We start from the raw sequence: 55,910 nt of genomic DNA, 5'->3' as shown, positions 1-55,910 counted from the left end.
CTAGAGCCATCTGGTCTGATATAAAGGCTATTGTCCAACCCGGATTATTCTGCCCTTCTAACTCAACAGCCTGAATATAAGCTACTGGAACGAAGACATCTGCAGGAGCTCCTTGGGCAATTTCAGCCGCTAACCCAAAAGCACCACCGGGATTTATATCAACTGGAATACCGTATTGCTTCTCAAATTGTTTAGTCAAATAATCAAATATCGCTTTATAAGCCCCAGCGACATAAACTATGACAATATTATTGTTAGCCGTTGAAGGTGTTGTAACGGATGAAGTAAAGGTAGTTGAACTAGTTGTCGTCATAGAGGAATAAGTAGATGACATTGACGATGTTGCAGAAATACTAGAACTTCTAGTTGGGTAATATAGTAATAAAATACCCGATATTGCTATTACCGCTATAAGGACTATTGCTATTATTATATAAGAAGATATGGCCTTAGCAATTTTTGTTCCTTTATTCATATTACTAAATAGTGATATTACTATTAATAAATATTACTTTAGGAAAAGATTAAATATTATAAAGTACAGCAGTTATGGGACTTTAACGTAACTTAAAGATTTTCATCAGCCCCGACGATCCACCTAAATAACGTTCAACGAACCTGAGGAACGCCTCCACGCTCCTCAGGTTAAGAGCCCCCACTAGCTCCCTGACAACGTTGACCATGATGGTGAAGATCGTGAGGTAACCCTGAAGTCTCTCTCTCCTCCAGAACGAAGAGTCCTCCAGTCCCAAGGCCTTGACGTCCCTGTGAAGCTTCTCGATCTCCCACCTCATCCTCCATGCCTCCTCCATCTCCTCCTCACTAAGCGAGAGATCGGTCGTGTAGAGGTATCTGACGTGTGTCCCGGAGTCACCTTTATATTCTTGGACTAGCAATTTCACCGTAATCACTTGGGCTCCCAGGGTCAGGTCGGCGTAGTAGACGCCGGGGGTATCCCACTCGGAGGTGTCCCTCCACCTCCTCGAGGGTCCCCCGGGCCGACTCGACCCTGAGCTCGGTTGGACTTGAGCTCAGACACCACGTTGTCCGTCACGAGCTTCTCCGACCGGTACCACGAGTCGAAGACTACCCTGGACACGCGGAAGTACCCCTTGAGCACGTCCAATATCTCCTTGGCCAAGTCGATCTTGGTCTTGAACTCAGTAACCATCCCCAAATCCAACATCTTCCTCACGGCGTAGGGGAAGGCTCCCACCATGAACGCCCTGCCCGTGGAGAGGTCCACTATGGCGACCGTGAGGAGCTGCACACCTCTCTCGAACCTCCGGTGGGTGTGGCAGTAGATCCAGTAGTTCCCGTGGGGGCTCACGTCCTTCCCCCGGGAGTACTCCTTGTGGTCCACGGTGTCGTCTATGATGACAACAACCTCACCCTTCACCAACACTGACAGGACCTTTAAGTAGTCCTTCCACGCGTCTTCGAGTTCCCCTAACGCCTCCAGCAGGTTTGCGTAGTCTAACCCGAACGTCTCAGCAGCATTCCTCACGCTGGTCCTCCCACCTAGCAGGACCATCAAGACGAGTGCCAACCCGACCTTCCTGCTCCTCCCGTTCCTCCTCACTATGCCCAGGAACTGGTTCACTGCCTTGACCAACCTCTCCTTAGCGTACTTTACCTGTCCCTTCCGGTTCGACATCTTCATCTTTTCAGCGGGACGACGTCTAAAATTAAAAACTTCTCGCTAATACCGACTTCTTCGTATTACCTCCCTAAGATTCCCATAACTGCTGTAAAGTAGATAAAGTATAGTTAACATTTTTTGAATCTTTGTTGAATTAAAAAAATTTTAAAAAAAAACACAGAGGTAATATTTCTTACCTGAGGGATAAAAATTAAGTAGAAATTACATAGAAAATTTTAATTCTAATTTGTTCGAATTTAATCCCCTATATCCAATATATACACATTGTTAACATTATCTCCTGTAAAACCAGTTTTTATTGTAACACCGTATTTCTCAAGAAGTTCATAGGACGTATGATTTATTAACGCATTATGGATATCTACACTGTTAATTTTTAGCTCGTTATCCACATAACAACCTGCATATTCACTATTTCCGTCAATACCGTCAGTGGCGATGGCATAAAGCCTTGCATTAGCTTTAATATATTTAAGAAAGCCCAAGCAAATTTCACCGTTTCTCCCTCCTTTTCCGTGTTTCCCTGTTATCTTTACGTCGGGTTCGCCCCCTAATAATAAGACTTTTCTTCCGTTCGAAACCCTGAACTGAGTATTCGCTATGCCTGCTAATTGAACACCAAACGAATACGCATCGCCTCTCACTTCGCTGCTTAACATCTCTGAATTCTCTATGTCAGACTTCAATCTCGTTAACACAGTTTCGATATCGAGAATCTTAAAGGTGTAGCTTTTTACTTTTAACGTCTTTGGTGTCTCTTTCAGAAACCCCATATATTTCTCTAAGCCTATATCTTTCATAATCCTCTCGGCTTCCTCTTTTGTAGAGAAGTCTAAAATTGTAGTCCCACTGCCTACGCTCGAAAGATCACCTCCAGGTACATCACTGACAACCAACGTTAAAATAGGAGATTTTGAGTACTGCGCTAACCAACCACCCTTAATGAGAGAAAGGTGTTTTCTTACTATGTTTATTTCTTCAATACTTAAACCCGATGTAACCAGAGCATTATTAATTTCTTTAAGATAATTTAAAGAAATGTCTGAATACTACATTAGAGCTGAAGCTCCTCCAGAGATCAAGAAAATCAACAAGTCGTAATCTTCCTTAAATAACAAATTGATAACTTTTTTACCCGCTTCGTAACTACTTTCTGTAATATCCGGGTGTGAGGATTCTAACACCTCTAAGGATAGCTTGACGTTAGTGTGACCTTTCGGTGTAATTACAATACCGTTTTCTATTTTCATTTTATCGAGGAAAAATTTTGCCATTTTTAAGGCAGACTTACCAACAGACACGAGAAGAGGCTTTTGAGTTATAAAGGAATAACCTTCTACGTTTATTTTCCCATTGGAAATTCTTACCTTGCTTGATAAAGCCTTATAAGAGTCACTATAATCAAGAATTCTTTTCACAATTTCTTTCACTTTATTGTCCAAAAACATTTCTAATCCTTCTTAAAGTAGTCCTTATATAGCTCAGACGCTAGTTTCTTTCCCTTTTTAGTTAAGTCGTAATATATCCCTTTAGGCTTGTGATCCAACTCCTTAGCTTTTACTTTAAGCCAAGGTTTAACCGAGGATGTTACGCTTCTCTTAAGTGCCCCTTGAAATCTCTGTAATAAACCTTTGTCCTCTAGGTCTTTACACGCTTTCTCGATCTCGTCTTCGTTATATTTAGGTGCCCATCCCGACTCTCCTAGCAGTCTTCTAGCCATATACCAAGGGTTATCTGGGCCGTATTTATAAATATGAACTAATATCTTCTTTTCAAGCTCCGTTAGGCTTTCCATTTACCATCACTTGTTCAGCTAGAACTTTAGGTATTTCGTACTTTTTTCCGCTCATATCCTCTAAGACTATATCACCATTATCTTTCTTTTCTACAATTCTGAACCTGCTGCCAGGTAGAAGACCTACTTCACCGGCTTTAGCTAGAATCCATTCTTCCTCCTTAATGATCATTAGAACCTCAACTACCTCCCCTGGTTTAATATTAGTCATTATCTCTCCTTTTATAACTCCTCTCCCTGGTATCGGATGTCCGTGAGGGCATATCTTGGGATAGTTTAACACTGAATCTATTCTCTCCAACACATCGTCAGGCCATATATGTTCAAGCCTGTGAGCTATTTGGTGAGCTCTTATCCAATCCAAACCTAAAATGTCAGTAAGGAGTCTCTCTGAAAGCCTATGAGCTTTGATGAGCCTTTCTGCTATTCTTTTTCCCTCGTCTGAAAGTAAAATTTTCTTATCTTTTCTTATGATTAATCCTAGTTTTTCCAGTCTATTCAAAGCTTTACTTATAGTCCCAGGTGAAATCTGAAAAATAGTAATCAGGTCGGAGACTCTAGCGTAGCCTCTCAATTCCTCAAGCTCATAAATTTCTTTTAGATAATTTTCCAGAGGTTCCGATAACTCCTCGGTTTCCATTATTTCACTATTATTTTTGTCTTGACTGTTTGTATTAACCTTACTGATTTGTCCTCTCTAACGAATACGTTGATATTTGCGCTGAACTTACCTTCATAACCCTCAGCTTTTAGATAGTCCACAGTCTTTTTTAAAGCCTCATCAATAGCTGATGAAATGTGCTCATGATATTTGCTACTGCTAAATTTAGAGGGAACTTCCACCGATTCGATCTCAGTAACAGCATAGTATTTTTTCTTATCTCCATTCGTCTCCATAACTATCCATAGTTAAGTTTGTAACAACAAGAATTAAAGGTTAAGGTTTTATTTTCGTATCAATGAAACGGAGATGAAAAAATATTTACTACTAAACGTAGAATACAGTATATGTATAAAGTGATTTTTAAAGTTAATAGTAATGGTAAATTTACAAATTCATTGAAAACACTTTCAAAATCTGGATTTATTCCAATTTACTTTAAGAGGGATAGAGGAATTGAAGAATATACAGCTGTCTATAGAAGTAATGATATAAATGAGGTGAAAGAAGCAATTATGGATTTTGCTTATTTATTATCAAAGGAAGGGAAGAGTGGTAGCTATGATTTTGCCAAAATATACAAAATAGAAGACCAGTACTTAGGCAAAGTAACTGGTGGGAGTTTAGGTGCGTTATTAGGTTATCAATTAGCTGGTATTGCAGGATTAATTCTAGGAACTTTAGGGGGAATATTTTTAGGTGAGTTACTGGATATCGAGTTAGGTCAAACACCAGTGGGGTTATTAGCATGGCCAATCCAACAATTGACAGAATAACTAAAAGAGGATTAAATCTCCTCATTGGCACATTAATGTTCATTACATCGTTAGTATTAATTATAAAAGTTCACGTCTCTTTTACGGAGGTTCTATATACGTTAAATCCTTATCCGTTTTACTTTTTAGGGCTGTTTTTTGGTATCGAAAGGTTGTTTTACTCTATAACAGGTAGTACAAAACTTTTCTCTCTAATGACCGGGTCTGGAGAGTTCTCCTCATTTACCAATATTGCAATATTTCTGTTCTTCCTAACCTTCGGAATATATGTATTAGCTTACTCTTTCCTATATACAAGTCCTATCTTAATAATGCTCAACGCTCTGAACGGTGTCAGTTTTCTACTGTACTCCCTGAGTCTATTTAAGGCTTGGCACATTTAAATAAAGTCCAAGCACCGATTTTCTGATATTCTATTTTTTCAAATCCTACTTCCTTTAATAATTTGATATAATAGTCTACTGGAAACAGTTCTAATTTCCACCATTTTGCAAGAAACCTACTGAACGAATTATTATCTGTTAATACAGATGAGACAAACTTACCTTTTCCTTTTAACACTCTGAAAATTTCATTCAACACTACGGCTTTCGAAGGGATCATATGCAAGACAAACATAGCCGATATACCGTCAGCTATCTCGTTATTAAAGGGTAATCTATTTGCATTAGCTCTAACTGCTATTACATTACTCCGTTTTCTCTTCAGAATTCTTAGAAATTTAGTCGAAATATCTATTCCGATGCATACTTCGCATTTAGTATAGTCGAATAATTTTCCAGTACCAGTTCCTATATCAATTACAACATTTCCTGATACATATTCTCCTGAACTTCTCATTATAGACGAGTATGTCTTCCCACCAGAAGTCAAAAACATACCAATAGGAGCCCATAATTGCTCATAAACCCCTGCTACTCTCTCTAGTATGTCAGGGTTTTCGACTTTTTCGTCCTTCATGAAGTCTATTATCCCATCTATTTCCGTAAACGAATGACCGTTCTCACAAATCCATTTGTCCTTAAAGCGTGAGCCGTCAATAGGACAGCGAAAAAGATTAAGCATAATTCAATTAACCTTTATTCCTTTATTAAATTTCTTGAGGCATATTCTATTAGATCTTTTAAAGTAACGATCTCTCTTTTATTCACAATTGCACTACCTATATTTAGCCTTAATAAATCCTTAACTACAACATTAATTGGTGTATTCCTCGAGACATTGTAAACTTCAGGGATCATAACTTTACTCACATCACTATTTAAGTCCAATTCTGGGTAACCGTACACAATATCCCTTGCAGATATTATCCCATATAAATCCCCCTCGTATACGGGGACGTGCCTAATCCCGTTATTTATCATAACGCTAGCTGCTGTCCTGATCCTAGCATAAGGGGATACTACGATAGCTTGTTTAGATATCGAGGATATACTATCGTATACGTTATCCCACTTTACCTCTTTTATTACGTCCTTATATGTAACGATCTTTAGCCTACCCTCTCCTTCTATAAATACCGCGTCTACTTTGTTACTTAGCATGTCCCTAATTATCTCACCTAACGATGGATTAGACTTTATGACCGGTTTAAGCCTTGCCTCCTTAAGTCTCTCATCTGCTTCATTATATAAGATGTGGTATAACGCTTCCTCTACTGTGAACAGACCTATTATCTCCCTGTCCCGTAGCACAGCAATCCTTCTTATCTTGTTTGTCTTCATAAAAAATATGGCATCTGTAATATATGACTCCTCTGTTATCGCTATTACATCATGACCCTTTATCAATCCTAACTTCACTTAAGTTTAAGCTTTTCATCAAATTATATAACGTTAATACACGCGGATCCTTAAAGTCGAGTTCTTTTCCATTGTCGCCTATCAATTTATCCTGAGTATAACTTTTGGTAATGCATTCTTTAACATAATCAATTATTTTTCGTGAAATAAGATCGGATTCCTCCGGTTTGGTGATCTCAAAGAGTCTACCAAACTGTTTATCCTTATAACCCTCAATCAAGACGACATCCGCGGGGATTATTTCTAATACATCCTTAACACTGAACCTGCCCATTATTATGCCTTTTTGGTTAAGAAATACCACATAATCAGATCCTGCCTCCCAAAACCTGAAAGTGTCTTTGCCTTGAAGATCGATCTCGTGGTGAGAATGCTTAATTACTGCAATCGATAACCTAAGGCTCTTTAATTCCCTAACTGCTTTTTCTATCGTTAGAGTCTTGCCTGAGTTCTTCTTTCCTATTACCTGAATTATGCATTTATTCATAATTAACTTTTATTTTCAACCAATCATATTTTAAAATAAATGCTAATACCGTTAAGCGAAGCGAGAAAGCTTATAGATAATACTGACTTCAGAAAAGCTCCTATTGAGAGAAAAAGCATATACGATGCCGTAGGTAAGGTAGTAGGCGAAGACGTATATGCAATGAAGAATATACCGGATACAAACCTCTCTGCCATGGATGGTTTTGCATTTAGAGTTAGCGACTACAATAAATATGGAGAACTAAAAATCGTAGGCTCACTTCATCCCTCCTCTTCTGAAATTCCAGAACTGAAAGAAGGAGAAGCGTATTATGTAACTACCGGTTCCCCCATACCGAAAGGTGCAGACGCAGTAGCAAGAATCGAAGCTAGTAAAGTAATGGGTGAAAGGGTTAAGTTTACAGAGGAAGTGTTCGAAGGAAAGGACATTAAATTTGTAGGAGAAGACATATCGGAAGGGAGCCTTATAATAAGTAAGGGAGAAATTTTAACTCCTTACCATCTAGGAATTCTAACAATACAAGGGATCAAAGAAATAAATGTAGCAAATGTGAAAAGTTGTGTCATAGCATCAGGAGACGAGATAGTACCTTATTATGAAACTGGAAAGATCCCCGATTCTATTTCACCCATTCTTCTGTACTTATTAGGAAAATTCGGAGAAAGTAAGTACTTTGGTGTCGTCAAGGACAATAAAGAAGAGATCATTAACGCTATGAAAAAACTCTCGGAGGAATGCAGCTATATAGTCCTCATTGGCGGGTCTTCAATGGGAGACAAAGACTACTCAAAGAAAGTAATAAGGGAGATGGGTACATTACTATTTGAAGGAGTTGCTGTAAACGTGATAAAAAGAGGAGGGGTAGGTGTGATAGGTGACATTCCAGTAATTAACCTCCCTGGACAAGTGGTTTCTGCAGTCACAGTATTCCACGAGCACGGTTTACATATATTGTCGAGAATGATAGGAAAAGAAGTGAGAAAATTCTCCTATTATTTCCTTGATCAGGATATAAGCGTAAAGCACAAAATGGATTCCGTCTTCTTATTCAGAACTGAGGGAGTATATGCAAAGCCATTGAGGTGGGGTACAGGTCTTTATAGTGAACTTGCTAAGGCAAACGCTTTCGGTATATTAGCTAGAGATAAAACGTATAAAAGAGGAGAAACCGTTGAGTTACAGCAATTCCTCATTTGACGTGATTATATTAGCCGGTGGTGAATCTAAGAGGTTTGGAGAAGATAAGTGCGATCACGAGTTTAACGGTATTACTTTTCTCCAGAGAGTTAGCAAAGAGTTTAGTAATCCCATAATTATTACTAATAAGTTAAGAGCAAATCTGAACGGAAGGCAGATCATAGATCATGTGCGGAAGGGTCCAGTTAGGGGACTTGAGATTGGAATTCAATACGTCAAATCCGCAAAAGTTTTCGTTACGGGATGCGATTTTCCGTTCGTAACACGTAATTTAGCTGAGTTCTTATGCGGTAAGACTGAGTTCGACATCTCGATTGTACTAGTTAACAAGCCCCAGCCCCTTTTGGCTTGTTATAGTACAAGTTTTCTTCTCCAGAATTTGAGTAAATGTAAGAAGATGATGGATTTACTCTCTTTAAGTAAGAAAACATACTTAGTTGGAATACGTGAGCTCGAAGTAAATAAGATAAACTTACTAGCAATAAAAAACGTTAACACATGGTTAGACCTAAACTTCAGCATCAGGGATACCAGGGCAAGTGAAAGTAAATTAGTATTCTCGTCTTTTTAAGGTTCTCCAATAATTATTACTTGTGTTAGTTCCGTTTGTCCCAACACCGGACGAGGTCGCTAGGGAAATGTTGAGGTGTGTAAAGGCTGGTAAAGATGACGTTGTCCTAGATTTAGGTGCTGGAATAGGAAAGATTTTGAAAATAGCTAAGGAGGAATTTAATGTAAAATTAGCTGTAGGAGTAGAAATCGATAGAAAACTATGCAGAGAGGCTTATAAAAATAACGACAGAGAATTTGAAATAATTTGCGGAGATATGTTGACTCTAGCCCCGATCTTACTACCAAAAACAGACATACTAGTCTCTTACCTATCAACAAGGACAAACGAACTTTTAGAACCATTAATAATCCAGAATGGTAAAAAAGGACTAAGAGTTGCCTCTAATGATTTTCAATATCCGAACCTAAGACTAGTTGAAAAAAGAAGAGTTACGGCTGAAGGTATATTAGGGCCTACAGAACACACGATATATTGTTATGAGCTATGAGAGTTTGTACTCTCTTCTCCGGTGGAAAGGATAGTACTTTCGCACTTCATTGGGGTGTATTCAAAGGTTTTGAAGTAACTTGTCTTATAACTCTCCTTCCGAGAAAGGACTATTCATGGATGTTTCAAGTCCCTAATGTTGAGTTTACTAAATATCAAGCTGAAGTATTAGGTCTGGACATAATTCAATATCATACATCTGGAGAAAAAGACAAGGAATTGAATGATCTAAAACAAGCTTTAAAATTAGCTAAAGAGGTAAAAGGGATAGAGGGAATAATAACAGGGGCATTGCTTTCGGATTACCAAAGGCTGAACATAAATATAATATCGGAAGAACTTGGACTGAAAACTTACTCGCCCCTATGGAGGAAAGATCAAAAGGAGTATATGAGGGAGTTAATAAGAGACGGTTTTAAATTTATTGTAACATCCGCCTCTGCTTACGGTTTCCCGTTTGAGCTAGTGGGTAAAGTTATAGAAAGCCAAGACGTCGAGAACATAATTAAAGCCGCTGAAAAATACGGTTTCAATCCGGCTTTCGAGGGAGGAGAGGCCGAGACATTCGTAGTGTATGCCCCACTTTTTAAAAGAGAATTAAAGGTAGAAGGCGAGAAAATTAAGATAAGTGAATACGAGTGGAGATTCGTAATAACACATATACGTTAAGGAACTGCAGGTATATTGTAAATCCTACCGGTGAGATAAGAAAGAACGAGAATATAGTAATTCAGAACGGTAGGATTAAAAGTATCGGTAGGGAATTAGAGGGAGATGAGATAGATTGCTCTGACTATATTGTAATCCCCGGTCTGGTAAATTCACATACTCATTCCCCGATGACAGTCCTAAGAGGTTATTATGATGATGCTGAACTCGAAGATTGGTTAAACAAGATATGGGAATTTGAGAAAACCAAATTTACAAAAGAGTTAATGAAAATTGGAAGTGAGCTTGCTATTCTCGAAATGCTAGGGAATGGGACGACATCTTTTGTAGATATGTACTTTAATCCAGATCAAGTAGCGGAACTAGCTGAGAAATACAAGATAAGAGCTTTTGCAGGATACACTTTTTTAGATAGTTTATTCGACCCATACGAGATCGATAAAAAACAAAGGAGGTTAAAAAAGAACGAGTATTTTGTACCCATAATTAACGTACATAGCATTTACGCTGTATCGGAAAATACTCTGAAAATTGCAAAACAGTTAGCCGAAGAGCTACAAACTTGGATACATATACACGTATCAGAAACTAGAAAAGAACTCTATACTATTAAGGAGAGAAATGGATTATTTCCCGTCGAGTATCTAGCTAAACTCGGATTAGTTAACCAGAAACTTCAGATGGTTCATCTAGGCTGGGTAGCGAGCTGGGAAATAGAGACTATTAAGAGAAATGGTTCCACCGTTACTTACTGTCCCACATCGAATATGAAACTCGCCACCGGAGGTAGCTTTCCGTTTAAAGAAATGCTAAAAAATGGTATTAACATTACCTTGGGAACTGACGGTGCAGCAAGTAATAATTCACTAGACATGTTTCAGGAAATGAAAATCGGTGTATTGCTTCAGAGACAGATGTATTGGAATGTGGAAACCAAAGCAATTGACCTATTCCGGTCTAGTACAATAAACGGCTATAGATTATTGGGAATTAAAGGAGGGTTAATAAAGGAAGGGTACGTTGGTGACTTGGTTCTGATTGACAGTCATTTTGTTTACCCTCTTTCACAAGACAAACTCTTCTCTCATTTAGTTTACTATGCAGACGGCAGATACGTAAGTAAGGTGATAATTAACGGTATCATTCATGATAAGGACAATATCCAGAGAATTCTAACTGAGAAGGTAAAATTACTCGAAAATAGCTACTTAGATTCTATAAATCCATCTTGATTTTGAGCACTCACTATACCTTCCGAGGTCTCTGAGATACTGAACTCCTGATCTACGAGCTTTGCCATACTTTCGGCACAATTCCTTATATCTTCAAGGATTTTCTCTTTGAGTTCCTTATATCCTCTTGTCTTATACAGATATCTTGGCCTGCCAGCCTTATTTCCAGGTTCTTTTATCCTCATAACAAGACCCATTTCGAGTAATTTGTTTAAACTTCTGTTGATCGAAGCCTTTGAGAGCTTTAGATCTTCCTCAAGATCCTCAGTCCCTTTAGCATCAGCCTTAGCCAAGGCAACTAGTACTTGTACGTCTGTTTCGGATAGTCCATAGCAGAAAGATAGTATATCTACTAGTCCCGCATCTTTTCCTGAAGGTAGCTTTACTCTAGCACCAGAAATATGTGTTTGAGACATTTGTATCACAATTTATGATTCTTATCATGCAAGTATTTATATTTTTTCACAATAAAATTTTTCTCATAATACAAGACAGATATACTTTCTATTCATAAATTATGTCAGAGATTATTAAAATAGAGTTATTATACAAAACTAATTCTACTCTTATTTGTGGTAATATTAATAATCTTATTTAAATCTGACTTTTCATCACTATAGTAAAGTTTTAAATTGAGTGCACTAATATGATAAATTGGAGGTAAATTAAATGAGTGTAGAGGAAATAGTTAAAGTTTCACGCAACTATCAGGTGACAATACCGGCTAAAATAAGACAAAAATTCCAGATAAAAGAAGGAGATCTAGTTAGAGTGATCTACGACGAAAACGAAAACGTAGTAAAGATACAAGTACTTAAGGAACCTTGGAAGTAATATCTTTATTCTTTATAATACATTCTTTTTCATAAATCATTTTTATTGCTCCTATGTATGTCTATTTATGTACATCGATGTCCATGCTCATATAGACTCAAAGGAATTTGATCAGGATAGGGATGCGATAGTAAATGAATGTGAGATAACAATTGTAAATGCAGGAGTAGATCTCGAAAGTAATCTTAAAAGTTTAGAACTAGAAAAGAAATATAAGAACGTTATAGCTGCTGTAGGTTTCCATCCAGAATTCATTAAAGATAAGGAAAATGAGATAGAGAAATGCCTGGAGCTGACAAACAATGCTAAAATCATAAGTGAAATAGGTCTTGATTATTATTGGATAAAGGATAGTGAATTAAGAAAGAACCAAATTAAGGTTCTTTCTCTCTTTCTAGAGAGAGCTGAAAAACATAGAAAAACTTCTATAATCCACGTCAGAGGAGGGATAAATGATTTGCTCGCCTTATTACCATCTTACAAGGTTCGTTTTGTTATTCATGCTTATGAAGGTAGCATTAGAGACGCGAAAAGAATACTTGATCTCGGTGGTCTTATTTCAGTACCTCCAGTACTAATAAGGGATAAATACAGGCAAGAGATAGTAAAAGAGATTGACTTAGATTATCTAATGACGGAAACGGATTCCCCATTTCTCGGTCCCGAAAAATACGTAAGGAATAAACCTTGTAACGTGTCTTTAACAATTAAAAAGATAAGCGAATTAAAGAAAATTGAAGAGAAAGAAGTTATTCAAAGAATAAGGAAAAATTTCAGAGAAAAAATATTACCTTAGTCTTTAGACTCTTTTTCATCTGCTGGAGCAAAGTAAACGAATAGATAGTAGGCAATAAACCCTATAAACGCCGATACAGTAAACGGCAATACATAGGGCACTGCAACAGCATGTAAAGTTATTTCAGTTATCTCCCATACTAGCCCTGCTATAGCTAAGACATATCCTAAAGTTAAGAGTTTAAAGAAACTGACCATTTATTTCACCCCTCAACAATAACAGTTCCCCATAAGGACATAACATAACCCATATCTTCTCCAGTAAGTAAATTAGACATTCCGTCTAGATCGTAATTATAGAATGCCGGATAAATTATTCCATATACGTAAGCTGGAGCCTTAGCAGTGAAGGTGAATGTCATTGGAGTATTGTACTGTATCTTCTGAGGAGTAGCAGCTGGAGTTATAGTACCGTTCCACCATACAGCATACACATCAACGTATAAGTCCGTAATGGGAGAAGCTACACCAGTAACTGAATAGTTATTTAGCCAGTTATGGTCTCCAGATGGAGTTGGAATTATTATGTTCATTGTTACAGTGGAATTTGCATTAACTACAAACGTTGGCCCAGGTATACTGTCGTTAAATGCAGCATATTTATCGGAGACAACTGTAAGTACAGGGTTTGGAGAGTTCTCAACTATTATTGGTGGATTATAAGGATCACCAACCAAAGCACTGGTATGAGCAGTATTTGATGCTGTGATATACCTCTGGATTGCAGCTGGAGAAGCGTAACCAGACTGTGGAATCACTAATATTTCACCTACCTGATAAGAGAACCAAGGACCGTTATATTCTCCGCTCATAAAAGCATACGCTCCACAAGCTATTGGATATCCGCTAACATTTGCAGCATACCACACAGCATACTGCGTTAGGCCAGGGACAATCTGGGTATCAACTACATATTTAGCGTTGTATACCGGTATATACATGTTTTCCGTTGCAGTCTTACCCGTAACCGCATACATTGTCATGTTAAGATATTGACCTGGATGAACTACCATTAGATTATAGTAGAACGGTAATGTTGAACCATTAGGTAATACTAATTCAGAGTTTATACCGCCCCCGTGCTCGCTGACAGTAAATACGTATTGCATTGCATTTACGGTTGTGGCAACAACAGAGGGATGAATTTTACTCGGAATATCATGAGTTACTACTGCTGCATCTCCACCTACTGTAAAAACTTGAGGTAACGTGGTAACTACAACTATTGCGAGAAGCACAATAGCAAATCCAGTCCAAATCCACTCGTATTGTTCTTTACTAACCATTTAATCACCCCAATTTTTACAACTTTTAAAATAAACTTCATATAATAAAAAAGTAACTATTCCCTTTAAACTGTGTTAGCTGCCTTTAATGAGCTGACACCAGCTAAAATGACACCAAGTGTTAATAAAGAAATCCAAGCCCATTCTAATGGGTTAGATGCTTCTGATGCATCACCGACAAGCAGAAGGGGTATAGCACTTATTATGATCAATATTCCTCCTAATAGTGCAAGACCCCACCACGTTGATAAAGCTTTTCTCATAAATCTCATATTTAATGTATTTTCAAGACTTTTTAAACTTATGCCGGTATTAGACCAATCTAGTTGCATTGCTACAGTGTTGATCAGCTGACCTAAGCCTAAGCCTTCAGCCCTCAACAATTTTCCTTTAACCAATGTCATTACGAGGTTCAGGAACCATACTAAAGTAGCTAACTCAGCTATAAGAGCACCAGCAGTAGCTAAGTTCACAGCATCAGTTAAGTATGGGACTCTGGGTATTATCTCAGCTCTTCTTACTACGCCATCTAGACCTTCAAGTTCTAAGCCTATGATAAACAATATTGAACCTATTAAATAACCCCAGAAATGAATCCATGCAGCTTTAATAGAATACCAAGACCTACCGGTCATCATTGGCAACATAAAATATAGGACTGCCATAGCCTCTGGTACTATACCCAACAAAATCATTGCATGGAAGTGACCTACTACCCAATCCGTATTGTGAATTATCGCGTCAACTGAAATTGTAGCATTAGAGATTCCAGTTACACCAGCAAATATCGAGCCAGCCCAGCCAGTTACTGTAAAGGCAGTTATCACGTTCCACTTCACATCAGCACCCTTTACAGTAGCAAAGAGGTTAAGGAATGTCATAAAGGTAGGTACAGTTACTGCATAAGTTAATATCTCCTGAAGTACTTTAAGAACAATCGGCAAGTTAACCATGTATAAGTGATGAATTGGGATGTTGTTAGAGAATATTAAGTATAGTACTGCGGCCACTCTGGCCATTCTATCGCTATATAAAGGCTTGTTAGCTAGTGTAGGTATTAATAGGTACATTGCAGCTACTGCTGGAAGCCATGCCATGTAAACTACAGCATGGCCAAATATCCAGAATGCAATTTGATTTGCAATTGCATTTAAGCCTACAAGACCAGCAAACGCTAGTATATCCCAAACATTAGCTACAGTTACCCCAGAGTAACCTATCATGAATAGTAATATAATCATCAGGAAGAATACTAGCGGAACTGGTAATTTCTCTTTACTTTGCTTTGATGCTAGGTAATAGTGATAAATGATCCATATTCCTCCAAGATACACGAATGCGTCGTTTAGTAACCATCCTATGAAAAAGAGCGGACTAATTACATAGAGAGAATAACCGGGTATACCTATAGGAGATAAGTAGTACCAAGAACCAGCGGAGAAGTAGTTGTCGAATCCTTGTTGGTTTACTAATAAAATAGGGCCTTCCATGAACATCATAGATATATTAAGCGCTATGAATGCCACGTTTAGCAGCCACTTTGCTCTAGGCTGTAGATTTAATAGTTTGATTGTAAAGTATATGATGATTGCGTAAATTACTTGTTGTGCAAATCCGAACAGATCCCTTTCAGCATGTAATGTTATGCTTGCGTAGTATTCTTGTGGAGATAATGGTAACAGACCGTAAGTAGTCCACATAGTCTCTTGCATTCTAACCGCTAAAGAGTCTATTACACCTAACAATCCCCATATTACACCCATTACTAGCATTCCCATTACTATTCTTGTAGTCCAATCCTTGTCTAACTGGAAAAGTGAAACAACTAAATTCCTTAGACCCATATACGTCACTCCAACTATTTTTATAATGATTGTACTTTATAAATTAACTATGTAAAACTCTCCTAAGTTTAAATTAACTAAGTTTAATTCAAAATAATTTGTTATTTTTCTAATAATAATAAAGATAAAATAGTTAAGGAAAATAAGCTGTAGCGGTCGGCTCTCCCATACCATAACCCTTATCACCCCAGACTTTCCCTAGCCCTTCTCATGCCGGTGACCGATGAACGCGGATAGCCGGGCACGGTTGCTCCCTTCCGGACCTGGCCGATTCCCCCGGTCAATGCGGTATCTTCCCTCCCTCCAGAGGGAAGACCCGCAACTATCTCGCCCCATCGGGCGGCACTCATCGTTAGGCTAGGATCTGGAGGTAACAGGTATTATGGTATGGGAGTTACTGGTGCCCGCATTAAGCCATGCGGGTTACAGGGGCTGGCTAGACCCCCCACCCTCCCCGACCATCTACTAATTTATCTGTTAAGATTAAGAAATTAACTCAAACAGCTCACACAAAGAATCTATTATTATCGCGTTTTTAGACCTGACCTTCTCCTCGCTAAAAGGTACACCAGACTTCACGAAAAATATACGAGAAAGCCGTGAATTATAATAAGCCTCTACATCTACCTCAGTATCCCCTACTCCGATACTTTCATGTGGCATGACACCAAGACTATTTAGTGCGGTTACTATCGGCTCTGGATCAGGTTTTCCTTTCACTACGTCATCAGACGTGACTAAAACATCATAATTTACTCCTATTTTACTTAGGACTTTCGTAGCTGAGATTCTGTTAGATGAAGTAACAACAGCTATTTTAACAAATTTTTGAATCAAATAAGAAATAACTTGTTTAGCGCATTTCGTAGCTTCCGCTTTTGTCTCTACTAGTTGTATATACTCCTTATTTTTTACTTCCACTAGTTCCTTCCATCTTTCACCTGCAAGCAATTTAGCTATATCTGACGTCTTTCTCCCTAGCAAATATTCGATTTTTACATTTGTAACAATCCCTAACTTTTTTAGCCCTATCTCCCATGCCTCTTTATGAATTAAGGCAGTATTAGCAAGAGTTCCATCAAGGTCGAAAATAGCAGCGGAAATCCTCATGGTACAATTAAACTCCTTATAGCTTCGCCCTCTTCTAATACCTTCACAGCTTCATTAATCTCTTCTAACTTGAACTTACCAGTTACCAGTTTGCTAGGATCATACTTCCCTAACCTTACTAGCTCCAGTAACCTAGGCATATCTACTCTAGGCCTACCACCGTAATTACCTATAATCGTAATTCCACCTCTAACTATAGAAGCAATCCTTAAGGGAATTTGTGCTGAAACTGGAGGTAGTCCAACTAAGACAACTCTTCCACCTATCCTCACTCCGTCTACAGCCATTTGAATAGTCTCCTGAGTCCCCGCAGCTTCAATAACTACATCAGGTCCTCCGTTCGTAATCTGTTTTAAGGTCTTTATTGGATCAGATTCTTTAGTATTAATAACATCAGTAGCTCCTAACTCCATGGCTTTTTCAAGCTTCCATTTCTTCGTACCTAATGCAATTATTCTTCCAGCTCCACTTGCCTTCAGCAATTGTATCACTGAAAGACCTACGCCACCAACTCCAACTACAGCTACTGTCTCCCCGGGCTCGATTTTCGCGTTATTTACGGCGCCATAAGCAGTTATTCCAGCACACCCGAGAGGTGCCGCCTTTTCAAGAGGTATATCGTTAGGGACAACCGTTAACGCGTTCTCATGAACTATCGCATATTCGGCAAAACCCCCACCTAAGAATGTGTGAACTTCTCTACCGTCCTTCAACTTTAATCTCGTAGTGCCGTCAAACATGACTCCCTTAAGCCTGACTGAGGCTTGTGTTTCACAGAGGTTCTCCTTTCCTGATATACAATTTCTGCATTTTCCGCACGGGTGAATGAAAGCTGAAACTACTCTATCACCCTCCTTCACCCTCGTAACACCTCTTCCCACTTTCTTGACTACTCCGGTTATTTCATGACCTGCCACTACTGGAGGTGGGACTGGGGTAGCACCTACAAATACATTAACGTCAGAATGACACATACCGGTAGCTGTAATTTGTACTAAGACCTCGTTATCTTTAGGTTCGTCTATCTGAATATCTTGAATTGTTATCGGCTCCTTGTAGTTGAAGAGAACAGCTGCACGCATAAAATAAACTACTTTAAGTAAGTAAAAAGTTTTGATAATTGTCAAAAATCATGAGTTAAAAGAACCCAAAAATAGCGCCGGGGGCGGGACTTGAACCCGCGCGGGGAGTAACCCCAGCGGCTTTCAACTCATCAAATTAGCAGGCCGCCGCCCTACCATGCTAGGCGACCCCGGCAATTATTATGATCTTCCTTAGAGTATAAAAGAGTTTAGTTCCGATCCTCAGCCAGAACAAACACTTAAATTAGTTGTTCTGATGGAGCTCTAATAGACTAAGGTACTTACTTAACACACTAAAAATTATCATTAACTTAACTACCTATTGAATTAAAGAACACTTAAGCAAACTGCAATACTTCATATCCTGATCACTGTCGTTTGAAACACTATTGCTAATATAGCAAATACCAGTTCAATAATCCATAATATTACAACCACTTGATATTCCTTAAATTTTCCCATTTTCATAACTACATGCGTAAGGGAATTAGGTGCACCGTCCCAGTATAAATAACCTTCATGGGAAATTTTTCCAAAGGATACTCCCTTAAATTTGGTTCTAGCTTTTAGTATGAATTCAAACACATATGGTATATATAAGAAGAATAATGCCGTATACATAAAACCCGCGATGCCTATTGAACCGATTACGGAGCCTATGAAATAAGTTCCGATATTTCCCGGGAATACTTTAGCCGGGTACATATTGAAGATGAGAAACCCTAGAAGTACAAATACCATAATTAGTGCCAATACTCCTGAGTGAAAAGAAGGACCGTTTGATCTGAGACCGATATATGCTAATGCTGATGCCATTATAAGACCCATTCCTGCACCTAATCCATTAAGACCCTCTAACATGTTGAAAGCGTTTGAGGTTATTGTTACTGTAGCCGGTAGAATTAACACGTAAAATAAAACCCCGAAGTCAACTATTCCTAAAAAGGGTATTGATATTTTTGTGTGCCCGATACTGTATATTGCTAATGGAATCGAGGCGAAAACTGGTAAGAAAGCCCTTACAGACTGCCTTAAATTAAATATATCATCTACCAATCCTAAAAATCCTATAACCAGCGAGGATATTAATACTGAAACTACTGTCCTATCTACTTCTGCAACAGAGCTCGAAAAGTCTATATCACTAACTAAGTATGTAAAAGAGCCTGCTACGAAACCCGCTACTATTCCAATTCCTCCCAAAACTGGTACCTCGTTCTTATTAGGTTTATTAATATCTTTTCCTACAAAACCCTTCTTTTTGGATTCCTCAATAACCCACTTAGTTGATATAATGGTAATTAGAAAAGCTACTACTATTGAAAGTATTATCGGAAAAAACGACCTTTCTGTGTATTCCATTACTTTCTCCTTTTTACGGTAAATTCAGCTATATATTTTAAAGCCTTTCCCGCTAATTCGTTTTTCCATTCTATTGAATCTAATTTGTCTAGTGCTTGTTTATAGTATTTATCGGCTAATTCATAAGCATAATTCAGAGAGTATTTCTTTATAATATCCGCAGTTTGCTTTAACTCCTCCTTAGAGGCGTTCCTATTCCCCAAGTTTTGTAGAATTATTCGCTTTTCTTCCTCACTAGCCATTTCTAACGCCTTTATTACAAGAATAGTTTTCTTGCCCTCCCTAATGTCACTGTATAATGGTTTACCCAATTCTTCTTCGTTTGCTGTAAGACCTAGTATATCATCAACAATTTGAAATGATATTCCCAATAATAACCCGAAGTCTTCCAGTTTCTTTACAACGTTATCGGTTGCCTTTCCTATCAATGCACCTAGAGCTGTAGACGCTGAGAACAGTTTAGCGGTCTTTCTGTTAATCATATCTAGGTATTCTCCTTCACTTATGCTCTTTCTATCTTCGAATTGCATATCAAGGGCTTGTCCCTCAGAGATTACCAGAATAGCGTCGGTGAAAATGCGGAAAGCTTTGGTTATCAGATTTGACTCCATTCCCGAGAGAGCGTCGTTAAGAATTTGAAAAGCCTTAGCGTGTAATAAGTCTCCAGCAAGGATTGCCATAGGCACTCCGTATTTTACATGAACGGTAGGCATCCCCCTTCTTAGCGTGTCCTGATCCATTATGTCATCGTGGATAAGCGTGAAAGTGTGCAATACTTCTACGGCAGAGCCAGCTAAAATCGCTCGTCTCCTTTCACCACCGACGAGATCAGAAGAAGCGACTAACATTAACGGTCTTAATCTCTTTCCTCCAGCTTGAAAGAGATAGTAGGACGCTTCGTATAACTCTTTGACATCGCCTTTAATGTAATTAGCTATCGTAGCGTTAATATCCTTCAGAATCTCATTGAAGTACGCATCAATCATGTTCTTCTCTTTCTAACACTCTCTAAAGTAGATAAGCTTATCCCTCTTGACTCAAGCCAATCTTTTAGCTCACCCGTTATAACTAGAGGAGCTTTAGCTAAATCGGAGACTGTCTTAGAGCCACTTAGAAACATTGCTGCCTTTATTTCAAAAATAGTCTTTTTCAGAAATTCTCTCAAGGAATCCTTCCCGCTCATAACAGCTTTCAGTACTGGTAATGCAAATCCCCCTATATCTGCACCTAAGGCTATTGCTTTAGCTACATCCAGGCCGTTTCTTATTCCCCCACTACCTATTATATAGGCGTCCGGAGCGCTAATTCTGGTCTCTACAATTGATGCAGCTGTAGGATTCCCCCAATCGGAAAAAAGTCTAGCACTTTCAGTCTTCCAGTTGTTTTTTCTCTCACCTCTGAACATTTCGACTGAAATCCAACTTGTACCTCCTTGTCCTGACACATCGAAATACCTAAAACCGTTAGAGTAAAATAACGATACAACTTCCATTGAAAGCCCAGAACCAGTCTCTTTTATTATTACCGGAACTCCTAAATTATGTGAAATATCCTTTAATTTATGTAGAATTTCCATAGAATAGTCGGGCTCTCCCTCAGGTTGAAAAACCTCTTGTGCAGGGTTAAGATGTATCGCTATTGCGTCAGCCTCTATCATATTGACAGCTTCCTCTATTTCCTTTATACCATAACCTTTCATCAGTTGAGGAGCCCCAATATTAGCAATAATAGGGGCACTTGGTGCCAGTTTTCTTGCAATAGAGAAAGTCTCTCTGGTTTCCTTCTTCTCAATAGCTATTCTCTGACTTCCAACTCCCATTCCTAAGCCGAACTCCTCAACAGCCTCGGCAATGAGCCCGTTTAGCCTCCCCAACTCTGGGGTTCCTCCAGTCATTCCAGTGACGATTATTGGTGCTGACATCCTCTTTTTCAAAAACATTACTGACGTATCTACATCAGAGAGCGAAAAACCAGGCAATGATTGATGAACTAGCCTCACGTTTTCCAGTAGTGTAGAAGTGTATCCTTCAACTTTCTCATAAAGGCAGATCTCAACGTGCTCTATTTTCCTGTTGCTGATTGTAATCTTAGGCACCCCTTACCTCTATTGCTGTAACATAATTTAAATCCCATATTAATTTCCAATCCTTTCTGGTCACAAATGGAATTCCATATAGAGACTCCCACAAACCGTTCTCTACATATAGTAAATTAAGATCTCTGGTCTCTACAAAATCTAACGGAATCATCCCTATTAGATGAACTAAAGAGTTATCTATATAACGCACAGAGGAAAGGTCTACGGGATAACTGAAGAGATAAGTAGAGGTGAAGTTAGGTAACGATAGCCTTATGGGCTCCTCTTCATCTCTATACAGAACGGGAACACCTACCTTAAACGCATACCTAAGAGCTCTGATCAGTTCCGAGTCAAAAAGAGCGTCGTCTATCATTAATAACGTGTCTTGTATCTCTTCCTCTGATATCGGTATCTCACATTCTTTTACACTCCTTCTAAAATACAAGTCCGACAAGTATATGTATGAGGAAGAGTAGGGAACATGTTTATCAAATGCTAAGGATATATTACACTTAAACCCTGTAGCCTCTTCGAATAAATCGTAAAATTTCTCTGGTAGTTTCATCTTACCATCTTTTGTTACGTTCACGTCAAATTCAGAGAACACAACTAGGATAGGATTATTTATACCCTTAAGGGGTATTCCGAAAAGGGGTATAGGAAGACTAATCACCGAACCTCACTGATAAGTAACCTACTACTGCTGATTTATCCCCAGAAGTATCACCGGAAGTTGCGTGTTTCAACACATACGATTTCTTACCGAATTTTTTGGCCAGTAATAACACAGTCATTATCGGCCCATAACCACAAGCAGTAACGTCTTTCTCTTCGACGACTTTGAAAAGACCTTTATAATCAAGTTTCTCGATTTCAGTTATTGCCATATTGTCCTTTTCGATCGTCTTATCATGGGGCTCATAGTGATTCAGGTCACTACTTGCAATCACTACAATATCCTTCTTTTTCTCATATATCTTCATAATCTTGTATATACCATCTGCTAACATTTCCGCAACATCGGGTGTTTGCATCATTATAACTATCGGAACTATTTTGAATTCTGAACCGAACAAATATTGGAGAAAAGGAACCTGAACTTCCACAGAATGCTCGTACAAATGGGCCTTTTCATCTATATCAACAATACCCGTTAGCCTCACTAATTCCATAGCAATATCCTCATCTATTTCAACTTCACCCAAAGGAGTCCTCCACTTTCCCTTAAGCCAAACTGATACAAAAGAACCTAAGCCCGTGTGATTGGGGCCCAGTATAATGACTGTGTCCGGTTTACCCTCTTGTGCTAAATAGTAATAGGAATGGGCTGCAACCGGTCCACTGTACATGTAACCTGCATGCGGGACTATGAAAAATAAATTATCTCTTCTCTGAGGTTTTTCTTTAGGAATTGAGGGTAATTCTCCAGGGCCCAAAGGATGTAAAAAACATTCCTTAATCTGTTCCTTTAGTTTCTCGGGATCTGCGTCATAAAATGCACCAGCAACTGCTGGTATTCTTATCATTCCGCCAGCCTCGTCTCAAAGTCTTCGACCCTTGCTGGTATATCACCGTCAGCTGGTATCTCCTTCCTCTCTCTTAATACTTGCCTAGCCAAAGCCCAATAAAGTAATGCTAGCGACTTCCTACCCTTGTTATTTGCAGGTATAACCACGTCTATGAAGTCTACCTTCGCATCCGTATCTGAGAAGGCCACAATAGGAATGCCCACCTTTGAAGCTTCTTTAATAGCTTGCAAATCAGTTCTCGGATCTGTTACAACCAAAACTTCTGGCTCTATATAGTTAGATAAGTATGGATTAGTTAAAGTGCCTGGCGGGAATCTACCTACTATAGCTTTACCTCTAACTATTTGGGCAAACTTCTGAGTAGGAGTATATGCGTAAGGTCTCGACGCTACGGCTAATATACCTTGAGGTGAAAACTTAGCAAGGAATTTAGCTGCTATCCTCAACCTTTCGTCGATCTTCCTGACATCTAGCACGTAAAGACCTTCCGGTCTAACTCTATAGATAAATCTCTCCATGTAAGCCGTGCACGTATGCGTCCCTATGTGAACTCCAGACGATAGATACATATCTAGAGGCACTAATAGCTCGATTAATTGACCTTTCTCTGTTTTCTGAAGTTCTGCCTTCTCCTCCTCAGATAATTGACCACCTTTTTCTTGTTCACTCATTTTCTCCACCTCAAATCGGCCTGGTGTAATGTATAACTTCCCTAATTATATCTACATGGGATAAAAGCATTCTCCTGCAACAATACCTTTTCACTCCTAAACTATCTAACACTTTTCCCGGTTCCTCTCCTGCCGATATTCGAGTTACAAAGGGCTCCCACTTATCAGCAATTACGGAGCCACATGTAAAACATCTAATTGGAATAATCATAAGATTTCACCTATATGCCTTCTGCCTCCATCTTCTCGCACTATACCTCATCCACTTTTCTGACTCGGTCTGCCTTGGATCGCCAGCTAACATAGTTCTATCATAGGCTTTATATATCTGCTCAAGCTCTTTGCTCCCAGTAAACTTAACTAAAGCTTTAGCTAAAGCCATCCTAGCAGCATCCGCTTGCCCCATTACTCCTCCGCCGCTAGTATATATTCTGGCATCGATCGAGGATGCTATATTTTGTCCTGCTAGCATCAAAGGCTCCATTATTTTCATTCTAACTACCTCTATCGGTAGGATTTCCAAGGGGGTATCGTTAATGTAGACTCTACCTTTACCTGAAGTTAGATAGCACCTAGCTCTTGCCATTTTTCTTCTTGCCGACGTAATTATAACGGTCTTTTGTTGCTCAGCCATTTACATAACCTCCTATGGCTTTAGATAATTCTGCTACAGTTATATATTTACCCTTTAATCTGCTCACATCAGCATCCTCGAACCTAATCGTCTGCTTACCTTCATACTCCTTAGGAACGCCTATATATACAATTAGGTTCTTATAGTATTGCCTACCCATTCTGTTCTTAGGTAACATACCCCTTACAGTCCTCTTCACTATATTTACAGGGTTTCTAGGTCTTCTTATACCGTTCTTTGCAGGGTTCTGCATAGTCCTAACAGTGAACAAGAGACTGTAACCTTGTATAACTCTAGATCTAGGACCGCTTATTACTGCCTTTTCTGCATTAACTACTATTACCTTCTTTCCTTCTTTAAGGAGTTTCACAATATGAGTTGCCATTCTTCCTAGAATCTGGTTCTCTGCATTAACTATTACTTCATTTTGGGTCTTCTGAACTTGTTCACTCATTGCTTCATCAACCTCACGGTTTTACCTTTAAAGTCTTTTAACTCCTGAACTGCCTTATATAAACTCATAACTTTACCCCCACTTTTCTCAATTTTTTCTTTGGCTGACTTAGAAAAGGACAATGCTACAACAGTAACTGGATGATCGAGTGAACCTATACCTAATACTTTACCAGGTACTACCACAATATCATTAGGTTTCGTGTGCTTATTTATTTTATATAAGTTAATGTAAGCTCTTTTTCTACTAGGAGCTTTGAGTTCTTCAGCTACAGCTAACCAAAGGTTCTTTTTTTGCTTTTCGAGAGTGTATATAAGCTTTCTTAGCATAACGTTTGTGCTTGCCATTTTCATACAACCCCTAACTTGCCCTTTAATTCATTTAATTTGCGTATTAAGCTTTTACTTGCCTCTATTAAAATTCTCTCTGGCTTCAAACTGCCGGTTGACTCGATCTCAAGTATGTACTTTCCTTCTACTGCTGATACTTCTATTTTCCCCCTACAATACTTAAGACACTCTTCACATAAGGTACAAGCAAGCTCATTTGATACTACAACCCTGCCGTCCTTTGTCAAGAATACTCTTTCCGGACAAACTTCTACTGCTTTTTCACAATTATCCAAGACTTCAACCTTAGGATAATACCTCAGGATAGCAACTGAAACCGGACTATACTTAATGTGTTCTTTACCGTATCCAAGCCTAAGTTTAGCTTCAAGTGATATCCTCTGCTTCGGACCTAACAGAACTATAGGAATCGCGTCGTTTATAGGAACTACTGCGGGATCCTCGGATTTGAGGTCTTTAGAATATACCATCATAGAGCCTTGGTCATTAACTTCAACTTGTAAATATACTCTAGAATAACATCCATCACAATTTTCCTTGCAGTCCGCACATTCTTCAGGTGGACGATAATGTTCTAAAGCCTCATCAGATGTAAATGGGATCATAGCTAACCTGTGTGCTAAAATCTCATCGTAAAGGGGGCTGTTATTCTCTATAAAATATACTTCATCTACAGCCATTGTGGGTACAAACAGCATTGAAGCTCTGCGTATGGAATTTACAAACTCTAGAGGATACTCTGAGACTATTAATGACAAAGAAAGATTATCTTTACGAAGTACTGAAATAGACATAGTAAAACACTCGTAGTCTCCTTTTTATACTCTTCTTCCTCTTCTTCCGCCTGGTCTCCTTATAGTATCGTGGGGTAAAGGCGTTACATCTTCTATCCTTCCTATTATGAATCCAGCCCTAGCTAACGCTCTTATAGCTGGTTGTGCTCCGGGTCCGGGTGTTTTAGAGCCATAACCACCCGGTGCCCTTACTTTTATATGAATTGCAGAAATTCCCTTTTCGAATGCATCACTTGCCGCCTTGTTAGCAGCTAACATAGCTGCATAAGGTGATGGCTTTTCTCTATCGGCCTTTACTACAGTGCCACCGGATGCTTTAGATATTATCTCCGCCCCAGTAAGGTCGGTTATCGTTATTATTGTGTTATTTTGTGATGCATAAATCCTTGCTTGACCCCACCTAATTTCACGCCTGCTGGACATTTACCTCACCTCCAGAAGTTTGTGTTGGTGGATACTGTTTAAACGGTGAAGTAGGATAGTAATCTATCATATCCTCTTCACCTCTTTGAACTATGTAACCGGGAGACGTAACTCTCTTACCACCTAGTGCTATATGACCGTGGACTATAAGCTGTCTAGCTTGATATATTGTCCTAGCTAAACCTTTTCTGTAAACTATTGTCTGCAATCTTCTTTCCAGATAACTCTCTTCTGTTAAGCTCAATACGTCGTCAACTGTGGCATTTTCTTTATCTAATATTCCCATTCTGTATAACTTTGCAATTAACTGTTTCTCTCTTACAGCCCTTTCAGCTGGGGGTAAACCCAATAAAGACCTCGCCTGATGTCTAAAGTTTCTTATTATCGTCTGTGCTAACCATAACTCCCTCTTGTTTCTTAGACCGTACTTACCTATTAGAACTTGTTCTCTATCTAGATTTACCTTTATCCAAGGATGACCCGGACCTGCCCACTTCCTTCTGCTTTTTCTTGGATCTCCCATCTATTCCACCTCACTTCTTAGCTTGTCCACCACCTGAAGAACCCCCACCACCGGAAGATTGTGCTTTAGGTTGAGCTTGAGCTTGAGGCTGAGCAGCCTTTGACCTTCTCACACCTACAGTAGTTCCAGTTCTACCCGTAGTCCTTGTTCTCTGCCCTCTAACCTTAAGTCCTAGAGAATGCCTTACTCCTCTCCAGCTTCTAATCTTTTTCTCCCTCTCTATATCGTTCCTAACATAAAATATCAAATCAGAAGTAACTAAATGTAAATCTACACCTTCTTCATAATCCCTCCTTCTGTTATACAACCATGTAGGTAACTCAGGGATTTTCTTATCAGTCAAATAATTCTCTATCTTCTTTATATCCTCGTCAGAAAGTTCTCCTAACCTTCTGTCCTTGTCAAGACCTAATTTACTAGCAATAGCTCTTGCGGTGTTATAGCCTATCCCTTTAACCATTGCAAGAGCGTAAGGAACCTTCATAGTACCATCTACGTCTTGTCCGAAAAGCCTAACGATATATTTAAACTGCTGTTGTTCCGACATTAGCATCAGCTTATACACCTAATTACTAACTTGCTTTTAAAGTTTTCAATACATTTTCTTTCTTCTCCTTTACGAGTTTTAACGCATCATTCAACCTATGTCTAATTAATTCCTCGCTGTAACTTGTCTTATTTCCTATAATTTTTTTAATCGGAGTATAGGGGGACTCTCTAAATCCCATTTCTAATCGGTTTCCCCTTTCATCGACAAGCTTGCCCTTATCGGCCCTCACTATACGACCAATTATACCAGCTCTTATACCAGACTCAGTAAGTTTTTTCAGTATCACGTCAGGCTCTTTAGTGAAAATCGCAATAGAATCTATGGATAAACCCAAAGGGTCTATTCCCAAAGAGTTTAGCATCTCGTAAACTTTGGGGTTTATAAGCGAGATAAAAACCTCTTTTTCAAGTTCAATACCCAAGTTTTCAGGCAACTCGTAAGCCGTGGCACGTATTCCACCGTTAGTAATGTCAGTAGCACTGTGAACCTTGTTGACGATAGATTCTTCACTAATTACTCTACATGTAACTAAGTCTACGAGAGATAAGGTCTCCTTCACTACATCATAAAAACCATTATAAATTGCAGTAGTAGTTATAGTACCTCCTCCTTTTCCCTCGGTCATAACTATATAGTCGCCCTCTTCGATCTTATCCCTGCTAAAGAAGACTTTCTTCAATAAACCCACGGCTCCTATACCTCCACTGATCCTTTCCCCTATAACTAAATCTCCTCCGATCCTTAACGTACTACCCGCAAGAATAGGAATACCTAAAAACTCCGTAACCGACATTACTCCAGCCTCAAAATCCAATAACATTCCCAAATCACTGTCGTCAGACAAATGTATATCAACCAGAACTCCTATCGGTTCTGCACCTTTTACCATAACGTCCCTTAATGCAGCTCTTGTAGCGTGAAAACCTGCTAAAAAGGGGAAGTATGCTAATCGGGAATGTATTCCATCAATCGAGACTACTACGTTCTTGTTAACTCTAGCATCTTCGAATTTATTTAAGCCACTTAAACTCAGGATCTTTTCATGAATTATATGGTCACCTTTCCCCCTAGAGCCTAATCCCGCCTCACCAGCCTTGAGACCGGTTACCGGGTAGGAAAGAAGTGGTTCTATTTTTGATGCAATTATAGACTTTTTAACTTCTTCTATTATAGCATCTGTTAACTGCCCTTTGAGTTGATAATCTTTCCCTTTGTAAAACTCAATTTCCTCTATAATCTTCTTTCTCATTTCTTCTATATTAGGATATAATCTCCTAGCGATACCTTCTAAGTCCATATAATATAAAAAAGGAATTGCAATATTAAGCATATGAAAATACTTTCAAAGGAGTTTCAGGTGAAGACCAAGAGTCGTTTTGAAAGTATAGATATAACAGACCTAGTTCAAGAGAGTATAAAAGGTGTGAATGAAGGTGTAGCCTATGTTATAGTAAAGCACACAACTTGTGCAATAACTATTAATGAAGCCGAGAGGGGATTAATGAGTGATTACATAGAATGGGCTAAAAAGTTGGTTCCTCCAGAGGGGGAATTCAAGCATAATATAATCGATAATAACGGACATGCTCACGTGATATCTTCTATAATAGGAAATTCAAGAGTAGTACCAATTACTGGAGGAACGTTGGATCTCGGAACTTGGCAAAGGATAATCTTATTAGAGTTTGATGGGCCAAGAAATCGAACAGTTCTCGTTAAAGTGATGGGAGAATAATAGCTTTTTTAGTTGATTTTTACAATATTATTCGGGCTCTAGTTATGCCACCATCGCCCTTAACAATAATCGATAAAGTCGAGTTATGCACTACTTCTTTATGTATTGAAAAAGTTGTGGATGAATATCTTACTTCTCTAATGAGAAAGATAAAAGAAAGCGAGAAAACAATAGACAGCTTCAGGCTTTTTGATGATGGAGAAGACTCAGTTAATGAAAGGGAATTCTTTAATTATTATAGGTTTACAGAGGCTCTTATCGAAAAAGTGATAGAAAACGACATAGATCTCAATTTCATAATCAACGATTTAGTTGAAAAATTGGGCAAGACTCATCCGGTCGTTCTATTCCTTAAGCAACTCACTGAAGAATAGGATTTTTTATTTTATTTTAGTCTCTTTATTTTGGGGATGCTTACTTTGAACGTAGACGAAAAGCTAAATCTAATAAGGAGAAATACGGAAGAAATAGTAACACTAGAAGAACTAAAGAAAAAACTGGAAGAAGGAAATAGATTAAAGGGATATATAGGCTTTGAACCTAGTGGGCTGTTCCACATAGGTTGGCTAATATGGGCACAGAAGGTTAAGGACTTAATCGAAGCAGGCGTTGATATGTCAATATTAGTTGCCACGTGGCACGCATGGATAAATGACAAGCTAGGAGGAGATATAGAGAAAATTCGCTTAGCCGGAGAATACGCAATAGAGGTGTTAAACTCTTACGGAGTAGACATGAGTAAAGTAAAAGTTGTTTATGCTGAAGAATTCGTGAAAGACCCGAATTACTGGGCTCTAGTAATTAAAGTAGCTAAGAGTACGAGCCTTGCGAGAATGAAGAGAGCTCTTACAATAATGGGAAGAAAAGCTGAAGAAGCTGAGCTTGACACTTCAAAATTAATTTATCCGGCTATGCAAGTTGCTGACATTTTCTACCAAGACCTAGATATAGCCCTAGGAGGAACTGACCAGAGAAAGGCTCACATGCTTGCCAGAGATGTAGCTGATAAATTGGGCAAGAAGAAGATAGTAGCAATTCACACTCCTTTATTAGTAGGACTTCAAGGAGGTCAAAGAATGAACGTTCAAGGGATGGATGAAGACGACTATTTAGCTTCTATAAAGATGAGTAAGTCCAAACCAGAAACTGCGATTTTTGTTCATGACCCACCCGAGCTAGTGGAAGCTAAACTGAGAAGTGCGTATTGTCCTAAAGGAGTTATAGAAGATAATCCAGTTCTACAAATTAATAAGTACATCATATTTGCGAACAAGGGAGCCACCTTGAAAGTGGAAAGGGATGTAAAGTATGGTGGAGATATAGAGTTTAAGACTTATGAAGAACTAGAAAGAACTTTCGCTGAAGGCAAATTACATCCATTAGACTTAAAGCTTGCAACAGCGAGAAGACTAAATGAGATCTTAGATCCAATTAGAAAAAGTCTCTACTCTAAGACCAAATACGAATCCCTTATCTCAGATCTTGAAAAAAGTGTAAGTAGATAAATAGAAGGTGTGAAAAAATGAAATATAACATAGTCCTTAAATTTGAAGTAGAGGGTATTGTAGATAAGCCTGATGTTATAGGAGCAGTTTTTGGACAAACCGAGAATTTATTTGGAGAGGACTTCGACTTGAGAGAATTACAAGATAAAGGTAGATTAGGTAGAATATCAGTTGAGATAAATACTACTAAAGGTAGAAGCGAAGGAACAATAATAATTCCTTCTAACTTAGATCGAATTGAAACTGCACTAATAGCTGCTATGGTCGAAAACGTAGATAAAGTGGGACCCTATAATGCAAAATTCCAGTTAGTAGAAATTCAAGATATAAGAGAGGAAAAGATAAAGAGGATAATCGACAGAGCAAAGGAAATTTTATCTAATTGGTCTAAGGTAAGAACACTTGACATAAGAGAAGTTATTTATGAAATATCTTCAGCCGTAAAGACCGGAGAAATAATAGAGTATGGTCCCGAAAAATTGCCCGCAGGCCCAGATGTAGAAAAGGATCCAGAACTCATAATAGTTGAAGGAAGAGCCGATGTAATAAATTTACTCAAATACGGGTATAGAAATACCATTGCAATTGAAGGAGCTACTGGTAAGATCCCTCAAAGCGTAATAGACCTAGCAAAACAAAAGAAAACAGTAATAGCTTTCTTAGACGGTGATCACGGAGGAGACTTAATACTTAAGCAATTAATGATGAGCAACATAAAACTTGATTATGTCGCTAGAGCTCCAGCAGGAAAAGAAGTTGAAGAACTAACTGGAAAGGAGATAGCTAAAGCACTTTCTAACATGATGACAGTATCTCAATACTTAAAGAAGCAACAAGAGGCTCAGCAAGCCATAAGAGACGCGATAGCTCCAGAGACTAAACAAGTGTCTGTAACTAACGTAAGTATTAAAGAAGAACAGATTCAAAAGTCAGGACAACAACAAATAACCATAAACATTCCGCCTAATGTAGTTGAAGAAATAAAGAAACTGCCTGGGACGTTAGAAGGTATACTTTATGACGAGAACTGGAACATAATAGAAAAAATCCAGGTTAGAGATATAGTCCAAAAACTGGAGAATACAAACGACAACAGGGTCAAATATATCGTGTTTGATGGGGTAATAACACAAAGATTGGTAGACTTAGCTTCCTCCAAAAATATAAGTATGTTGATAGGAGCGAGGATAGGAGGTATTTCAAAGAGACCTAAAAACCTTGAATTGTTGAGTATCTCTGATGTTATATCCTAGGACATCGTCTATTTCTTAAAGAAGCTTAATATGTCCGTACCGCCACTTTTAAGAGAATCTTCTTTTATACCAAATACTTTTAACACGTGCATAGCTGATGGAATTATTTGATTATCTACGTAGTACGAAATATCAATTCTAGAGTTATCCTTCACAAGGAAATAAGGTTCAGCCCTTTCCGAAAGTTTATTAGTACCTTTAACAATAACGTAACCTATCTTACTTCCCTTAGTCACCAAGTATCCTGCTTTAATTGCCTTCTTTGCTGCAACTACGTGAGGAGCTGTAATTCCGTACTCATTAACATCTTTATCCAAGCCTTTCCAAATTATGAGATCTTCTATCTTGAACTCTCCACGTCTTAGGGAAAGAACAGTCTTCCGTACGTATCTAACAGCATCATCAACCTTCCCAGTCCTGAGTATGATTTCTATTACATTCCTTTGCACTTCTCTAGCCAACTCACACCAATCTCCTCTGATAGCTTCAAACCCTACAATGTCAATCCTTCCGTCTTCTGTTATTCCTGCATATCTCTTTTTACTCTCTGTAAAGAGGACTCTTCTGTATACTTTATCCACCTTAATTTCTATACCAAACTTCTGAGAGATCATTTCTTGGAGCTTGTTTATATCCCCGTTTCCTTTTATGAATATAGAGTCCGTATCACCGTAAATTACTTTGAACCCGTGCTCCGTAGCGATCTTAGCAGCATCACTTATTATACTCCTCCCCCATGCCGTTACGGCCTCAGCACCTTCTCTGCTGTACCATCTTGCGTTAATCCATCCCATATAACCGTAAAAAGCATTTGCCATTACTTTCAACGCCTTTTGTCTTTCATCCAGCAATCGTTTTTCATATTCGTCCTTCGTTTCTTTCAACTTAGATTTAATCTCCCTCCTCTCCTTTACCAAATTCTCCAATACGAATTTGTATAGACCAGGTGGTTCCTTTCTAAATTTATGACCTATGGGCGAGACCCAACAATCATTACATTCACCCTTAACTAACGTGTCGGGACCTATATTATATTTGATCATTATAGAGGGATACATTGATGAAAAGTCGAGGACTATTACGTTTTCATGAATTCCTTGAATAGGTGATATAACTAGCCCTCCTTCATAACTTTCGCCAGTTCTCTCTTCCTTATTCGGTATGAGCTCGTTGTACTTATTTGACTCTCTCATTAATAGCCACTCCACTCTGTAACCTACACTCGCCATAGATAGCTGGTCTAGTGGAAGTCCAGTGATCCTCGTTAACTCTATTGCAAAAGATAGGAAGGATTCGCCAAGAAGATATACAGACCTTGCATTATCCGCTACATATTGAATCACCTTGTTTTTCTTATCTTTATCTTCCCACATCTTAGGTATCTCATACCACTCTAAGTTAACTCTATCTTCTTTTTTGACAATCCCCAAGTAATCACATATGTTCTCCAACGTCTTGATTTTTACCTCTGATACAGAGTTCACGAAGCCAGCCAAGTCCACGTTTAATCTTCCAGTCATCGAATAGTGCCCGTAAACACCTTGTGAGGGTTCCCCATTAACCCTTCTACCAATATCTAGCTTTAAGCCCTTAGAATGAGCCCTCTCCAAAAGATACTGTAAATCAAACGAGTTAGTGTTAAAGCCATAAACAATGTCGGGATCATAATCCTGAAAGAAAGCAACAAACTCCTTAATTATTTGTTTATCGTCAGAATCGGAAGCCACGAACTGCTTCGCACTATCGTCTGTTTTAACTGCAATTACTACTATAGGGTCTTTTCTAGGATTAGGAGAGCCTTGTTTAGAATACACTTGAATGCTAAAAGAAAGCTTTCTAAGCTTCGGTATGGAACCTACGTATTGTTCTTTTATGTTCTTGATTTCATAGACCTTATTAACCCTGAAGTTAGTATTTCCTACCTCCTCTACCTCAGCTTTAATCCAATGGAATGGCTTTATGTCCTTATCTATTGAGTACCTCATGTAAAATCTTATATCAGCCTCTAACACTTGCTTTACTCCTTTAACTTTAAGAACTTCATCCCTATATATTCTAACGTAAGCGGGTATCAGTGTTTCTATTCTTAATACAGTAACGGGTTGTCCAAATAATTTCTTTCCTTTGATTGGAATTATATCAGTTATTGGTGATCCAGACTTACTAAGCTTTTTTATTTCCTCTATAATATAGTCTACTTCTTTTTCATCAACAACCACATAGAAATACGGTCTGAAATTTTTCTCTAGAAGAACAGTCCTTTGCCCTTCAGTGTCAATCGCCCAGATAAAGATGACTGGTATATTGTCAATTACGTCATATGAAAAATCAAGTATGAAAAAGTCTTTAATCATAAATTATATACCACTTCTCATGTATTATAAAGGCAATCAATCACTCAAATCCAATTCTATCTAGCAAATCTTTAACCATAATAAATGCATGTTGGTTTCTACCATAGTAATTTAATTGTAATTTTACCACTTTATATCCAAGTTTGTTATAGAAAGAAATTCCATCTTTATTTCCGTAATTAACTTCAAGATACGAGTGAGAGCAACCTTTTAATCTAAACTTCGACTCTAGTTGCATTAAAAGCATAGAGCCCACCCCTCTTTTCCTTTCCGTCTTTTTTACTGCAATAGATACCACATGACCTCTATAACCGTATTGAATCACGCCTAAAGAATATCCCAATACCTTACCTTTCTCGTCCTTTGCAACTAAAAATAAGTCGCCTGCTAAAAAATAATAAGCCCTGAGTAAAGAGTAAGGATAAGGATTATCAAAGCTCTCAAGTTCTATTGCGTAGATCTCGTTAAGATCATCTTCGTTCGCATTAGTTATAATTACCAAACTTCCACACTAATTTATTTAGCAATGAGGATTTTAGAAATTGACGAAAAGAAAAACGTAATAAAATTACACGTGGAAGACGAGGACGACTTATGGATATTACACTTGATTCTTGAAAAAGGAGATATAGTAATAGCAAGAACTACAAGAGACGTAAGCATAGGAAAGGATAGTAGGAGGATACCTATGACAGTAGAACTTCAAGTAGAACATACTGAATTTCAACAATATACGTCTAGACTCAGAATACATGGAATAATCTTAAATGCGCCAGAGAGGTTCGGAATAAAGGGGGCTCATCATACCATTAACCTAGATCTAGGAGACGAAATAATAATAATAAAGGAAAAGTGGTCTGAGTTCTCATTAGGAAAAATAAAGAGACAAGCTGAGAAAAAAGGGAAATTACTTATTGCATTAGTGGACTTCGACGAGTATTTAATAGCAACACCTATGGCTCAAGGGGTTAGAATATTACAAGAGAGAAGTTTACCATCACCTAATAAAGAGAATGAAGGAATAATAGAAGAGAACGCTAAAGAAGTCGCTGAAGAGATAAGGAGCTACCTAAACTCTCTCTCAACTAACGTAGTGGTATTGGCTGGCCCTGGTCCTTTTAAGGAAATAGTTGCAAAACATTTACAAAACGTAAAGGTCTATATAGATAGCGTATCTTCAGCCACCAGAAACGGCTTAAACGAGATCCTGAGAAGAGATGTTATTAACCAAGTCTATAGAGATTACGAACTAGCAGAAGAGGTAAAAGTTATGGAAAAGATCATGGAAAATCTGTCGAAAGACACTGGTCTTATAGCTTACGGGAAAGACGATGTTAAAAAAGCTATAGAGTACGGTGCAGTAGACACGTTGCTTGTAATCGAAGATTACCTATCAGCTGATACGAGAGAAGAAATAGAGCCTGTATTGGAAGATGTCGAAAGGAAAAGAGGAAGAGTGATGATCGTACCAAAGGATTCAACTATTTATTATCAAGTGAAAAACCTTACTGGAATAGTTGCATTACTCAGATTTAGGATAAACTAACTTTTCTGATATTCTTAATCTCCTCTGGTCTGGATGTTCTTCTACCAATAATACCTCCGAAAAAAGGTTGGAGAACTCAGGAGAAATAGCCCATATACCATCACTTATCTTCTCTCCGTAATCCGACAAATCCATATTACTCCTGACAATAGCCCTTACTACTGTTCCCTCTGGAGTCCCCTGCTCGTAAGGTTTGGAGGAATACCTGATTATCCGCAAAAATCTGGTTCTAGTCTCCACAACGTCTTTATAGACGGAACTACAGTAATGTAGTGCTAAATTACACGTCTCGTATCTTCTGAGTAGTGATAATGCTACTTCAGCACTCTCCTTTACCCCAGTGAGACCGTGGCTAACCTTATACCCTTGGACGTTAAGGGGTTGAAAATTCCTCTCCGTAAGCTCCAATTCATTAATATTGATAAATTTAACTCCCTTCTCAGTACCCCACTTAATAACTTTTTCCAGATAATCTTTTTCATGAGGTAGCGAGGGAACTTCTATTCCTACATCGAAATCGAACTTTAAAGCCTTCTCAATAGCTTTAAAGTACTCATCTTTAACTGGGTGAAATCTTATCTCATCTAAACCTACTGCTTGCAACTCTCTTAAAACGTCGTAAGTTACATACCTACCACTAGTGTAAAGATGAACGTGAAAGACTGAAGAAAACTCATCTTTTAGCATTCTGATCAATCTTACCACTCGGTTGAGTGCTAATATTGGATCCCCTCCAGTGATCCCAGCCCCTAAGGCGTTCATTCTGTAAGCTTCATATATGAAATCACGTAGTGTCTCTACTTTTGCCTCATTAGCATACATTACGTCTTTACCGAACCTTTCGTTACTGACCGGACAATAATAGCAGTTATCACCACACCTTCCAGTCATATAAACTACAAGCTTACCCCCTAGCCTACATAATTCACAGCCTTTGGGTAATGCCGTATAAACACCTATGTCAGGATTTCCCTTTAGCAATTCTCTCTTCAATATATTTCCTTACATCCTCCCTTTTAACTTCACCTAATAGCTCCTTTAACTCCCTCATTTCGTCCTCTTCATTATAAGCCTTATTAGCCTGTAATTTAGGAATTCCTTCGTTACCACCTTCAGGAAAATACCAGTCCTTAAACCAAGTAAAACCCGCTTTGATGAGGGAGAAACCCAGTGGGGTATCTGCAGGATTATATCCCTGAATTAGCATCTTCTTGGTTTCCGGGTCTTTCAAATAGGTCACGAAAAACTTCCCACCAGGTGGCAAGAAATGATACACAAAGGAGAAAAATTCGTCTTCTAGTCCTTCATTTCTCAACCACGGGTCGTAATCTATCTCTAACCAAGGGGTGTAATAACCCCTACCAGAAAAGTAGTAAGCTTTACCTAAAAATTTCCCATTAATAAGCACTAAAAATGTTTTTAATTCCTTAATGTGTGTAGGTCTGACGTCTTTACTTTCTATCTCTAGCCGATTTCCTACCTTACCTCTTAACATCAATAGCTCTACGGAAATATTTGTTATTCTTATATAAATTTCTGATAGCGTTCTCAAAACTCTCATCTATGTCCAGTTCGTATTTAAGAAATACACCTGAGTGACCCCTATCTTCTCTTTTAGTCAATAGTCTCTCACGTTCTAAAATTGTGTCATAAGATACGTTCTTCAAAACCTTTGCTGCATAATCCTCATTGCCCTTGAGAGGTATTTCAATGTGACCCTTCTCTGTAGGGATAATTATCATTAGCTTCTTGTTTACTCCTGAAATTCTTATACCTTTTTCAATATCTTGGGCGGAAACCAGCCCACCAAAATAATAAAACTCTACTTCCTTTCTGGACATTTTAGATAACGGAAAAGAGATAACCTCTTTCTCATCAGGGTCTAAAGAAATATAAGCTTTTGGAGTCGAAAAAGGTGTAGCTTGAACAATGAACTTGTGGTCGGCATTTAACAAGTCAAGTTTCAAGATGTCTGGCGAAAACACAACCACGTCTATATCACTATCCTCATGAACGTCTCCTCTTGCAACGGAACCATATGTAAAACCTTCTTGTGCCAATATACGTAATCTAGAGAGAATACGTAAAGCCCTATCTCTCTTTTCAGCTAACAACTTCCAATGCCTCTCAGTATACTCTACTTCCATCTGATTTAATAGTGACTGGAATTAGTTATAAAATGTGAACACTCCTGAGTTGTTTTTCCTAGGGCTAGTAATATTTTGGTTGGTTTTATACCTCATTAAAAATAAGCTTGAAAGACGCGGATTCCAAATATACCCTTTCCTTTTGCTTTGGAAAAAAGGAACGAGAAGTGAGTGGTTTCCAAATATTGCCAATAAAAGGTACTACAAAATTTTCGAGAAAATAGCCCTTATTTTAGGACTTGTGTCAATGGTGGGTGGAATATCACTAGTGGTGTACGTGTTTCTGAATTTAATTAGCGCCTATTTCATATCACCTAGTCAAGTAGCTCAATCTCAAGTACCGAGATTAACTCCAATTATTCCAGGTGTAACTATAGGGATCAATCAAGTACCTTGGTTATTACTCGCTATTGGAATATCTGTAACTCTCCACGAACTAGCGCATGCAATATCTGCCACATCAAATAAAATTAAAGTAAAAGGAGGAGGCATCTTACTACTTCTTTTCTTTCCCGGCGCTTTCGTTGAACCAGATGAAGATGAATTCATGGGTTCTCCAATATCTGCAAAACTGAAAGTAATCTCGGCAGGGATAGCAGTGAACCTAATATTAGCTGGAATGGTCTTTCCTTTTGTGTTTTACCTACCGCCTTTAATCTCCCAAGGTCTTCAAATAGTTGCTGAAGTACCTCATTACCCAGCTTATAATACATCGATACCAGTTAATTCAGTAATACTAGCTGTTGACGGACATAAAGTAAATACTCCTGATCAGTTCAGCTACTATTTGAGCCAATCAACACATGTTAACATAACTTTACTACTTCCAAACGGTAGTGTGATAATTAAAACTCTAAATACGACCCCAGACCACAAAATAGGGGTTTACATAACTTACTATTACCCACCTATACTTTATGCTATATTAGACTTTGCGTACTGGATGTTCACGATAAACTTTAGTTTGGCACTACTCAACGGTGCACCGCTAATAATTACTGACGGAGGAAAAATATTTACTGAGCTGATCAAAAAAGTCGGATTAAGCGAAAATGTGTCCTACGTTATTCAAGGACTTCTCGTAGTAGTATTGATAGGAGCGATAGTGCTATCCCTCAGTCCTCCTCAATAAGTTTAGCACTCAACATCGGGAAGGGTATAACTTCTTTGATACTCATATTGTTTGTGAGCAACATCACGAGCCTATCTATACCTATACCAAGCCCACCAGTCGGTGGCATTCCGTAACTTAGCGCCCTGATAAAGTCCTTATCGTAGGGGTGAGCCTCTTCGTCCCCTTTCTTAAACATTTCCTGCTCTTGCCTGAACAACCGGTCTTGTAGGATAGGGTCATTAAGTTCGGTGTATGCGTTAGCTAACTCCATCCCAGCTATGAAAAGCTCGAACCTCTCAACAAGTCCAGGTTTTGATCTATGGGGCTTACAAAGGGGCGTAGTCTCTATCGGATAATCTATTACGAACGTAGGCTGGATCAAATTGGGAACTACCAACTTATCGAATAATTTCTCTATCATAAGTCCCCTAACGTAGGTGTCGCCTCTAGGTCTTAGTTCGTACTTCTTCATAAGCTCCTTCAATTGTTCATCAGTCATCTCCTCAACACTCTTGCCCAAAGCTTCCGATACCGCTTCTAACATGGACACTTTCCTGAACTGAGAGAACTCTATTGTATATTCCTTTCCTGCAATCGTATACGTTAGCTTGAGGTCATTACTTTTAACCTTCCTGACAACCTCTTGGATCATTTGTTCGGTTAACTTCATAATATCATTATAATCTGCATAAGCCCAGTAGAGTTCTAACAACGTGAACTCGGGGTTATGAGTAACATCTATATCTTCATTTCTGAAGACTTTACCTATTTCAAAGACCTTATCGAAACCTCCAACAATATACCTCTTGAGGTAAAGCTCTAATGATATTCTTAGATACCAGTCCTCATTAAGATAGTTAACGTGGCTCTTAAAAGGCCTTGCCAGTGCTCCGCCATAAACGGGCTGCAAAATTGGGGTCTCAACCTCAACAAAACCTTTTGAGTACAAAAATTCTCTAATAGTTCTTATAGTAGTATAACGGATTTCCATAGCCTTTCTCGCTGAGTCGTTATAGAGAAAATCTACATACCTATGGGCATAACGGAACTCTGGGGACATCTTAGTCCAATCTGGTGGCTCTATTAGTGCTTTAGCCAACATGGTGTAATCTTTTACTCTAAGTGTTAGCTCTCCCTTCATCGTATAGAATAAATCTCCTCTCACGCCTATTATATCTCCACGATCTACGATCCTAAAGAAGTCCTCGTATTTCTCTCCTAGCTCATTCACTCTGAGCTGTAATTGTAACCTCTCGCCCTCATCGAATATGTCTACAAACGATATCTTTCCATGGCGCCGTATATTAGCTACTCTACCAGCAGTAGAAATATCGAATATGAAGGGATCAGTAGGTTTCTCACTCCTTTCAAATTTCCTTATCTCAGGAATAGTATGAGTTATTTCGTATTTTTGTGGATAGGGGTTTATACCTCGTTTTTTCAACTCCTCTATGATGGCTATCCTTCGTTCATCCCATTTCAAGTGTGATCACTATATTCTAACTACATCAGAAATAAGCCTAGTGCTCAATTTAGCGTATCAGATAAAGGAGGGGAAACGAAAAACAAGAAAATATAAAAAAGTAAAAATCACTAGTACATATTCTTACTTTTTCTTACTTTATTTACTTTCCTTTCTCGGCTTTTGCCAACATGTCTAATAGCTCTTTGGGAGCGTCTTTCTCGCTTACAGCCCCCCTACCAGTCTTTCCGTTGTCGTCATAAGTGAAGGATATCATTTTTCCTACTCTCCAAACCTTCTTTATCTTTGAAGTATCTACTTCTTTCTCTTCTCCCTTATACTTGAACTTTACCTTCGCCATATCTTATCATAGTATCTTACGATACTATCATAAATAAACCTTACGGTATTAAGTTGAGTCATACTTATGATATTCTCTTAATAATTTTCCCCTAAATATGGGAGTGAATTTTAATTTGAAGTCATTTGTAATAATTGGTTTGTCTAATTTAATTCTTGAACTAGAGATGAAATAAAGACCTAATTGAAATTTTTGGACTATTATAGTATTAATAAACGTTTAATGTATAGAGCATTTCAGCTTTAATGTTTAGAGGTTGAAGACTTAGACCTCATATATAGTCCGAATCACATCAACCAAGTAAACGTTTAGAATAATTCCGTTAGCGTATACTGTGACACTGAACAAACTGAGAAAGCCGTAATCGCCTAAGGAGTTGTTGTATCAGATATTAAATAATCACGTCATTAACTCACTTTATCATCTAAGCCACATGCTAAAAGTTGAGGTAAAAATCTTATTTTTAACATCTATTACGAGACAAGTAATTATTAGTCTGAGGAGGCTAGAGCGAAAACGTTTTTAACTAATTACGCGTTAATAAAAAATAACAACATGGGGGCGTAGTCTAGCTTGGACTAGGATGCCAGGCTTGGGCCCTGGTGGTCGCGGGTTCAAATCCCGCCGCCCCCACATTAGGGATACCCCTAACACCTCCCCTACTAATATAAAATTCGATCATCTTGTCTAAAGGACCAACATAAGTTCCTTTACGTTACCCTTTGAGTCCTTCTTTATCTTGTAAACATAATACTTCTTCCCTCTTTTACGAATCTTATATTACCCTGCTGAGAAAACACTATAACCCATATTTAAACTATAGATTAAATAAGTGGTATAATTACGAGTTTGGCCGGGATGAAGAACGCTTAAAGTACACAGACCAGAAAAATAATTAGAGAATTATAATAATTATAATGAAGAAATTAACATCTGAGAAGATTTAGAATTTTTTATTTAAATTTAATTTGTTAGAGTAAAACAACTAGTGAATAGGAAAAAGGGAAAGAAACAAAATACTTTACTGTTGCTTTTTCTCTTCAATCGATTTACTCTTCGCTAACTTCTCGGTTTCAGTATCTCTCCACGGTTCTGCCTTTTCAGTGAACTTTACGTTAGATTTCATTCCAGCTAACTTCTTTGCTACTTCTTCTGAATAGTTTAAGTCATAGAGTCTACTGAACATTATTCTCTGGGCAGCTGGACTACCTGCACCATGAACTGACTCTATCATAAACGCAACGCCCATGCTCACGTTCTCTAAAAGCCTAACCATTCTTAATCTATCTTCAGCTGTATAACCTTCTACTCCCTGTAAGTATTTTGCAATATACTCCCTTAGTTTAGGGTTCTTTAGATCCCACTCGCTTGGCGCAGTTCCTATGATTCCTCCTGCTATGTCTATTGCTAATTGTGATATCTGTGCGGGAAACCTAGCTACTAAGTGCTTTGTAACATTTGCGTGCATAGGGTTTACCCACCAGCAGTTAGGACAAGGCTGAACCGCATTTAGACTTGCGGCAATTCCTGCAGCATACATTGTCTCAGTAAGGAAAATCTCTTCTGTTAACTTTTCTTGAACGTGAGAAGCTTTCTCAACTCCAATTTGCTTTGCTAAGTTATATGTGGCTCCGATTATTACATCACCCAGACCGGCTTTACACCCTCCGTAACCTTGCCTATGATATGCAGAGAATATTTCCACGAGCTGTGAAGTGTATTGCCAGTCCCTTAGTAAGAACACCCTTTCCATTGGAACAAATACGTTGTCAAATATTACCAGCCCCTCATGATTGTAGAAATAAGGTAATGCATCTATGTCTCCTCCTTCCATTCTCCTTGCGTCGTTTAATTGTCTTCCAACTATGATCTTGATCCCTTCTGTGTCAGTAGGTATAGAGAATGCTACAGCATAATCTTGGTCTTCAGGACCCATTGCCCTAGTTGGGAGTACTACTATTTCTTCGCTGGCAGCTACACCTGTAATGTTTGCTTTTGCACCGGAAATGTATATACCATCCTTTGTTACTTCTGTAACTCTCACGTAAGCGTCTTTGTTCTTTTGCTGACTCGGCTTTAACGTCCTTACTCCTTTTACATCTGTCATCGCTCCGGCTAATGCTAAGTCCTTCTTTTGAACAGTCTTCAAGTACTCAACAAATCTTTCTTTAGGCTCAGTCTTACCCTTTTGTGCCATTAACTCCGTTATGATATACAATGTGTTAAGTGCGTCAAAACCTACACATCTCTGGAAACAAGCTCCAGTTTTGTGGCTTAATTTTCTTAAGAGTTTTACCTTAGCGGCTAAGTCATCTGGTGATCTGTGAATATGATTAAACCTGTTTACTTCTTCATTAATGAAAGGGCTCCATGCCCTTGCAAGCTCCTTGGTATCCTCTTCCCACGGAGCATCAAAGGTAGCCTTAAATGCCATTATTGAAGGTTTAAGAAATGGGTGAGTGGTTACGTCTTTTACTTCTTTACCCATCACGTAAATTTCAGCCTTATTCCTAACTTTTATTGCCTCTAAATATTGCTCTCCAGTTCTTAGTCCCATGGGTATACATTGGTGTTTAAAGTTTTTAAACTTTCGTATAACCAAAATTATCAATTTCATAAATAGGATATAGTAAATAAAAAAGGAGCGAAAATATAGTATATTTTACTCTTTTTATTTTTCTATCTGTTACATGTTTATTTCTTCTTTCTCTGGTCAAGGAAGACTTGTAACTTATATCCAGTCCAGACGCTCTGACCGGGTTTTAACCACTCTATCTCTACATCATCAGAATTTATACCTAATCTACTAGCTAGAATCTCCTTAGCTTGTCTATCGTATTGAGGGTCAACTAATTCCTTCCTTGTCTCTATCTTAATCTTCAGCTTATCCATTTCGTTGTCGTAAATCACGAGGTTGAACATACCGGTCGTATCAGGTATCTCATTTACAGCGTCTTCAACATATATCGGGAATAGTAGTTTACCTTTCACTCTGAACATCCATTCAACTCTTCCAGGTATAGGTTCTGCGAATCTCATGTGAGTAATGCCATACACTGGATCAGGATCTGTTATGAATTCGTTTTTTACATAATCACCCAGACTGTACCTGATCAAAGGCATGGTGAAATGATTTAACAATGTTGCTATTAGCTCTCCTCTCTCCCCTTCGGAAACCGGTTCATCGGTCTTAGGATCTACTATATCGAATATCTCCATGTCCTCCCATACTACCAGTTGTCCTTCCGAACCAGGTATCTCTACGGCCATATGACCGTCAGTAGTGCCCCAAACGTTTATGGCTAACTTAGCGTTAGGGTGGACTTGGAATAGTTTCTTCTTTGTATTTTCTGCCGCAGCTCCTCCGTGGAGGAGTAAGACTTTGAATGGTGTTTCCCATCCTTCAAGCTTAGCTTCCTCTCCGATAAGTCTGTGCAGCCATGGGGTTGTTGCGAATACGTCGACTTTCCATAATTTGAATATCAGCATGTGTCTGTTTTTCCATGAGAAGAAAGTCTCTCCTCCTCCAGCAATCGCTGTAGCACCACATCTCCACATTGCAGTTTCAACTACTGGGGGACCCCAACTATAGAAGCCGCTCATGTTGAGGTAATTAGCATAAACTATTGTTGGTTTTACTCCAGCAAAAGTCCAAAGGTACCTAGCTTGCCCCTCTTGGAAGTAGTCTAGTTCTAAGGCACCCCAACCTTGGAAGGTCGGAAGACCCGTAGAACCAGATGTAGCGCCTACGAATCTTATTCTCTTAGCAAGCTCGGGATGCATTATAGTTCCGAACGGGGGATTAGCTTGAAGGTCTTTTCTCAGTTCATCTTTTCTCAGAATCGGTATCTTCACAATATCTTTCCAATTCTTGATCATGTCTGGCTCGAAGCCTTTACTCTTCCAATAGTTTCTGTAAAACGGAATGTTATCCCAAGCCCATTTGACTATTCTCTTAAGCCTGAATGTCTTCAGCTTTTCTAACTCTTCTCTGGGCATTGTCATTACTTTTTTGTTCCACAATTTCTCAGAGGGGTCTGGAGGATATGCGTTTCTTATAAAATTCTCTCTCCTAAGTTCTTGATGAATCGCCTCATATTCGGCTAATACACTTGACATATACTTAGATTGTATAAACTATTTAAAAAGTATTAATATTTGTGAAAACCTTCTCCTTTGCCCTTCCCGATCTTACCTTCAGACACAAGTTTCCTAAGAAGCTCCGTGGGCTTATACGCTTGATAACCCTTAGAATATATGTCCTCGAGATTCTTCAATATCTTATCTAAACCCGCTTCGTCTGCCATCTCCATTAACCCCTTTGGGAAGTTGAAACCGTATATCATTACCGTATCTACGTCCTTAGCAGACACTATACCATTTTCTACCATCCAACTAGCTTCGTTAACGGCGAGTGAGATTAACCTCGCGGGATCTACCTTGCTTGATTCGGGCAGTTGGACTTTAGCGTATTTACCGGGGGCTGGATATGTATAGAATCCTTTTCCTGTTTTAACCCCCAAGTTTTTCTCGTTTACTTTAGTTTTGAACATTGAGCAGTTTACATCAGGAGTTCCTCTGACAACCAATACATTCCATATATCTACTACCACGTCGAGTCCTACATAATCAGCAAGTTCAAATAAGCCCATTGGTAACTTAAGTTTATTCCTAGCAGTACTATCAACTTCTTCTATTTTAGCTTCTCCGCTCTCTACTTCCCTACATGCTTCCTGAAGTAGTCTGATAAATATCCTATTAGAGACAAAGCCTGGTATTTCATATTTTAAACTCACCGGGATCTTATTCATTTTTTTAGCTAAGTCTATCGTTAAGTCTACTGTTTCTCGATTTGTATATTTACTTGGAATTACTTCCACGAGTTTCATTATAACTGGAGGATTAAAGAAGTGCATCCCTATTACTTTCTCCTTTCTATTTGTCGCCTCTGCTATATCTGAAATGGGGATAGATGACGTGTTAGTTGCCAATACTGCATGTGACGGCATAACAGTGTCCAACGTCCTGAACACAGTTCTCTTAAGCTCTAGCTTTTCGGGAACAGCCTCAATGGCAAAATCTGCATCTTTAGCAATGTCATAAGAGGTGTTAAAGGATATTCTATCCAGGGCAGCTTTAGCATCACTTATCTGTTTTCTTTCTGCTAGCTTGTTCAGGGACTCTGAAATGCGTTCTTTAGCCTTGTTTAAAAAATCCCAAGATATGTCTATTAGAGCAACTTCAAACCCAGAAAGTGCAGCTACTTCAGCTATTCCATGTCCCATTGTACCTGCTCCAACTACAGCTATTTTACTAATCATCATGTAAGAGAGAAAAAAGTAGATTATAAATAACCATGTTTTTACACCTTTTTTATTATCGTAAGTGTTTTTATACCAGATTACTAAAGTATAAATATGAGTTTGGAGCTACAAGTAAATTATCGTAAAGCAGAGGAAAAAGATTGGGAAAAAATTCTAGAACTTTATAACTCTTTATCGTCCGAAGATCTCTATTTACGTTTCTTTTCTTATCATAGGCTTACACTCGAAGAAGCAAAAAAGATAGTGAGCGGAGGAGATCACTACACTATAGTAGCCGAATCTGAAGGAAAAATAATAGGAGAAGGAACTTTATATAATGATGGAGAATTCGCTCTAGTAGTGCATCCAAATTATAGAAGAATAGGGATAGGAACTAAGATTGTGAAAAAATTGATAGAGAAGGCTAAAGAAGAAAAATTGTGTGGAGTAAAATTTTACACTCTGCCAGATAATTATCCCATGATAAGAATAGGGAAAAAGCTCGGATTTACAATTAGTGAAGATGTTGATGAGGTTTTTGGTTATTTAAAGCTAAATTGTAGTTAAAAATAATTAAAAATTACGAGAGAGTAAATTAACAAAGTTTAAAGTAACTTTTATTAAATTATAATACGAATGTTTATTGTAGTGAACAACTATTACTGGAAAAAAGTTAATAAGTAAAAAGATTCAAGCTCCTTGCGAGACCTCTATAAAAGAGGTGATACCAGCAATTAGGAGTATTTTGGCTCAGGAGTTAATTAAAAGAGGTTATTCTCAAAAAGATATAGGTGAACTACTCGGTATATCTGTTGCGGAGGTAAACTATCTTATTAAAGGTAAGAGAGGAGACTTAGAAATAGAGAAAGAGCTGGAAAATGATGAAGACTTCGCCGACTTAATAAACTCTTTTGTAAATAAACTAGTGAACGAGAAAGATAGCGAGGATACTGTGATCTCACTATGTCCTCTATGTAGTTACGCTAGAAGAAAAGTCTTAAAACAGGGTTCGGCTTGTCCTTATGATATATGATGAGCTTCCAGGCTCTGGAACCGTGAAGATAGATTGCAAGCGCTGATTTACGTAGTCTTGCTTTTCCTACTATCCTCCCAAAACTTCTTTCCTTGATTTCAGTTAAGTTTATTTTCTTTGTCTCCAAATCGATTTTAGTACATGATCGATAATGGGCCCGTAGCTCAGCAAGGTAGAGTGCCGGGCTCCAGATATGGAGAACATTGGGTCTAACGACCCCTTTATGGGGGATGAGCGGTATCTGGAAGAGAGACCCGGTGGTCCGGGGTTCAAGTCCCCGCGGGCCCATTATTTTTAATAGCTGGCTTGTCTTCTGTTCATACATATAAAGATTTTAAACAGTATAAGCGGTATTATATGTGATGAGTCAAGAGAGAAGAATTAAGGTTCTCGTGGCTAAGTTAGGTTTAGACGGACATGATAGAGGGGCTAAAGTAATTGCAAGGGCTTTGAAAGATGCGGGTATGGAAGTAGTTTACACGGGATTAAGACAAACACCTGAGCAAATAGTTAAAGCAGCTTTGCAAGAAGACGTGGATGTCATAGGAGTGAGCATACTAAGCGGGGCACACTTAGAACTGGTTCCTTTGGTAGTTCAACAAATGAAAGAAAAAGGATTAAACGATGTAGTGCTGGTAGTGGGAGGAGTTATTCCCCCACAAGACATACCTAAGTTAAAAGAGATTGGAGTTGACGAAGTATTTTTACCCGGATCAAGTTTGAAGGAGATTACTGAGAAAATAACTAAAGCGGTAGTTACTAAGAGGGGCTTAAAGATTGCTTCTTGAAAGAGCACTTGAAGGAGACGAGCTATCAATTTCACGTCTTTTAACAAAGATTGAATATATGTCCAGTGAAGGGTTAGAGAGCTTACAAGAATTAATGAAGAGATCAGGGAAAGCTCATGTAGTGGGAATAACAGGCTCTCCCGGAGCTGGTAAGAGCACCTTAATCGGAGAGTTAATCAAAGAATATGTAACTAGAGGCCATAGAGTAGGTGTAATACTGATAGATCCTTCAAGTCCGTTTAGCATGGGCTCTTTTATGGGCAATAGGATAAGATTGACAAGTGTTGAGGAAAAGAATGTATTCGTTAGGAGTATTGCCTCGAGGGGCCATCTAGGAGGTATATCTTCTGAGGCACTAATGCTTATTGAAGCATTAGACGGTCTTGGCTTCGACAGAATTATAGTTGAAACTGTAGGAGCTGGACAGACAGATACAGACGTAGTAAACGGAGTTCACACGATCGCTGTAGTAAACGTTCCGGGGACTGGGGATGAAATACAAGCTTTGAAAGCAGGAATTATGGAAATAGGGGATGTATACGTAGTAAATAAAGCTGATAAAGTGGAAGCAGAAATGCTGTTTAACGTCTTACGCTTCGCTATCGACACAGCAGAAGTAGATTATAGAGATGGATGGAAGCCTAAGCTCGTAAAAACGATAGCTACTAAAGGAGTAGGGATTAAAGAAACGGTAGATATTTTTGAGGAACATCTGGAATATTTAAAGCAAAAAGGTATCTTCGATAAGAGAATAAGAGAAAGAAGAATAAAGATGATGGAGTTACTATTGAGAAAGAAAGTAAACGACGTTATAACAAAAATCATTAGGGAAAACAACGAGATAATATCGAAGAAGCTTAATGAGGAACACGATATAATAGGTATTCTAAATGAAATTTATAAACTAGTTAAGGAAACTATGTGAGTCTTCTACTTTGGTATTACGCCTTGCCTTTTTAACTCCCTTACCACTAACTCTCCTATCCTTGAAAGACCGTAGTACTTATGATGTGTTCTAGTCTCCTTTTTTGGCTTAGACCTTCTCTCCCTAAATTTTATTATTTTAGCTTGAGCCTCTTCTAGTAGACCCATTCTTTCCAATTCCTCTAACTTAGGTGTTATCTCTTCTAACGGCTTATGCAAAAGCTTTGAATAAGTTAGAGCGTGATCTGCGTTTACCTCATCAGCTATCTTAAGAATATCCAGGGCGAACTGGTCGTTTTTAACTAAATCAATATATGCCTTTATCAATTCCTTCTCATCTAACTGTCTTAATAAGTGGTCTCCTTCTCTGGTCAAAGTGTAGTAAGTATGGTGTTTATGAACTTCTTTACTGAGCTTAAACTTTGCTTCAGTATTTTTCAGTGTAGCACCATGAACCCTTTCAATTAATCCTAACCTTTCTAGCCGGTCTAACAATTCTACTACTTCTTGAATGGGAATTTTTGTATTCAGCATTATCGACTTTCCATAGTCAACATTAGCCTTCCTTAAATGTTTCATTACCTCCAGAAGTCTCTTATCCTTTAGAACTTCCATTAGTTTTTTTCTCAACTCCTCATCCATAATTCACTCTCCCTTCAGGAAGTTGACTATAACGTTGTTAAAGCTTACATTATCATCTAGGTAACATGCGTGTTGCTTGCCTACTATCACAAGCTTCGCCGTGTTTACGGTCTTCATTATAAGCTCAGCATTACTTCTAGGAGATACTGAGTCTTTCTCACCCCAAATCAGAAGAATTCTCTTGCCTACTAAGTTCTTCAACTTGTCCTTATAAGCGGAGACACCTACAGCTCCGACTAACACCAGTCCATCTACCATGTCCGGGTTATCTACAGCGAATCCTAATACTGCTTCTCCACCCATGGAAGCACCTAATAAATATGCTTTGCTTATCCCTAAGGTGTCCATGAAGTCCTTTATAAAAGATGAAAGAGATTCAAAGCCCCCATTAGTAGACTTACCAAAGCCTGGAAAATCTACCGAGATTGTTCTATATCCCGCATTGGCTATACTTTCTACTGTCTTAGTTTCGACCCATGTATGAGCGTTAAATCTCGCACCGTGAAATAGAAGAAAAGGCTTTCCACTTCCTTCTTCAATAAAATGTATTTTAGCACCTTTTACATCGACATATCTGTCTTGCATAATTTAAAATATTTGACATCATCTAAAAACTTATTTCCTTAATTTTATACTTTGTTTTCTTATTTACTCATTTTTATCAATAAATTTGAGAATGAAATCTAAGAGGTTATCATTTAATTGGTACCTACCTACTTCGATATTCCATGACCTCACTACCTTGACATATTTCATAAATGAAGAAACGGAAACTAACCACGGAGGATAAGTAAAGAGACCTATAACTTTTTTAAATTCCTCGATTAAGAATGCTTTACCCGGTGTAACTACAAACATTAAATCTACGTCTAAAGATGTGTAGTTAGGGGAAAGCGCGTCGTTGTATGACTCGATTAATACGTTCTTGTAATTCTGAAAAACTCTCCGTGTACACTTCTCGGTTATCGCAGGCGAAGAATCAACAAGCTCCCGAAGTTTTTCCTTAGAGATTTCAGTAGCCTTAAAAATCTTCTTTAAGTGTAGAACTTTTCCCGTTAATGAGTCTGGGACTATCTTCTCGAAACCTTGTAGTGAGAAATGAAATATCGATTCGCAGTCGAAGACACGTAACATTACAATAACTCCTTCATTTATCAGTTCCTTGTAAAGCCTCACATCAAAGTTTATCTTTTGTAAATCTGGCGGTGCTAGTAATACTGCAAATGGATTAATCTCGTTTATTATGTTTATTATTCCGCTCTTTTCACTCTTATATCGTATTATTTCGTCATAGTATTTTAACGCATCATTTCCAACTAGAGCGTTTAACTCCTCACTTCTTAAGAGTGTCGAAAAGCTGTACCAAGCGTTATGACCTGCCACGGGTTTGTGAGGAAAAAATTCTATTCCATTCTGCCTTAAGGTTGATAATAAAGATAGAGAAAAAGTTGTTTTACCTGAGTCAAACTGTAACAAGCCGTTTACTAGTACTCTCATCCCAATGATCTTCTTATTTTAGCCATTTCTAAAAGGTAATTCTTAGCTTCATCTATGTGTCCTTCTTTCAACGCCAATAACGCCAGACTTGTCATTAAGTTATGCTTTCTACTTACGTAGTCATTTCCCCCAATGTGTATCCCTAGCTGATGTTCAACGAAATCGATATCTCCTTTTATCTTAGTCAGTGTATCCTTATCCACGTTCCAAATCTGTTTAAGTAGTTCAAGGGACTCCAAGCTAATGAATTTAGCAGCACATTGAATGTCATACTTAAAGTATTTATAGTTCTGGGATAATACCTCGAATTCTTTCTCGTTAAGTTTGCCTAAAGAGGAAATACCGATTATTTCAGGAGGTATACCTAGGCTGTAAAGCGCTCCAGTAAATGCTATCGCTCTGGGTAACGTTACTTTACCTGTACTTCTTGAATATCCAAACAGTCCTATATGCAATTTTCTCGCTCTTCTTCTAGGTAATAAAAGAGCTATCTTGTTTATAGCATCTGCCAAACTCTCTATTATTGGTTGATAACTTTCTGTATACAATCTAGCTATTTTTTTAAGAATATCTTCCTCGTCATCACTTAGTATGGGTTTCTCCTGCACATCTCTCTCGTTAACTTTCCTTATGGCACTTACTACCTGATCATCTTCATAATCATATTTGAAAGCTGACTGAACTGTATAAGTATAAACACCCCTGTACTCGTCCATTGTCCTATCTACATTATCAGGACTAAAATGTCCTCTAAACGGTAATGCTCCTACCCCTAACATAGGGAAGAAAGATATGTTATGTTGTTTCTCCATCTTCCCTAGTCTGCTAAGTGCATATTTCACCGAAAGTATAGCGGAGATCATCCCGTAGTTCATTGCAGGGTCTGACCTAGCCAGAAACACTCTCATATAAGGAGGTCTAAGAGCTTTAACATAACCACCTACTATCTCGTCTATTCTTAGCATAGAATCTCTGTCTTCGATGAGCGGTATTATTTCGATTTTTTTAGGGTTTATCTCACCTATAAGGTCTTTCACGTAAATATCATCGACGAGTTTCACGTCCTCTGTATTGACTATCACGTTCTCATAATATTTTAGGATAGAGATCAAATCTTTATAATCAGTAGTGAAAGGAAGAATCACCTCGAATACCGGAGGGGTAGGTTTTGTATCATAGAATTTCTCTGCTAGGTCATAGGTGATCGGAATACTTTGAAGAGTTTCCGCGAATACTTTCTTTTCGGCTCCCTCAATCTTCGGGTTCGGAATTCTGTAAGTCAGGAATATGTCCCTACCTAATACTTTTTCCTTGAAAAACTCAGGGTGTTGAGAAAGTAGTTTTCTGACTACGTGGGTATCTACGTCTTTTCCCTCTGCGTCCCACATGACCTCATCCACACCATAATGAGAATACGCTAAATAAGCTTCAATTACTTCGCCTTCACCGCTTATTACTTCGCCCTTATTCCACTCAGGCACTCTGGCATTATCAGGGTGTTGAGTTGACATAGTCTTAGGTATTTTCCTCATATTAGTAACGCGTGTGAAAATATGATATAAAAGCTTAAATTATTAAAAATTGTGGGTTAGATGATTACTTATGCCGTTAAGTAAAGGTATGGATGCCCCTGATTTTGAAGCTGAAGCAAGCAGTGGTAGAGTTAAACTTTCCGATTATAAGGGCAAATTAATAGTAGTGCTTTACTTTTATCCTAAGTCATTCACACCAGGCTGTACTAGGGAAATACAGAGGTTTGTAGAGCTGTATGACCAGTTCAAGGAACTATCCGCTGAAGTCATAGGAGTGAGCGTAGATTCTTTAAGTACTCAAAAGAGGTTCGCTGAGAAGTACAATGCAAAATTCCCGGTTGTTTCAGATAAAGAGAAAAAGATAAGCGAGGCTTATCAAGTATTAAATGAAAAGGGAACAAGTGCACAAAGAGTCACGTTTATAATAGATGAAAATGGGAAAATCATAGAGGTTCTTGAGAAATTAAAGAAAGCTGAAGAACATGCAGACAAGGCTTTAGAAATAGTAAAGAAAATGAGAGGGAAGTGAAAGGACGTTTAAACCGTTTAAACCCTAGTCTTTAATTATCCTTTTGTATACTTTGTTTTTGAATGCCTCTACCGGATTATTCAGCACCTCCGGTATGTGATCAACTATATCCGTAGCTACTAAATGTTCACCGAGTTTTTGATATGCTGTCGAACCTGCTAAGCTGTTCACAAAGACTCCCATATATGCGGAAGTATAAGGATTAACCTTTTGAGCCATAAATGTAGCCACGATCCCCGTAAGTGTATCACCGGTACCTCCTATCGCCAAAGCCGGATTACCAGTTTTATTCAACCTAAACTCCGAACCATTACTTATTACATCCACATAGCCTTTCAACAATACCGTGCATTTACACCTTTTAGCGGCGTCTATGACTTGTTTAACCCTCTCCCTTATAGATTCCTTTACAGTCTCTCCAAAGAAAATCTTGAATTCGCCAGCATGAGGAGTTATTACCGCGTTAGGGTAAAGTTCCCTCCCAGCATTGGCTTTGAGAGCATCGGCATCAATTACAGCAGGTTTATTTAACGACTTAAGGTAATCTACGATGACTCTAGAGGCTTCAACTGTTTCAGGCTCCATACCCATACCAGGACCTATTACTACAACATCCGCTCTATCTATCCACGGTCTAAGCTCCTCTAAATTCTCCTTTGATATGTTTTTACCCTTAAGTTTTATAGATATTAAATCGGGTGAGAAGCCAGCTATTATTCTTGCTGTTTCTTCTGGAGAGGCAACATAAACCAAATCGGCTCCGGTTCTCAAAGCTGCTAATGCTGATAGCGTAGGAGCACCGCTGAACGTATAACTCCCACCTATAATTAGAACCCTCCCGTTATCGCCTTTTTTGGCTCTGTAATCCCTTTTCCTTATGTTTATGACGAGGTCTCCAGGTCCCACGTATATTTCTGCTTCCTTCGGAATTCCAATTTTCTTTACGACTGTTTTCTCCGAAAAACATTGAAGACCTGGCTTTAGATCATGAAATGTCACTATCAAGTCAGGGTTTACATACTCTCCGAGTGCGCCACCAGTATCAGGATCTACTCCAGATGGTACGTCTATGGAAACCTTGAACCCTTTGCTTTCATTGAAAACTTTTATCGCTGTAGCGAAAGGCTCTCTGGGTTTACCAGAGAATCCCGTACCGAGCATCGCGTCGATTAATACGTCAGTCTGCACTGGAGAAAGTTGGGATATATCTTTTACCTCGGTTACTTTTACGGAATAGTCCATCTCTTCTATTACATTAAGGTTTAAGACAGCGTCCTTGTGTTTATTTTCGCCGAATAAGAAAACCTCTACTTCTGCACCATCTCCTGCAAGGTGTCGAGCTGTTACTAATCCATCTCCACCTTTTCCACCGTGTCCCACAAATACCTTGACCTTAAGGCCTTCAGGATCAAACCTCCTTATTATTTCATCTCTAACGCTCCTGCCGGCGTTCTCCATGAGTAATAATGTAGGTACTCCTATGGCTTCGCTGTTTATTTCCAGAGCCCTCATCTTTTTTGCGGATATCATAACAAATTAAATTATCCGTCAATATATGATAATTCTTTCTCAGACTCGGGTTACATCGTCACTTTTCAGCATTGGAGTTATTCATCATCTTTTTTCAAATATTTTTATAACACTAGAGCTTTTTAATTGTTGAGGGTAAATGAAAGGAACACAAACAGAAATGGGGCTAAAAGGACTGTTTATGGCTAATTCTGAAGACCATCTACTCCTCTCATTCACATCAGAAAAATTGTACCAACTTAACAGAAAGGAAGAGGCTCAAATGGTAAAAGAGAAGTCTCTCGTAGAGCTAGGTCATGCTAAAGGAATTCTTGAAAAACTCGTAAAGTATATGGGAGTTAATAGTATGAAAGAGTGGTTAAACGAAATCAAGAATAAGAAAGGTGACGATGTTAAAGAGGAATTTATGCTTACGTGTACTGTATATCTATTAAGCAAGCTCTTGTCAGAAAAAGTCAGTGATATAAAAGAGAAAGAAGAGCTTACGAAACAAGCGGAGATCTACTATCAAAAAGCTAAGGAAATTTACGAGAAACTTCTTGAATCTAACATAAATGTAGCCTAAACTTCATTAATTTTTTTAGATATATACGAAAAATGTTTAACAAATCTTTATATATCCGGTTAATATAATGATAAGTTGGGTACCTAAATGGTCTACCTCGCCCTCGAAAAAATATTAAACGAGTTTGCTGAGAAGGAAGGAAAAGAACACGTAGATACTTACAACAAAGTAGCCCTAACAGCAAAAGCTGAAGGCTACGCAGACGTAGAAGCAATGCTCTGCGCATACGCCGAGGAAGAAGCAAAAATAGCACAAACAGCAAAGAACATAAGCGAGCTCTTAAAGGTTAAAGCACTACTCAGTGAGTTTGCTGAGAAGGAAGGAAAAGAACACGTAGATACTTACAACAAAGTAGCCCTAACAGCAAAAGCTGAAGGCTACGCAGACGTAGAAGCAATGCTCTGCGCATACGCCGAGGAAGAAG

Annotated in this window: 65 protein-coding genes, 3 tRNA genes, 1 other RNA gene and 3 pseudogenes (1 of these 72 running past the window's edge); 24 read left to right on the top strand and 48 right to left on the bottom strand. The window is 38.4% G+C overall.

Annotation, left to right across the window (positions count from 1 at the left end):
- From WIW52_RS08090 to WIW52_RS08065, 6 genes and pseudogenes are all read right to left on the bottom strand, one after another.
- A protein-coding gene (locus WIW52_RS08090; RefSeq protein WP_337709770.1) for an extracellular solute-binding protein crosses the window boundary here: on the bottom strand, positions 1–475 show its 5' portion. The gene continues 707 nt to the left of window position 1, outside the view; only the first 475 of its 1,182 coding nucleotides appear in the window; the start codon lies at positions 473–475; its stop codon lies beyond the left edge, outside the window.
- Positions 476–557: 82 nt separating this feature from the next.
- A pseudogene (locus WIW52_RS08085) lies at positions 558–1,657 on the bottom strand (transposase).
- 242 nt (positions 1,658–1,899) lie between these two features.
- A pseudogene (locus WIW52_RS08080) lies at positions 1,900–3,111 on the bottom strand (glycerate 2-kinase).
- 2 nt (positions 3,112–3,113) lie between these two features.
- Positions 3,114–3,458 carry a DUF2250 domain-containing protein gene (locus WIW52_RS08075; RefSeq protein WP_156007693.1) on the bottom strand — a complete coding sequence of 115 codons (345 nt, stop codon included), beginning with the start codon at positions 3,456–3,458 and terminating at the stop codon, positions 3,114–3,116.
- A complete protein-coding gene (locus WIW52_RS08070) occupies positions 3,436–4,098 on the bottom strand; it encodes a metal-dependent transcriptional regulator (RefSeq protein ID WP_337709768.1) in 663 nt (220 codons plus the stop codon). Before WIW52_RS08070 ends, WIW52_RS08075 begins: the two co-directional genes overlap by 23 nt.
- Positions 4,098–4,355, bottom strand: a complete 258-nt coding sequence (locus WIW52_RS08065; protein ID WP_337709766.1) for a hypothetical protein — start codon at positions 4,353–4,355, stop codon at positions 4,098–4,100. Before WIW52_RS08065 ends, WIW52_RS08070 begins: the two co-directional genes overlap by 1 nt.
- Before the next feature lie 111 nt (positions 4,356–4,466).
- On the opposite strand from WIW52_RS08065, the gene WIW52_RS08060 reads away from it, so the two are divergent.
- Together WIW52_RS08060 and WIW52_RS08055 are read left to right on the top strand one after the other, a co-directional pair.
- Positions 4,467–4,895, top strand: coding sequence for a hypothetical protein (locus WIW52_RS08060; protein WP_337702390.1), 429 nt, complete (start codon positions 4,467–4,469; stop codon positions 4,893–4,895).
- A complete protein-coding gene (locus WIW52_RS08055; RefSeq protein WP_337709764.1) occupies positions 4,868–5,278 on the top strand; it encodes a hypothetical protein in 411 nt (136 codons plus the stop codon). Before WIW52_RS08060 ends, WIW52_RS08055 begins: the two co-directional genes overlap by 28 nt.
- Here WIW52_RS08055 and WIW52_RS08050 read toward each other — a convergent pair.
- The 3 genes from WIW52_RS08050 to mobB are packed head-to-tail and all read right to left on the bottom strand — an operon-like array spanning position 5,259 to position 7,184.
- A complete protein-coding gene (locus tag WIW52_RS08050) occupies positions 5,259–5,960 on the bottom strand; it encodes a class I SAM-dependent methyltransferase (protein ID WP_337709763.1) in 702 nt (233 codons plus the stop codon). The genes WIW52_RS08055 and WIW52_RS08050 overlap by 20 nt on opposite strands.
- 14 nt (positions 5,961–5,974) lie before the next feature.
- Positions 5,975–6,697 (bottom strand): CBS domain-containing protein, encoded by a 723-nt coding sequence (locus WIW52_RS08045; protein ID WP_337709761.1) that lies wholly within the window; start codon positions 6,695–6,697, stop codon positions 5,975–5,977.
- Positions 6,669–7,184 (bottom strand): molybdopterin-guanine dinucleotide biosynthesis protein B, encoded by a 516-nt coding sequence (mobB, locus tag WIW52_RS08040; RefSeq protein ID WP_337709759.1) that lies wholly within the window; start codon positions 7,182–7,184, stop codon positions 6,669–6,671. The genes WIW52_RS08045 and mobB overlap by 29 nt, the downstream gene beginning before the upstream one ends.
- Before the next feature lie 39 nt (positions 7,185–7,223).
- Here mobB and WIW52_RS08035 point away from each other — a divergent pair, with 39 nt between their 5' ends.
- The 5 genes from WIW52_RS08035 to WIW52_RS08015 are packed head-to-tail and all read left to right on the top strand — an operon-like array spanning position 7,224 to position 11,345.
- The gene (locus WIW52_RS08035; RefSeq protein WP_337709758.1) at positions 7,224–8,384 is read left to right on the top strand and encodes a molybdopterin molybdotransferase MoeA; all 1,161 of its coding nucleotides are present in this window, start codon (positions 7,224–7,226) and stop codon (positions 8,382–8,384) included.
- The gene (mobA, locus tag WIW52_RS08030) at positions 8,359–8,955 is read left to right on the top strand and encodes a molybdenum cofactor guanylyltransferase (protein WP_337709756.1); all 597 of its coding nucleotides are present in this window, start codon (positions 8,359–8,361) and stop codon (positions 8,953–8,955) included. Before WIW52_RS08035 ends, mobA begins: the two co-directional genes overlap by 26 nt.
- A gap of 22 nt (positions 8,956–8,977) precedes the next feature.
- The gene (locus WIW52_RS08025; protein WP_337702404.1) at positions 8,978–9,445 is read left to right on the top strand and encodes a class I SAM-dependent methyltransferase; all 468 of its coding nucleotides are present in this window, start codon (positions 8,978–8,980) and stop codon (positions 9,443–9,445) included.
- The gene (locus WIW52_RS08020) at positions 9,442–10,113 is read left to right on the top strand and encodes a diphthine--ammonia ligase (RefSeq protein ID WP_337702406.1); all 672 of its coding nucleotides are present in this window, start codon (positions 9,442–9,444) and stop codon (positions 10,111–10,113) included. Before WIW52_RS08025 ends, WIW52_RS08020 begins: the two co-directional genes overlap by 4 nt.
- Positions 10,083–11,345 (top strand): amidohydrolase, encoded by a 1,263-nt coding sequence (locus WIW52_RS08015; protein ID WP_337709754.1) that lies wholly within the window; start codon positions 10,083–10,085, stop codon positions 11,343–11,345. The genes WIW52_RS08020 and WIW52_RS08015 overlap by 31 nt, the downstream gene beginning before the upstream one ends.
- Here the strand turns inward: WIW52_RS08015 and lrs14 are convergent.
- Complete coding sequence (lrs14, locus tag WIW52_RS08010; RefSeq protein ID WP_337702476.1) at positions 11,318–11,761, bottom strand: HTH-type transcriptional regulator Lrs14; 444 nt, start codon at positions 11,759–11,761, stop codon at positions 11,318–11,320. The genes WIW52_RS08015 and lrs14 overlap by 28 nt on opposite strands.
- Positions 11,762–12,014: 253 nt before the next feature.
- Here lrs14 and WIW52_RS08005 point away from each other — a divergent pair, with 253 nt between their 5' ends.
- On the top strand, positions 12,015–12,179 hold the full coding sequence (locus WIW52_RS08005; RefSeq protein ID WP_156007680.1) for an AbrB/MazE/SpoVT family DNA-binding domain-containing protein: 165 nt from the start codon (positions 12,015–12,017) through the stop codon (positions 12,177–12,179).
- 67 nt (positions 12,180–12,246) lie between these two features.
- Entirely contained in the window at positions 12,247–12,975 is a 729-nt protein-coding gene (locus tag WIW52_RS08000) for a TatD family hydrolase (protein WP_337709752.1), read from the top strand.
- Here the strand turns inward: WIW52_RS08000 and WIW52_RS07995 are convergent.
- The 22 genes from WIW52_RS07995 to WIW52_RS07890 form a co-directional block, all read right to left on the bottom strand.
- Complete coding sequence (locus WIW52_RS07995; RefSeq protein ID WP_337702412.1) at positions 12,972–13,172, bottom strand: hypothetical protein; 201 nt, start codon at positions 13,170–13,172, stop codon at positions 12,972–12,974. The two genes, WIW52_RS08000 and WIW52_RS07995, sit on opposite strands and share 4 nt — an antisense overlap.
- Before the next feature lie 5 nt (positions 13,173–13,177).
- On the bottom strand, positions 13,178–14,260 hold the full coding sequence (locus tag WIW52_RS07990; RefSeq protein ID WP_337709750.1) for an oxidase: 1,083 nt from the start codon (positions 14,258–14,260) through the stop codon (positions 13,178–13,180).
- Positions 14,261–14,325: 65 nt separating this feature from the next.
- Positions 14,326–16,104, bottom strand: a complete 1,779-nt coding sequence (locus WIW52_RS07985) for a cbb3-type cytochrome c oxidase subunit I (protein ID WP_337709748.1) — start codon at positions 16,102–16,104, stop codon at positions 14,326–14,328.
- A gap of 153 nt (positions 16,105–16,257) precedes the next feature.
- Positions 16,258–16,565: signal recognition particle sRNA (gene ffs / locus WIW52_RS07980), an RNA gene on the bottom strand.
- Positions 16,566–16,587: 22 nt separating this feature from the next.
- The gene (locus WIW52_RS07975) at positions 16,588–17,214 is read right to left on the bottom strand and encodes an HAD family hydrolase (RefSeq protein ID WP_337709746.1); all 627 of its coding nucleotides are present in this window, start codon (positions 17,212–17,214) and stop codon (positions 16,588–16,590) included.
- Positions 17,211–18,296, bottom strand: a complete 1,086-nt coding sequence (locus WIW52_RS07970; protein ID WP_337709745.1) for a zinc-binding dehydrogenase — start codon at positions 18,294–18,296, stop codon at positions 17,211–17,213. Before WIW52_RS07970 ends, WIW52_RS07975 begins: the two co-directional genes overlap by 4 nt.
- Before the next feature lie 75 nt (positions 18,297–18,371).
- A tRNA-Ser gene (locus WIW52_RS07965) sits at positions 18,372–18,471 on the bottom strand.
- A gap of 182 nt (positions 18,472–18,653) precedes the next feature.
- Positions 18,654–19,658, bottom strand: a complete 1,005-nt coding sequence (locus WIW52_RS07960) for an MraY family glycosyltransferase (RefSeq protein WP_337709744.1) — start codon at positions 19,656–19,658, stop codon at positions 18,654–18,656.
- Entirely contained in the window at positions 19,658–20,644 is a 987-nt protein-coding gene (gene gds, locus WIW52_RS07955; RefSeq protein WP_337709743.1) for a geranylgeranyl diphosphate synthase, read from the bottom strand. The genes WIW52_RS07960 and gds overlap by 1 nt, the downstream gene beginning before the upstream one ends.
- Positions 20,641–21,744 carry a type 2 isopentenyl-diphosphate Delta-isomerase gene (gene fni / locus WIW52_RS07950; protein WP_443295628.1) on the bottom strand — a complete coding sequence of 368 codons (1,104 nt, stop codon included), beginning with the start codon at positions 21,742–21,744 and terminating at the stop codon, positions 20,641–20,643. Before fni ends, gds begins: the two co-directional genes overlap by 4 nt.
- 1 nt (position 21,745) lies before the next feature.
- Entirely contained in the window at positions 21,746–22,411 is a 666-nt protein-coding gene (locus tag WIW52_RS07945) for a hypothetical protein (protein ID WP_337702428.1), read from the bottom strand.
- Entirely contained in the window at positions 22,404–23,264 is an 861-nt protein-coding gene (gene amrB / locus WIW52_RS07940) for an AmmeMemoRadiSam system protein B (protein WP_337709739.1), read from the bottom strand. Before amrB ends, WIW52_RS07945 begins: the two co-directional genes overlap by 8 nt.
- Positions 23,261–23,938 carry a 30S ribosomal protein S2 gene (gene rpsB, locus WIW52_RS07935; RefSeq protein ID WP_337702432.1) on the bottom strand — a complete coding sequence of 226 codons (678 nt, stop codon included), beginning with the start codon at positions 23,936–23,938 and terminating at the stop codon, positions 23,261–23,263. The genes amrB and rpsB overlap by 4 nt, the downstream gene beginning before the upstream one ends.
- Before the next feature lie 10 nt (positions 23,939–23,948).
- Positions 23,949–24,149, bottom strand: a complete 201-nt coding sequence (locus tag WIW52_RS07930) for a DNA-directed RNA polymerase subunit N (RefSeq protein ID WP_337702434.1) — start codon at positions 24,147–24,149, stop codon at positions 23,949–23,951.
- A 6-nt stretch (positions 24,150–24,155) separates the two neighbouring features.
- Positions 24,156–24,572, bottom strand: coding sequence for a 30S ribosomal protein S9 (locus WIW52_RS07925; RefSeq protein ID WP_337709737.1), 417 nt, complete (start codon positions 24,570–24,572; stop codon positions 24,156–24,158).
- Entirely contained in the window at positions 24,565–25,026 is a 462-nt protein-coding gene (locus WIW52_RS07920) for a 50S ribosomal protein L13 (RefSeq protein WP_337702438.1), read from the bottom strand. The genes WIW52_RS07925 and WIW52_RS07920 overlap by 8 nt, the downstream gene beginning before the upstream one ends.
- Positions 25,023–25,379: a 50S ribosomal protein L18e gene (locus tag WIW52_RS07915; RefSeq protein WP_156007664.1), complete on the bottom strand. Its 357-nt coding sequence runs from the start codon at positions 25,377–25,379 to the stop codon at positions 25,023–25,025. The genes WIW52_RS07920 and WIW52_RS07915 overlap by 4 nt, the downstream gene beginning before the upstream one ends.
- Positions 25,376–26,170: a DNA-directed RNA polymerase subunit D gene (locus WIW52_RS07910; protein ID WP_337709735.1), complete on the bottom strand. Its 795-nt coding sequence runs from the start codon at positions 26,168–26,170 to the stop codon at positions 25,376–25,378. The genes WIW52_RS07915 and WIW52_RS07910 overlap by 4 nt, the downstream gene beginning before the upstream one ends.
- A 24-nt stretch (positions 26,171–26,194) precedes the next feature.
- Complete coding sequence (locus tag WIW52_RS07905) at positions 26,195–26,593, bottom strand: 30S ribosomal protein S11 (RefSeq protein ID WP_337702442.1); 399 nt, start codon at positions 26,591–26,593, stop codon at positions 26,195–26,197.
- The gene (locus tag WIW52_RS07900) at positions 26,577–27,116 is read right to left on the bottom strand and encodes a 30S ribosomal protein S4 (RefSeq protein ID WP_337702444.1); all 540 of its coding nucleotides are present in this window, start codon (positions 27,114–27,116) and stop codon (positions 26,577–26,579) included. The genes WIW52_RS07905 and WIW52_RS07900 overlap by 17 nt, the downstream gene beginning before the upstream one ends.
- 10 nt (positions 27,117–27,126) lie before the next feature.
- Positions 27,127–27,663 (bottom strand): 30S ribosomal protein S13, encoded by a 537-nt coding sequence (locus tag WIW52_RS07895; RefSeq protein ID WP_337709799.1) that lies wholly within the window; start codon positions 27,661–27,663, stop codon positions 27,127–27,129.
- A 25-nt stretch (positions 27,664–27,688) separates the two neighbouring features.
- The gene (locus tag WIW52_RS07890; RefSeq protein ID WP_337709733.1) at positions 27,689–28,963 is read right to left on the bottom strand and encodes an AIR synthase-related protein; all 1,275 of its coding nucleotides are present in this window, start codon (positions 28,961–28,963) and stop codon (positions 27,689–27,691) included.
- A 33-nt stretch (positions 28,964–28,996) separates the two neighbouring features.
- Between WIW52_RS07890 and WIW52_RS07885 the strand changes: the two genes are divergently transcribed.
- The 4 genes from WIW52_RS07885 to dnaG are packed head-to-tail and all read left to right on the top strand — an operon-like array spanning position 28,997 to position 32,159.
- The gene (locus WIW52_RS07885) at positions 28,997–29,401 is read left to right on the top strand and encodes a secondary thiamine-phosphate synthase enzyme YjbQ (RefSeq protein WP_337709725.1); all 405 of its coding nucleotides are present in this window, start codon (positions 28,997–28,999) and stop codon (positions 29,399–29,401) included.
- A 44-nt stretch (positions 29,402–29,445) separates the two neighbouring features.
- Positions 29,446–29,775, top strand: a complete 330-nt coding sequence (locus tag WIW52_RS07880) for a hypothetical protein (RefSeq protein ID WP_337709723.1) — start codon at positions 29,446–29,448, stop codon at positions 29,773–29,775.
- Positions 29,776–29,820: 45 nt separating this feature from the next.
- Positions 29,821–30,906: a tyrosine--tRNA ligase gene (locus tag WIW52_RS07875; protein WP_337709797.1), complete on the top strand. Its 1,086-nt coding sequence runs from the start codon at positions 29,821–29,823 to the stop codon at positions 30,904–30,906.
- Between the two features lie 17 nt (positions 30,907–30,923).
- Positions 30,924–32,159, top strand: coding sequence for a DNA primase DnaG (dnaG, locus tag WIW52_RS07870; RefSeq protein WP_337709722.1), 1,236 nt, complete (start codon positions 30,924–30,926; stop codon positions 32,157–32,159).
- A gap of 8 nt (positions 32,160–32,167) precedes the next feature.
- Here dnaG and WIW52_RS07865 read toward each other — a convergent pair whose 3' ends face one another.
- Positions 32,168–34,513, bottom strand: a complete 2,346-nt coding sequence (locus WIW52_RS07865; protein ID WP_337709718.1) for a DNA-directed DNA polymerase — start codon at positions 34,511–34,513, stop codon at positions 32,168–32,170.
- A 40-nt stretch (positions 34,514–34,553) separates the two neighbouring features.
- Entirely contained in the window at positions 34,554–35,015 is a 462-nt protein-coding gene (locus WIW52_RS07860; RefSeq protein ID WP_337709716.1) for a GNAT family N-acetyltransferase, read from the bottom strand.
- A gap of 24 nt (positions 35,016–35,039) precedes the next feature.
- Here WIW52_RS07860 and WIW52_RS07855 point away from each other — a divergent pair, with 24 nt between their 5' ends.
- Positions 35,040–36,059 carry an mRNA surveillance protein pelota gene (locus tag WIW52_RS07855; RefSeq protein WP_337709714.1) on the top strand — a complete coding sequence of 340 codons (1,020 nt, stop codon included), beginning with the start codon at positions 35,040–35,042 and terminating at the stop codon, positions 36,057–36,059.
- Here WIW52_RS07855 and WIW52_RS07850 read toward each other — a convergent pair.
- The 3 genes from WIW52_RS07850 to WIW52_RS07840 are packed head-to-tail and all read right to left on the bottom strand — an operon-like array spanning position 36,036 to position 38,206.
- Positions 36,036–37,040, bottom strand: a complete 1,005-nt coding sequence (locus WIW52_RS07850; protein ID WP_337709795.1) for a radical SAM protein — start codon at positions 37,038–37,040, stop codon at positions 36,036–36,038. The two genes, WIW52_RS07855 and WIW52_RS07850, sit on opposite strands and share 24 nt — an antisense overlap.
- A complete protein-coding gene (locus WIW52_RS07845; RefSeq protein WP_337709712.1) occupies positions 37,021–37,554 on the bottom strand; it encodes a DUF1122 family protein in 534 nt (177 codons plus the stop codon). The genes WIW52_RS07850 and WIW52_RS07845 overlap by 20 nt, the downstream gene beginning before the upstream one ends.
- Positions 37,541–38,206 carry a nucleotidyltransferase domain-containing protein gene (locus WIW52_RS07840; protein ID WP_337709711.1) on the bottom strand — a complete coding sequence of 222 codons (666 nt, stop codon included), beginning with the start codon at positions 38,204–38,206 and terminating at the stop codon, positions 37,541–37,543. The genes WIW52_RS07845 and WIW52_RS07840 overlap by 14 nt, the downstream gene beginning before the upstream one ends.
- 34 nt (positions 38,207–38,240) lie before the next feature.
- Here WIW52_RS07840 and WIW52_RS07835 point away from each other — a divergent pair, with 34 nt between their 5' ends.
- A complete protein-coding gene (locus tag WIW52_RS07835) occupies positions 38,241–39,338 on the top strand; it encodes a site-2 protease family protein (protein WP_337709710.1) in 1,098 nt (365 codons plus the stop codon).
- Here WIW52_RS07835 and lysS read toward each other — a convergent pair.
- Together lysS and sul7d are read right to left on the bottom strand one after the other, a co-directional pair.
- Positions 39,322–40,803, bottom strand: a complete 1,482-nt coding sequence (gene lysS, locus WIW52_RS07830; protein ID WP_337709709.1) for a lysine--tRNA ligase — start codon at positions 40,801–40,803, stop codon at positions 39,322–39,324. The two genes, WIW52_RS07835 and lysS, sit on opposite strands and share 17 nt — an antisense overlap.
- 142 nt (positions 40,804–40,945) lie before the next feature.
- On the bottom strand, positions 40,946–41,143 hold the full coding sequence (gene sul7d / locus WIW52_RS07825) for a Sul7d family chromatin protein (protein ID WP_156007647.1): 198 nt from the start codon (positions 41,141–41,143) through the stop codon (positions 40,946–40,948).
- A gap of 557 nt (positions 41,144–41,700) precedes the next feature.
- Between sul7d and WIW52_RS07820 the strand changes: the two genes are divergently transcribed.
- Positions 41,701–41,776, top strand: a tRNA-Pro gene (locus WIW52_RS07820).
- A 28-nt stretch (positions 41,777–41,804) separates the two neighbouring features.
- Here the strand turns inward: WIW52_RS07820 and WIW52_RS07815 are convergent.
- The 4 genes and pseudogenes from WIW52_RS07815 to WIW52_RS07800 form a co-directional block, all read right to left on the bottom strand.
- A pseudogene (locus WIW52_RS07815) lies at positions 41,805–41,881 on the bottom strand (putative integrase); the annotation flags it as partial.
- A 283-nt stretch (positions 41,882–42,164) separates the two neighbouring features.
- Positions 42,165–43,700 (bottom strand): 4-hydroxyphenylacetate 3-hydroxylase family protein, encoded by a 1,536-nt coding sequence (locus WIW52_RS07810; protein ID WP_337709708.1) that lies wholly within the window; start codon positions 43,698–43,700, stop codon positions 42,165–42,167.
- Positions 43,701–43,837: 137 nt separating this feature from the next.
- On the bottom strand, positions 43,838–45,262 hold the full coding sequence (locus tag WIW52_RS07805; RefSeq protein ID WP_337709706.1) for a phenylacetate--CoA ligase family protein: 1,425 nt from the start codon (positions 45,260–45,262) through the stop codon (positions 43,838–43,840).
- A gap of 32 nt (positions 45,263–45,294) precedes the next feature.
- Positions 45,295–46,467 carry a 3-hydroxyacyl-CoA dehydrogenase gene (locus tag WIW52_RS07800; RefSeq protein WP_337709704.1) on the bottom strand — a complete coding sequence of 391 codons (1,173 nt, stop codon included), beginning with the start codon at positions 46,465–46,467 and terminating at the stop codon, positions 45,295–45,297.
- 93 nt (positions 46,468–46,560) lie between these two features.
- Between WIW52_RS07800 and WIW52_RS07795 the strand changes: the two genes are divergently transcribed.
- From WIW52_RS07795 to meaB, 5 genes are all read left to right on the top strand, one after another.
- Complete coding sequence (locus tag WIW52_RS07795) at positions 46,561–47,013, top strand: GNAT family N-acetyltransferase (protein ID WP_443295618.1); 453 nt, start codon at positions 46,561–46,563, stop codon at positions 47,011–47,013.
- Between the two features lie 154 nt (positions 47,014–47,167).
- Positions 47,168–47,479: a transcriptional regulator gene (locus WIW52_RS07790; RefSeq protein WP_337709702.1), complete on the top strand. Its 312-nt coding sequence runs from the start codon at positions 47,168–47,170 to the stop codon at positions 47,477–47,479.
- Between the two features lie 153 nt (positions 47,480–47,632).
- Positions 47,633–47,767 (top strand) — tRNA-Trp (locus WIW52_RS07785).
- A 71-nt stretch (positions 47,768–47,838) separates the two neighbouring features.
- Positions 47,839–48,267, top strand: a complete 429-nt coding sequence (locus WIW52_RS07780) for a cobalamin B12-binding domain-containing protein (protein WP_337703206.1) — start codon at positions 47,839–47,841, stop codon at positions 48,265–48,267.
- Positions 48,257–49,192 (top strand): methylmalonyl Co-A mutase-associated GTPase MeaB, encoded by a 936-nt coding sequence (meaB, locus tag WIW52_RS07775; RefSeq protein ID WP_337709700.1) that lies wholly within the window; start codon positions 48,257–48,259, stop codon positions 49,190–49,192. Before WIW52_RS07780 ends, meaB begins: the two co-directional genes overlap by 11 nt.
- Positions 49,193–49,197: 5 nt before the next feature.
- On the opposite strand, the gene WIW52_RS07770 is transcribed toward meaB, so the two are convergent.
- From WIW52_RS07770 to ppcA, 4 genes are all read right to left on the bottom strand, one after another.
- A complete protein-coding gene (locus tag WIW52_RS07770) occupies positions 49,198–49,833 on the bottom strand; it encodes a DUF2250 domain-containing protein (protein WP_443295616.1) in 636 nt (211 codons plus the stop codon).
- Between the two features lie 3 nt (positions 49,834–49,836).
- Complete coding sequence (locus tag WIW52_RS07765; RefSeq protein WP_337709698.1) at positions 49,837–50,418, bottom strand: alpha/beta fold hydrolase; 582 nt, start codon at positions 50,416–50,418, stop codon at positions 49,837–49,839.
- A 63-nt stretch (positions 50,419–50,481) separates the two neighbouring features.
- Complete coding sequence (locus WIW52_RS07760; protein ID WP_337709696.1) at positions 50,482–51,330, bottom strand: hypothetical protein; 849 nt, start codon at positions 51,328–51,330, stop codon at positions 50,482–50,484.
- Positions 51,327–52,862, bottom strand: coding sequence for a phosphoenolpyruvate carboxylase (gene ppcA, locus WIW52_RS07755; protein WP_337709694.1), 1,536 nt, complete (start codon positions 52,860–52,862; stop codon positions 51,327–51,329). Before ppcA ends, WIW52_RS07760 begins: the two co-directional genes overlap by 4 nt.
- Before the next feature lie 70 nt (positions 52,863–52,932).
- Here ppcA and WIW52_RS07750 point away from each other — a divergent pair, with 70 nt between their 5' ends.
- Entirely contained in the window at positions 52,933–53,391 is a 459-nt protein-coding gene (locus tag WIW52_RS07750) for a peroxiredoxin (RefSeq protein ID WP_337709691.1), read from the top strand.
- A gap of 24 nt (positions 53,392–53,415) precedes the next feature.
- On the opposite strand, the gene WIW52_RS07745 is transcribed toward WIW52_RS07750, so the two are convergent.
- Complete coding sequence (locus WIW52_RS07745; protein ID WP_337709689.1) at positions 53,416–54,921, bottom strand: NAD(P)H-hydrate dehydratase; 1,506 nt, start codon at positions 54,919–54,921, stop codon at positions 53,416–53,418.
- Positions 54,922–55,060: 139 nt separating this feature from the next.
- Between WIW52_RS07745 and WIW52_RS07740 the strand changes: the two genes are divergently transcribed.
- Both WIW52_RS07740 and WIW52_RS07735 read left to right on the top strand, forming a co-directional pair.
- Positions 55,061–55,486: a hypothetical protein gene (locus tag WIW52_RS07740; RefSeq protein WP_337709687.1), complete on the top strand. Its 426-nt coding sequence runs from the start codon at positions 55,061–55,063 to the stop codon at positions 55,484–55,486.
- Positions 55,487–55,573: 87 nt separating this feature from the next.
- Positions 55,574–55,910 (top strand): hypothetical protein (locus WIW52_RS07735; protein WP_337709685.1); only part of this gene is annotated, 337 nt, incomplete at its 3' end.

The organism is Stygiolobus sp. RP850M (genome assembly GCF_037389295.1).
In the GTDB taxonomy this organism is placed as follows: Archaea; Thermoproteota; Thermoprotei_A; order Sulfolobales; family Sulfolobaceae; genus Stygiolobus.
Note: the sequence above shows the minus strand (reverse complement) of the source record. Positions and strands in the feature narration are given on the sequence as shown.

Excerpts from the sequence above, each read along its gene's own strand:
- WIW52_RS07960 (WP_337709744.1), bottom strand. The coding sequence starts at position 19,658 with ATGGAATACACAGAAAGGTCGTTTTTTCCGATAATACTTTCAATAGTA.
- WIW52_RS07795 (WP_443295618.1), top strand. The coding sequence starts at position 46,561 with ATGAGTTTGGAGCTACAAGTAAATTATCGTAAAGCAGAGGAAAAAGAT.
- WIW52_RS07985 (WP_337709748.1), bottom strand. The coding sequence starts at position 16,104 with ATGGGTCTAAGGAATTTAGTTGTTTCACTTTTCCAGTTAGACAAGGAT.
- WIW52_RS07930 (WP_337702434.1), bottom strand. The coding sequence starts at position 24,149 with ATGATTATTCCAATTAGATGTTTTACATGTGGCTCCGTAATTGCTGAT.
- mobB (WP_337709759.1), bottom strand. The coding sequence starts at position 7,184 with ATGAATAAATGCATAATTCAGGTAATAGGAAAGAAGAACTCAGGCAAG.
- sul7d (WP_156007647.1), bottom strand. The coding sequence starts at position 41,143 with ATGGCGAAGGTAAAGTTCAAGTATAAGGGAGAAGAGAAAGAAGTAGAT.
- WIW52_RS07800 (WP_337709704.1), bottom strand. The coding sequence starts at position 46,467 with ATGATGATTAGTAAAATAGCTGTAGTTGGAGCAGGTACAATGGGACAT.
- WIW52_RS07990 (WP_337709750.1), bottom strand. The coding sequence starts at position 14,260 with ATGGTTAGTAAAGAACAATACGAGTGGATTTGGACTGGATTTGCTATT.
- WIW52_RS07845 (WP_337709712.1), bottom strand. The coding sequence starts at position 37,554 with ATGTTAAGAGGTAAGGTAGGAAATCGGCTAGAGATAGAAAGTAAAGAC.
- WIW52_RS07920 (WP_337702438.1), bottom strand. The coding sequence starts at position 25,026 with ATGAGTGAACAAGTTCAGAAGACCCAAAATGAAGTAATAGTTAATGCA.
- WIW52_RS07765 (WP_337709698.1), bottom strand. The coding sequence starts at position 50,418 with ATGCAAGACAGATATGTCGATGTAAAAGGTGCTAAAATACATTTTATT.
- WIW52_RS08035 (WP_337709758.1), top strand. The coding sequence starts at position 7,224 with ATGCTAATACCGTTAAGCGAAGCGAGAAAGCTTATAGATAATACTGAC.
- gds (WP_337709743.1), bottom strand. The coding sequence starts at position 20,644 with ATGATTGATGCGTACTTCAATGAGATTCTGAAGGATATTAACGCTACG.
- WIW52_RS07740 (WP_337709687.1), top strand. The coding sequence starts at position 55,061 with ATGAAAGGAACACAAACAGAAATGGGGCTAAAAGGACTGTTTATGGCT.
- WIW52_RS07890 (WP_337709733.1), bottom strand. The coding sequence starts at position 28,963 with ATGGACTTAGAAGGTATCGCTAGGAGATTATATCCTAATATAGAAGAA.
- WIW52_RS07760 (WP_337709696.1), bottom strand. The coding sequence starts at position 51,330 with ATGAGAGTACTAGTAAACGGCTTGTTACAGTTTGACTCAGGTAAAACA.
- WIW52_RS07970 (WP_337709745.1), bottom strand. The coding sequence starts at position 18,296 with ATGCGTGCAGCTGTTCTCTTCAACTACAAGGAGCCGATAACAATTCAA.
- ppcA (WP_337709694.1), bottom strand. The coding sequence starts at position 52,862 with ATGAGGAAAATACCTAAGACTATGTCAACTCAACACCCTGATAATGCC.
- WIW52_RS07855 (WP_337709714.1), top strand. The coding sequence starts at position 35,040 with ATGAGGATTTTAGAAATTGACGAAAAGAAAAACGTAATAAAATTACAC.
- WIW52_RS07900 (WP_337702444.1), bottom strand. The coding sequence starts at position 27,116 with ATGGGAGATCCAAGAAAAAGCAGAAGGAAGTGGGCAGGTCCGGGTCAT.
- WIW52_RS07995 (WP_337702412.1), bottom strand. The coding sequence starts at position 13,172 with ATGGTCAGTTTCTTTAAACTCTTAACTTTAGGATATGTCTTAGCTATA.
- WIW52_RS08055 (WP_337709764.1), top strand. The coding sequence starts at position 4,868 with ATGGCCAATCCAACAATTGACAGAATAACTAAAAGAGGATTAAATCTC.
- WIW52_RS07880 (WP_337709723.1), top strand. The coding sequence starts at position 29,446 with ATGCCACCATCGCCCTTAACAATAATCGATAAAGTCGAGTTATGCACT.
- WIW52_RS07925 (WP_337709737.1), bottom strand. The coding sequence starts at position 24,572 with ATGGCTGAGCAACAAAAGACCGTTATAATTACGTCGGCAAGAAGAAAA.
- WIW52_RS08075 (WP_156007693.1), bottom strand. The coding sequence starts at position 3,458 with ATGGAAAGCCTAACGGAGCTTGAAAAGAAGATATTAGTTCATATTTAT.
- WIW52_RS07910 (WP_337709735.1), bottom strand. The coding sequence starts at position 26,170 with ATGTCTATTTCAGTACTTCGTAAAGATAATCTTTCTTTGTCATTAATA.
- WIW52_RS08000 (WP_337709752.1), top strand. The coding sequence starts at position 12,247 with ATGTACATCGATGTCCATGCTCATATAGACTCAAAGGAATTTGATCAG.
- dnaG (WP_337709722.1), top strand. The coding sequence starts at position 30,924 with ATGAAATATAACATAGTCCTTAAATTTGAAGTAGAGGGTATTGTAGAT.
- lrs14 (WP_337702476.1), bottom strand. The coding sequence starts at position 11,761 with ATGTCTCAAACACATATTTCTGGTGCTAGAGTAAAGCTACCTTCAGGA.
- WIW52_RS08050 (WP_337709763.1), bottom strand. The coding sequence starts at position 5,960 with ATGCTTAATCTTTTTCGCTGTCCTATTGACGGCTCACGCTTTAAGGAC.
- WIW52_RS07975 (WP_337709746.1), bottom strand. The coding sequence starts at position 17,214 with ATGAGGATTTCCGCTGCTATTTTCGACCTTGATGGAACTCTTGCTAAT.
- WIW52_RS07865 (WP_337709718.1), bottom strand. The coding sequence starts at position 34,513 with ATGATTAAAGACTTTTTCATACTTGATTTTTCATATGACGTAATTGAC.
- WIW52_RS07840 (WP_337709711.1), bottom strand. The coding sequence starts at position 38,206 with ATGGAAGTAGAGTATACTGAGAGGCATTGGAAGTTGTTAGCTGAAAAG.
- WIW52_RS07810 (WP_337709708.1), bottom strand. The coding sequence starts at position 43,700 with ATGGGACTAAGAACTGGAGAGCAATATTTAGAGGCAATAAAAGTTAGG.
- WIW52_RS08065 (WP_337709766.1), bottom strand. The coding sequence starts at position 4,355 with ATGGAGACGAATGGAGATAAGAAAAAATACTATGCTGTTACTGAGATC.
- WIW52_RS07750 (WP_337709691.1), top strand. The coding sequence starts at position 52,933 with ATGCCGTTAAGTAAAGGTATGGATGCCCCTGATTTTGAAGCTGAAGCA.
- WIW52_RS07770 (WP_443295616.1), bottom strand. The coding sequence starts at position 49,833 with ATGGATGAGGAGTTGAGAAAAAAACTAATGGAAGTTCTAAAGGATAAG.
- WIW52_RS08060 (WP_337702390.1), top strand. The coding sequence starts at position 4,467 with ATGTATAAAGTGATTTTTAAAGTTAATAGTAATGGTAAATTTACAAAT.
- WIW52_RS08005 (WP_156007680.1), top strand. The coding sequence starts at position 12,015 with ATGAGTGTAGAGGAAATAGTTAAAGTTTCACGCAACTATCAGGTGACA.
- WIW52_RS07895 (WP_337709799.1), bottom strand. The coding sequence starts at position 27,663 with ATGTCGGAACAACAGCAGTTTAAATATATCGTTAGGCTTTTCGGACAA.
- WIW52_RS07905 (WP_337702442.1), bottom strand. The coding sequence starts at position 26,593 with ATGTCCAGCAGGCGTGAAATTAGGTGGGGTCAAGCAAGGATTTATGCA.
- rpsB (WP_337702432.1), bottom strand. The coding sequence starts at position 23,938 with ATGAGTGAACAAGAAAAAGGTGGTCAATTATCTGAGGAGGAGAAGGCA.
- amrB (WP_337709739.1), bottom strand. The coding sequence starts at position 23,264 with ATGATAAGAATACCAGCAGTTGCTGGTGCATTTTATGACGCAGATCCC.
- WIW52_RS07745 (WP_337709689.1), bottom strand. The coding sequence starts at position 54,921 with ATGATATCCGCAAAAAAGATGAGGGCTCTGGAAATAAACAGCGAAGCC.
- WIW52_RS08020 (WP_337702406.1), top strand. The coding sequence starts at position 9,442 with ATGAGAGTTTGTACTCTCTTCTCCGGTGGAAAGGATAGTACTTTCGCA.
- WIW52_RS07915 (WP_156007664.1), bottom strand. The coding sequence starts at position 25,379 with ATGAAAATGGCAAGCACAAACGTTATGCTAAGAAAGCTTATATACACT.
- WIW52_RS08070 (WP_337709768.1), bottom strand. The coding sequence starts at position 4,098 with ATGGAAACCGAGGAGTTATCGGAACCTCTGGAAAATTATCTAAAAGAA.
- WIW52_RS07805 (WP_337709706.1), bottom strand. The coding sequence starts at position 45,262 with ATGTCAAGTGTATTAGCCGAATATGAGGCGATTCATCAAGAACTTAGG.
- WIW52_RS07885 (WP_337709725.1), top strand. The coding sequence starts at position 28,997 with ATGAAAATACTTTCAAAGGAGTTTCAGGTGAAGACCAAGAGTCGTTTT.